This is a genomic window from Streptomyces sp. AM 4-1-1, from assembly GCF_029167625.1.
Classification (GTDB): domain Bacteria; phylum Actinomycetota; class Actinomycetes; order Streptomycetales; family Streptomycetaceae; genus Streptomyces.
The window spans coordinates 1319462-1377132 of the sequence record NZ_CP119145.1 but is presented as its reverse complement, the minus strand read 5'-3'; the positions used below and the strand labels follow the sequence as shown (position 1 = coordinate 1377132).

The window sequence follows — 57671 nt, the reverse complement described above, 5'->3', positions numbered from 1 at the left end:
CACCGGCCCGACGTCGTCTTCATCACCTCACCGAACAACCCCACCGGCACCGCCGTCGACGCCGGCACCGTCCTCGCGCTGTACGACGCCGCCCAGGCCGCCAAGCCGTCGATGGTCGTCGTCGACGAGGCGTACGGCGAGTTCAGCCACCGCCCCTCGCTGCTCCCGCTGATCGAGGGCAGGCCGCACCTCGTCGTCTCCCGGACCATGTCGAAGGCGTTCGGCGCCGCCGGACTGCGCCTCGGCTACCTCGCCGCCGACCCGGCCGTCGTCGACGCCGTCCAGCTGGTGCGCCTGCCGTACCACCTCTCCTCCGTCACCCAGGCCACCGCGCTCGCCGCCCTGGAGCACACCGATACGCTGCTCGGGTACGTCGCACAGCTCAAGAGCGAACGCGACCGGCTGGTCGACGAGCTGCGCGGCCTCGGCTTCGAGGTCACCGAATCGGACGCCAACTTCGTCCAGTTCGGCCGCTTCGCCGACAACCGCACCGCCTGGCGGCAGATCCTCGACCGGGGCGTCCTCGTCCGTGACCTCGGCGTACCCGGATGGCTGCGGGTCACCGCGGGCACCCCGGCCGAGAACGACGCCTTCCTCGACGCGGTACGAGGAGTCCAGAAGGAGCGCAAGGAGCACGACGCATGAGCCGCGTGCCGCACCGACCGGGGAGCGACACCCCCCGGACCCCGGCCGACGCCGGGCCGACCGTGATCCGGCCGTGTCGAGCCGGCACGACCAAGGAGTAAGCGCATGAGCCGCGTAGGCCGCGTGGAACGCACCACCAAGGAAACGTCCGTGCTCGTCGAGGTCGATCTCGACGGCACCGGCAAGGTCGACGTGTCGACCGGGGTCGGCTTCTACGACCACATGCTCGACCAGCTCGGCCGGCACGGGCTCTTCGACCTGACGGTCAAGACCGACGGCGATCTGCACATCGACTCGCACCACACCATCGAGGACAGTGCCCTCGCCCTGGGCGCCGCCTTCAAGCAGGCGCTCGGCGACAAGGTCGGCATCTACCGCTTCGGCAACTGCACCGTCCCGCTGGACGAGTCGCTCGCCCAGGTCACCGTCGACCTCTCCGGCCGCCCCTACCTGGTGCACACCGAGCCCGAGAACATGGCGCCCATGATCGGGGCGTACGACACGACGATGACCCGGCACATCCTGGAGTCGTTCGTCGCCCAGGCGCAGATCGCGCTGCACGTCCACGTCCCGTACGGCCGCAACGCCCACCACATCGTCGAGTGCCAGTTCAAGGCGCTCGCCCGGGCCCTGCGGTACGCCTGTGAGCACGACCCGCGCGCCGCCGGAATCCTGCCCTCCACGAAGGGCGCGCTGTGACCGGCCTCAACACCGTCCTGATCGTCGTCGGCCTCTTCCTGGCGGGCGGGGTCTACTCCTTCATCAAGCAGCAGATGCCCAGGAGCGTCGTCGTGCTGCTCGCGATCGGCTCCGTGATGTGCCTGGTCGCGGGAATCCTGCGCATCCAGGGACTCTGGGACTAGGAGAAGAGACCTGTGAGCGAGAAGAAGAAGGTCGTCGTCTTCGACTACGGCTTCGGCAACGTCCGGTCCGCCGAGCGGGCGCTCGTCCGCGTCGGCGCGGACGTCGAGATCACCCGGGACTACCAGCGGGCGATGGACGCCGACGGACTGCTGGTGCCCGGCGTCGGAGCGTTCTCGGCCTGCATGGACGGGCTGAGGAAGGCGCGCGGCGAATGGGTCATCGGCCGCAGGCTGTCCGGCGGCCGTCCCGTCATGGGCATCTGCGTCGGCATGCAGATCCTCTTCGAACGCGGCATCGAGCACGGTATGGAGACCGAAGGGCTCGACGAGTGGCCCGGCACGGTCGCCCCGCTCACCGCGCCGGTCGTGCCGCACATGGGCTGGAACACGGTGGAGGCCCCGGCGGACTCCCAGCTGTTCGCCGGCCTCGACCCGCGGGCCCGGTTCTACTTCGTGCACTCGTACGCCGTGCACGACTGGGACCTGGAGATCACCAACCCGAAGATCCGGGCCCCGAAGGTCGCCTGGACCACCCATGGCGAGCCGTTCGTGGCGGCCGTGGAGAACGGCGCCCTGTGGGCGACCCAGTTCCACCCCGAGAAGTCCGGCGACGCCGGCGCCCAGCTGCTGACCAACTGGATCGGAACCCTCTGATGCCCTCCCCGTCCTCCACGCCATCGACGTCCTCCGGCTCCACCGCGCCGGTGGCGAAGCTCGAACTCCTCCCGGCCGTCGACGTCCGCGACGGCCAGGCGGTCCGTCTCGTCCACGGCGAGTCCGGCTCCGAGACCTCGTACGGCGATCCCCTCCAGGCCGCCCTCGCCTGGCAGCGGGCGGGCGCCGAATGGCTGCACCTGGTCGACCTGGACGCCGCGTTCGGCACCGGGGACAACCGGGACCGGATCGCCGAGGTCACGTCCACCCTGGACATCAAGGTCGAGCTGTCCGGCGGTATCCGCGACGACGCCTCGCTCGCCGCCGCCCTCGCCACCGGCTGCACCCGCGTCAACCTCGGCACCGCCGCCCTGGAGAGCCCCGAATGGGTCGCCAGGATCATCGCCGAGCACGGCGACCGGATCGCCGTCGGCCTCGACGTGCGCGGCACCACGCTGCGCGGCCGCGGCTGGACCCGCGAGGGCGGCGACCTCTACGAAACGCTCGCCCGCCTCGACTCCGAGGGCTGCGCGCGGTACGTCGTCACCGACATCGCCAAGGACGGCACGCTCCAGGGCCCCAACCTGGAACTCCTGAAGAACGTCTGCGCCGCCACCGACAAGCCCGTCGTCGCCTCCGGCGGCGTGTCCTCGCTGGACGACCTGCGGGCCATCGCCTCGCTCGTCCCGGCCGGTGTCGAGGGCGCGATCGTCGGCAAGGCGCTGTACGCGAAGGCGTTCACCCTGGAGGAGGCGCTGGAGGTGGTCTCGTCATGACGGATTCCGCGGACACCACTGGCTCCACCGACCCGACGCGCTCCACGGACGCCGCGGCCGTCGCGCCGGGCGGCGGGACCGGCGCCGTGCGCCGGGTGTCGTCGGGCGCCCCCTGGGAGGAGAGGTTCGGCTACTCCCGGGCCGTGGAGCTGCCCAACGGCCTCGTCCTCGTCTCCGGCTGCACGTCGGTGGTGGGCGGCGAGATCTCCGCGGGCGGACCGTACGAACAGGCCGTCACCGCGTTCGGCGTCGCCCTCGACGCGCTGAAGCGGCTCGGCCTGGGCCGTGAGGACGTCGTCCGTACCCGGATGTACATCACCCACGCCCGGGACACGGACGACGTCGGCCGCGCCCACAAGGAGCTGTTCGACGCCGTGCGCCCCGCCGCCTCGATGATCATCGTGTCCGGGTTCGTCGACCCGGGGCTGGTCGTCGAGGTCGAGGTCGAGGCGTACCGGGCAGGTGCCCGATGACTCTCGCGGTACGGGTCATCCCCTGCCTGGACGTCGACAAGGGCCGGGTCGTCAAGGGCGTCAACTTCCAGAACCTCCGAGACGCCGGCGACCCCGTCGAGATGGCCAAGCTGTACGACGCCGAGGGCGCCGACGAGCTGACCTTCCTCGACATCACGGCGTCCAGCGGCGACCGGGAGACGACGTACGACGTGGTGCGCCGCACCGCCGAGCAGGTCTTCATCCCGCTCACCGTCGGCGGCGGGGTCCGCACCCCCGAGGACGTCGACAAGCTGCTCCGGGCCGGCGCCGACAAGGTCGGTGTCAACACGGCGGCCATCGCCCGCCCGGAACTGATCCGGGAGATCGCCGAGCGCTTCGGCCGTCAGGTGCTGGTGCTGTCCGTCGACGCGCGGCGCACGGCGGACGGCACCTTCGAGGTGACCACGCACGGCGGTCGCAAGGGCACCGGCATCGACGCCGTCGAGTGGGCGCACCGGGCCGCCGAGCTGGGCGCCGGGGAGATCCTGCTCAACTCGATGGACGCCGACGGCACGAAGGACGGCTACGACACCGAGATGATCGCGGCGGTGCGCCGGCACGTCACGGTCCCCGTGATCGCCTCCGGCGGCGCGGGCCGGCTGGCCGACTTCCCGCCGGCCGTCGAGGCGGGCGCCGACGCGGTCCTCGCCGCGTCCGTCTTCCACTTCGGCGACCTGCGGATCTCCGAGGTCAAGGGCGCGCTGCGGGAGGCCGGGCACCCGGTCCGCTGACCACACCCGCACAGGGGCGCACCGCCCCGGACACGGCCGGCCGATCCGCCGGCGGCGTCCGGGCGGTGCGCCCCTGACGTGTGTCCCGGCGACGAGTCCCGAGCGAGGCCGCGCCCGATCCGCAGCTTTTATTGCGCAACTTATATTGCGCAGATTTTCTTTTCTATCTACGGTGAGCGGCATGGCAAGCAGAGAAACGCGCCGCATCTGCGACCTCGGCACCCTCAAGGCATTCGGCCACCCCCTGCGGATGAGGCTGTACCGGGCCCTCTTCGTCTCCCGTAAGGCCACCGCTTCCCAGCTGGCCGAACAGGTCGACGAGGCGGTCTCCCTCGTCAGCTACCACCTGCGCAGACTCGCCGATCACGGCCTGATCGAGGAGGCCGAGCAGCAGAGCGAGGACGCCCGCGAACGTTGGTGGCAGCCCTCCTCGCACGGACTGAGCTTCCACGACGAGGACTTCCGGGACGAGCCGGAGAAGGTCGCCACCCACGCCGCCGTGGGCCGGCTCTCCTTCGACCAGCACATCGAGCTGTACCGCCGCCACCTCGACTCGCACCAGTCCTGGTCGCCGTCCTGGCGCGGCGCCTCCTTCGCCTCCGAGTACCTCCCCCGGCTCACCGCCGAGGAACTGGCCGCGCTCAGCCGCGAGATGCACGAACTGATCCAGCGGTACGAGGCGGCCGGACGCGCCCACGAGGAGGCGGGCGACACCGAGGGCCGCGAGAACGTCGCCCTGCACGTGTACGGCTTCCCGTTCCGGAACCGGCCCTGAGACCGGTGGACGGACGCACGCGGAGGCCGGGCCCATGACCGCCACCACCGCCACCGTCCCGGGAGCGGCCGGACACCCCGCCCACCGCGACGGCAACGTCCTGCGCTGGCTCGGCGCCTACACCACGTCGATGGTCGGCGACAGCGTCTACTACATGGCGCTCGCCTGGGCCGCCGCCCGCACCGGCGGCGCCGCCCAGACCGGACTCGTGCTCGCCGCCGGCTCCGTACCCAGGGCGCTGCTGATGCTCGGCGGGGGAGTGCTCGCCGACCGCGTCGGCCCGCGCCGCGTCGTCATCGGCAGCGACGCCGCCCGCTGCCTCGTCATCCTGGGGCTGGCGGGCGCCCTGCTGCTGACCTCGCCCACCGTCCGGCTGCTGATCGCCGTCGCGCTCGTCTTCGGCGTGGTCGACGCCCTCTTCCTGCCCGCCGTCGGCGCGCTGCCGCCGCGGATCACCACCACGGGACAACTCGCCCGGGTGCAGGGACTGCGCGGACTCGCCGCCCGGATCGCCAACGTCGTCGGAGCCCCGCTGGGCGGCCTCGCGGTGGCGGTGGGCGGCCCGGCGGCCGCGTTCGCCGCCGCCGGGGGACTGTTCGCCGTCTCGACCGCGCTGCTCCTCGCCGTACGGATCGCGCCCCTCACCGCCCCCGGCCCCGGCCTGCCCCGGAACACCGCCCGGCACGAACTCGCCGACGGACTGCGCCACATCCGCCGCCACCGGGTGCTCGGACCCCTGATGATCGTCATCGCGCTCAGCGAGCTGGGGTTCGTGGGACCGCTCAACCTCGGACTGATCCTGCTCGCCCAGCAGCGCGGCTGGGGCGCGTCGGGGATGGGCTGGATCATCGCCGCGTTCGGTACGGGCGCGGGCGTGGCCGCCCTGCTGCTCGCCGTGCGGGGCACACTGCCGCGCGCCGGACTCACCATGTGTCTGACGGTGCTGTCCGGTTCGGCCGTCATCGGGGCCCTCGCGTACGCCCCCTCGGTGGCCCTGGCCGCCACCGCGGGGCTCCTCATCGGGCTCCTCGTCGGCCTCGGCGGCGCCCTGGCCGGCGCGCTCGTCCAGACCGCCGCCGCCCCCGAGTACCTGGGCCGGGTCACCTCGGTCTCGACGCTGTTCACCCACGCCGTCGCCCCGCTCAGCTACCCGGTCGTCGGCGCGGCCGTCGCCTTCTGGGGCACCGGTCCCGTCTTCGCCGCCGGCGCCGCCCTGTGCGGGGCGGGCGCGCTGACCGGCCTGGCCTTCGGCCACCTCCGACGCGCCGAACTCCCGCGCTGAGGCCGGCCCGGCGGGGCCCCGGCCGGAGCGACCGGGCCCGCCGAAGCGCCGCGACGCCCTACATCCCCAGCTCCGCGGTGCGCAGCCGCGCCACCGCGTCCTGGTCGCCCTCCACCTCCACCTTCGCCGCGTCCTGCCGGCCGAACGCGAACAGCAGCAGTTCACCCGGCTCCCCGGTGACCGTCACCACCGGGGTGCCCCGGTGCGCGACCGCCGTCTGGCCGTTCGGCCGGCGGAGGACCAGCCCCGTCGGCGCCTTGCGGCCGAGCACCCGGGCCATCTTCTCCAGACGCGACCAGAGGGTGTCGGAGAACACCGGGTCCAGCTCCCGCCGCGACCAGTCGGGCTGGGCCCGGCGCACGTCCTCCGCGTGGACGTAGAACTCGACCGTGTTGGCCGCCTCGTCCACCTGCTTCAGCGCGTACGGGGACATCCTCGGCGGGCCGGTTCGGATCAGCTGGACCAGTTCCTCGTACGGCTTCGAGGCGAATTCGCCCTGCACCCGTTCGAGGCGGCCCTTCAGCGCTCCCAGCACCAACCCGGCCGCGGCGTCGGCGCGGCGCTCGCGCACCACCACATGGGCCGCCAGGTCCCGGGTCCGCCAGCCGGCGCACAGGGTCATGGCCTCCGGCCCGGCCGCCTCCAACAGATCGGCGAGCAGAAGTCGTTCACGCTTCGCATGGGTCGACATGCCCGCCAGCGTACGGCCCGCGCCCGCCGTCCGCCCAGTGGACGCCCGTCCGGACGGTCCGCCGCGCCACGGCACAATGGGCACATGACCCGTACGCCCCCGCCCTCCCAGGCCGCCCCGTCCGGACCGGTCACCCCCCCGGCCGGACGGCTCGACCCCGCCGTCGCCGCACGCCTCAAGCGCGGCGCCGACGGCCTCGTACCGGCCGTGGCGCAGCAGTACGACACCGGGGAGGTGCTGATGCTCGGCTGGATGGACGACGAGGCGCTGCACCGCACCCTCACCACCGGCCGCTGCACCTACTGGTCGCGCAGCCGCCAGGAGTACTGGGTCAAGGGCGACACGTCAGGCCATGTCCAGCTGGTGAAATCCGTCGCGCTCGACTGCGACGGCGACACCGTCCTGGTCAAGGTCGACCAGACGGGCGCCGCCTGCCACACCGGCGACCGCACCTGTTTCGACGCCGATGTCCTGCCGCGGGCCCGACCGCAGTAAGGTCAGCGGCCATGGATCTCGACACCTTCCGCAAGCTGGCCGTCGACCGGCGTGTCATCCCTGTCAGCCGCAGGCTCCTCGCGGACGGCGACACCCCGGTCGGCCTCTACCGCAAACTCGCGGCGGAGCGGACCGGCACCTTCCTCCTGGAGTCCGCCGAGAACGGCCGGACCTGGTCCCGCTACTCCTTCGTCGGGGTCCGCAGCGCCGCCACCCTGACCGTGCGCGACGGACAGGCGCACTGGCTCGGCACCCCGCCCGTCGGGGCGCCCGTCGACGGCGATCCGCTCCAGGCCCTGCGCGCCACCATCGAGGCGCTGCACACGCCGCGTGACCTGGTCGACGGGATGCCGCCGTTCACCGGGGGCATGGTCGGCTACCTCGGTTACGACATCGTGCGCCGGCTGGAGAGGATCACCGAGCACGGCGGTGACGATCTGCGCCTCCCCGAGCTGACGATGCTCCTCACCTCGGACCTCGCGGTCCTCGACCACTGGGACGGCACGGTCCTGCTGATCGCCAACGCGATCAACCACAACGACCTGGAGACCGGTGTCGCCGAGGCGTACGCCGACGCCGTCGCCCGCCTCGACGCCATGGAACGGGACCTGTCCCGGCCCGTCGAGAACGTCCCCGCCGCGCTTCCGCCCTCCGAACTCCCGCCGTACACCGCCCTGTGGGGCGGAGCCGCCTACCAGCGCGCCGTCGAGGACGTCAAGGAACGGATCAGGGCCGGTGAGGCCTTCCAGGTCGTCCCCTCCCAGCGCTTCGAGACCCCGTGCACGGCCACCGCGCTGGACGTCTACCGGGTGCTCAGGGCCACCAACCCGTCGCCGTACATGTACCTCTTCCGCTTCGACGGCTTCGACATCGTCGGATCGAGCCCGGAAGCCCTCGTCAAGGTCGAGGACGGGCACGCGATGCTCCATCCCATCGCCGGCACCCGGCCGCGCGGCGCGACCCCGCAGGAGGACCAGGCGCTCGGCGACGAACTCCTCGCCGACCCCAAGGAACGCGCCGAGCACCTGATGCTCGTCGACCTCGGCCGCAACGACCTGGGGCGGGTCTGCGAGCCGGGCAGCGTCGAGGTCGTCGACTTCATGTCGATCGAGCGGTACTCGCACGTCATGCACATCGTCTCCACGGTCACCGGCCGCGTCGCCCCGGGCCGTACCGCCTTCGACGTCCTCACCGCCTGCTTCCCGGCGGGCACGCTCTCGGGCGCGCCCAAGCCCCGCGCCATGCAGATCATCGAAGAACTCGAACCCACCCGCCGCGGACTGTACGGGGGCTGCGTCGGCTACCTCGACTTCGCCGGGGACTCCGACACCGCCATCGCCATCCGTACCGCGCTGCTGCGCGACGGCACCGCCTACGTCCAGGCGGGGGCGGGCGTGGTCGCCGACTCCGACCCCGTCGCCGAGGACACCGAGTGCCGCAACAAGGCCGCGGCGGTGCTCCGCGCCGTCCACACGGCGAACCGCCTCCGCGACCGCTGAGGCCGTAGGGGATAGTGGAGGACGTGAGTGCTGTCCCCGTACCCCAGCCCCGGGCCCGAGCGGCCACCGCGCCCGACACGGCGGGAAACCGCCGCAGCCTGGCGGCCGGCCTGCTCCTCGGCGCGGCCGGTGCCACCGTCGTCCTGCTCGCCTCCGGCCAGACCTGGGCCAGGGGCAGGGCTTCGGTCGGCGGCGGCTTCCTGCCGCTGACCGCCGACGGCCAGGACGTCACCGGGCTTCCGGCGGCCCTCGCCGTCGTCGGCCTCGCCGCCCTCGTCGCGGTCTTCGCCGTCCGCGACCGGGGCCGGGCGGTCGTCTCCGGACTCCTCGCGCTCAGCGGCCTCGGCGCCGCCGTCAGCTCCTTCCTCGGCGCCTTCGACAGGGCGGCGCTCGACGAGAAGGCGGCGAAGACCACCGGGGACACCGCGGCCACCATCGGCGCCCTCGGCCACACCGCCTGGCCCTACGTCACCGCCGTCGGCGGCCTGCTGATCCTCCTTGCCGGGCTGCTCGCCCTGCGGTACGGGAAGCGCTGGCCGACCATGTCCGGACGGTACGAGCGCGACGGCACCCCGCGTCCCCGCAGGGCCGCCCCCGCCCGCGTGGACCCCGACCGGCCGGAGGACCTGTGGAAGGCCCTGGACCGCGGCGAGGACCCGACGCGCGAGGCATGACCCCCAGCTCACGTCGTACCCGCCCGTACGGGACAATGACCGTGAGCCGCCGTCCGCGCGCGACAGAACCGGACAGCGTCACGAGCCTTTCGCACAGCCTGCCTGTGCGGCGACACCCCTAGTGATACTCACAGCGCAACACCAACGAGGAGCAACTCATGGCGGGCAGCAGCCACGGACACACCCCGGCCGCCTGGACCGGTGTCATCATCTCGTTCATCGGCTTCTGCGCCGCGGGCGTCTTCATGGTCGCGGTCAACCCGGTCGGCTTCTGGGCCAGCATGGGGGTCGTCCTCCTCGGCGGAGTCGTCGGTTTCGCGATGAAGCTCGCCGGACTGGGCGTGCCGAAGGAGTCCCCGGAGATGGCCCGCGCCAGGGCCGAGGCCGGTCGCGCGCAGACGTCCTCCTGACCTCCGCCGACATCACGACACGAGGCGCGCCCGGCCCCGGGCTGCGCCTCGCGTCGTGAGCGGCGACAATCAGCGGGTGGATTCCTCGCCCGCCCCGACCGCCGCCCCCGCTCCCGGCCCCCGGCCCGGCCCGCACACGGCGGACGCACCCCCGGCCACACCCCCGGCCGCCGCCGGACACCCACCCGCCGAGCCCGAGCCGACGGCCCCGGCGCCGGACGCGCACGCCCCCGACGCGTCCCCGACGCCCGCAGCGACCCCGCCCGGCGCCCCCGCCGTCCACCCGACGCCCCGGCACGGGAACCTCCCGGCCGACGGCCCGGCCGCGCACCCGTACCCGTATCCGTACGGCCAGGGCTTCCGGCCCGCCCCGGCGCACCGCTCGCGGGCACGGCGGCTCGCCGCCCCGGTCGGGGCCATGGCCGCCGTCGTCGCCGCCTTCGGGTACGTCGCCACCGTCGACCCCAACGAGCCGGGCCACTACCCGGTGTGCCCCATGCTCCGCGTCACCGGCCTGTTCTGCCCCGGCTGCGGCGGGCTGCGCAGCGCGCACGCCTTCGCGCACGGCGACCTCGCCGCGGCGTTCGGCTCCAACGCCGTCGCCGTCGTCGGGTACGGCGTCTTCGCCGTCGTCTGGGTCCTGTGGACGCTCCGCGCGAACCGGGGCGTACCCGCCCGGACGGTGCTCAGGCCCGTCCACTGGTGGGCGGTCGGAGCCCTGCTGGTGGCCTTCACCGTCGTCCGCAACCTGCCGTTCGGGGCCGCGCTGGCACCGTGAACGCCCAGGTGGTGGGACGTACGGCCACCGGATGCGGAGCCTTCGCCGTCCTACGGATACCATCGTCATGGTTGATCCTGTTCCCTCATCACCGTTCCGGAAGGGGGCCTCTCGCGTGAGTGTGCTCGACGAGATCATCGACGGCGTACGCGCCGACCTCGCGGAGCGGCAGGCGCGCGTCAGCCTCGACGAGCTGAAGGAGCGCGCGGCCCGCGCCCCCGAGGCGAAGGACGGAGTCGCCGCCCTGCGCGGCGAGGGCGTGACCGTCATCTGCGAGGTCAAGCGCTCCAGCCCCTCCAAGGGGGCCCTGGCCGCGATCGCCGACCCGGCCGCACTGGCCGCGGACTACGAGGCGGGCGGCGCGGCCGTCATCTCCGTCCTCACGGAGCAGCGCCGCTTCGGCGGATCGCTCGCCGACCTGGAGGCCGTCCGCGCCAAGGTCGACATCCCGATCCTGCGCAAGGACTTCATCGTCTCCTCGTACCAGCTCTGGGAGGCCCGCGCCTACGGCGCCGACCTCGCCCTGCTGATCGTCGCGGCCCTCGACCAGGAGGCCCTGGTCTCCCTGATCGAGCGCGCCGAGTCCATCGGCCTGACGCCGCTCGTCGAGGCGCACGACGAGGAGGAGGCCGAGCGCGCCGTGGACGCCGGGGCGAAGATCATCGGTGTCAACGCGCGCAATCTGAAGGACCTCAAGGTCGACCGCTCCACGTTCGAGCGGGTCGCCCCCGAGATCCCGTCCGGCATCGTCAAGGTCGCCGAGTCCGGTGTCCGCGGACCGCACGACCTCATCGCCTACGCCAACGCCGGAGCCGACGCCGTCCTCGTGGGGGAGTCGCTGGTCACCGGCCGCGACCCGCGGACCGCCGTCGCCGACCTGGTCGCCGCGGGCACCCATCCCGCGCTGCGGCACGGACGGGGCTGATCCCGCCCGTGTCCTCGCCCGTCCGCCCGCCCGTGCCCCGCGTCCGGCCGGGCCGCCGCCCCGCCGGGGCGACGGCCCGGGTCCCGCACGCGCCGCTGGCGCGCGGCTGCCGCCCCCGTGGCTGCCGCGCCCCGGCCCGCCGGGTGCACGGCAGGCGGGTGCGGTACGTGATCGGTGACGAACCCGGTCAGGTCAACGGGATGCGATGGCGCACCGGGCCCACGCCGTAGCGGGACCCGGACGCCGTACCCCCGCGTAGCCTTCCGGCCACGCGGCCCGTACCCGCGTACCGCACCGCCCCGACCGCTCACCGGTCGCGGCGGCGCTCCGCCACGGCGCACACGTGCACCCCACCCGTCGCAATGTCGAGGAGCATGCCGGATGTCGTCCGACTTCTTCATCCCGGACCCCGAGGGTCTGATTCCCAGCGCCGAGGGCTACTTCGGTGCCTTCGGCGGCAAGTTCATCCCGGAGGCGCTGGTCGCCGCCGTGGACGAGGTCGCCGTCGAGTACGCCAAGGCGAAGGCCGACCCGGCGTTCGCCGCCGAGCTGAACGACCTCATGGTCAACTACACGGGCCGCCCCAGCGCGCTGACCGAGGTGCCGCGCTTCGCCGAACACGCGGGCGGCGCCCGGGTCTACCTCAAGCGCGAGGACCTGAACCACACCGGCTCGCACAAGATCAACAACGTGCTGGGCCAGGCGCTGCTCACCAAGCGCATGGGCAAGACCAGGGTCATCGCCGAGACCGGCGCCGGACAGCACGGCGTCGCCACCGCCACGGCGTGCGCCCTGTTCGGGCTCGAATGCACCATCTACATGGGCGAGATCGACACCGAGCGGCAGGCGCTGAACGTGGCGCGGATGCGGATGCTCGGCGCCGACGTCGTCGCGGTGAAGTCCGGCTCCAGGACCCTCAAGGACGCCATCAACGAGGCGTTCCGCGACTGGGTCGCCAATGTGGACCGCACCCACTACCTCTTCGGGACCGTCGCGGGACCGCATCCCTTCCCGGCCATGGTCCGCGACTTCCACCGGGTGATCGGCGTCGAGGCCAGGCGGCAGATCCTGGAGCGGGCCGGCCGGCTGCCGGACGCGGCCGTGGCCTGCGTCGGCGGCGGCTCCAACGCCATCGGCCTGTTCCACGCCTTCATCCCGGACGCGGACGTCCGCCTGATCGGCTGCGAACCGGCGGGACACGGCGTGGAGAGCGGCGAGCACGCGGCCACCCTGACCGCGGGCGAGCCCGGCATCCTGCACGGTTCGCGCAGCTACGTCCTCCAGGACGAGGAGGGCCAGATCACCGAGCCGTACTCGATCTCGGCCGGACTCGACTACCCGGGCATCGGCCCCGAGCACGCCTACCTCAAGGACAGCGGCCGCGGCGAGTACCGCGCGGTCACCGACGACGACGCCATGCGGGCCCTGCGCCTGCTCTCCCGCACCGAGGGCATCATCCCGGCCATCGAGAGCGCCCACGCGCTGGCCGGCGCCCTGGAGGTCGGCCGGGAACTCGGCGAGGACGGGCTGATCCTGATCAACCTGTCCGGCCGCGGCGACAAGGACATGGACACCGCCGCGCGTTACTTCGGACTGTACGAGGAGGGGGCGAAGTGACCGGGCCCGACACCACCGCGAGAGCCACGCACACCGAGCACACCGGGAACACAGCACTGCTCGGCGCCACGCTGGCGAAGACGAGGTCCGAGGACCGGGCCGCGCTCATCGCCTACCTGCCCGCCGGTTTCCCGACGGTCGACGGAGGCATCGAGGCCGTCAAGGCCGTACTGGCCGGCGGCGCCGACATCGTCGAGGTGGGCCTCCCGCACAGCGACCCGGTGCTCGACGGTCCGGTCATCCAGACCGCCGACGACATCGCGCTGCGCGGCGGCGTCAAGATCGCCGACGTGATGCGCACGGTCCGCGAGGCGTACGAGGCGACCGGCGCGCCCATCCTCGTGATGACGTACTGGAACCCCATCGACCGGTACGGCGTCGAGCGGTTCACCGCCGAACTCGCCGCGGCGGGCGGCGCCGGGTGCATCCTGCCCGACCTGCCGGTCCAGGAGTCCGCGCTGTGGCGCGAGCACGCCGACAAGCACGGTCTCGCCACCGTCTTCGTCGTCGCGCCGAGCAGCAAGGACGAGCGCCTCGCCACCATCACCGCGGCCGGCTCCGGATTCGTCTACGCCGCCTCGCTGATGGGCGTCACCGGCACCCGTGAGTCCGTCGGCGAGCAGGCGCACGACCTGGTGCGGCGCACCCGCGCCACCACCGGGCTGCCGGTCTGCGTCGGCCTCGGCGTCTCCGACGCGAAGCAGGCGGCCGAGGTCGCCGCGTTCGCCGACGGGGTGATCGTCGGTTCCGCGTTCGTCAAGCGGATGCTCGCCGCCCCCGACGAGCGGACCGGCCTCGCCGACGTCCGCGCGTTGGCGGCCGAACTGGCCGAAGGTGTTCGAAAGCGCTGAGACGGACGTAACCCGTACGGGTGGTCTGGGACCGGGGAGGCACGCTGGTGCCTCCCCGGTTCGTTGCTGCGGGTGTGAGCGAGAAGAACCGTGAGGGAAGAAGAGCCGCGCGCGACCGGCTCGTCCAGCAGCGTGAGCGGGAGAAGGCGCGGGAGCGCCGACGGCGCACGCTGATCGTCGCCTCCGCCGTGGTCGGAGTGCTGGCACTGGCCGCCGTGGTCGGCCTGATCGCCGCCAACGCGGGCAAGAACGACCAGGACAGCGAGGCGGGACCCGCCGTGGTGCCCTCGGGCGCCACCGGCAAGGACGGACTCGCCATCCAGGTGGGAGCGGACGCCGCCCCGTCCACGCTCACGATCTGGGAGGACTTCCGCTGCCCGGTCTGCGCCCAGTTCGAGAACGCGTTCCGGGACACGATCCACCAGCTGGAGAACACCGGCCGGATCAAGGTCGAGTACCACCTCGCCACCATCATCGACGGCAATCTCGGCGGCAGCGGTTCGCTGCGCGCGGCCAACGCGGCGGCCTGCGCCCAGGACGCGGGGAAGTTCCCGGCCTACCACGACGTGCTCTACCGCAACCAGCCGGGGGAGACCGACGACGCCTTCGGCAGGAACAGCCGGCTGATCGATCTGGCGGGCCAGGTCAAGGGTCTCGACACGCCCGGCTTCCGCAGTTGTGTGGAGGACGGCAAGCACGACAGCTGGGTCCAGAAGTCCAACACCGCGTTCCGGGACGGCGGATTCCAGGGCACTCCGACCGCGCTGCTCAACGGCACGCCGATCTTCCCGAAGAAGGGTGACGAGGCGATCTCCGTGGCGAATCTGAAGAAGTGGGTCGCCGAGGCCAACAAGGGCAAGAAGCCCGCCGCGGTGTCACCCTCCCCGACCGGCTCCTGACCTGCCGTCCCCCGTTCGGGCCCCTGGCGCCTCTCTTTCCCGGCGCGCGGGGCCCGGCTCGTTACCCAGACGTTGCCGGGTGGGTTGCCGTACGTCCCGCCCGGCACGGTAGCGTCGACCCTGCCATGGACCTTGCCTTCATTCCCAGCCCGTCGACCGGTGTGATCGATCTCGGCCCGATCCCCCTGCGCGGCTACGCGTTCTGCATCATCATCGGTGTCTTCGTCGCCGTCTGGTTCGGCAACAAGCGCTGGATCGCCCGCGGCGGCAGAGCCGGCACCGTCGCCGACATCGCCGTCTGGGCCGTGCCCTTCGGACTCGTCGGCGGCCGGCTCTACCACGTCATCACCGACTACCAGCTGTACTTCAGCGACGGTGAGGACTGGGTCGACGCCTTCAAGATCTGGCAGGGCGGCCTCGGCATCTGGGGCGCGATCGCGCTCGGCGCGGTCGGCGCCTGGATCGGCTGCCGCCGCCGGGGCATCCCGCTGCCCGCCTGGGCCGACGCGCTCGCACCCGGTATCGCCTTCGCCCAGGCCATCGGCCGCTGGGGCAACTGGTTCAACCAGGAGCTGTACGGCAGGCCGACCGACCTGCCGTGGGCGCTGAAGATCAGCGACGGCCCGAACCGGATCGCCGGCACGTACCACCCGACCTTCCTCTACGAGTCGCTGTGGTGCGTCGGCGTCGCCCTCCTCGTCATCTGGGCGGACCGCCGCTTCAAGCTCGGACACGGCAGGGCGTTCGCGCTGTACGTCGCCGCGTACTGCACGGGCCGTGCCTGGATCGAGTACATGCGCGTCGACGAGGCCCACCACGTGCTGGGCCTGCGGCTCAACGTGTGGACCGCGATCATCGTCTTCCTGCTCGCCGTGACGTACATCGTCGTCTCGTCGAAGGTGCGTCCGGGGCGCGAGGAGATCGTGGAGCCGGAGGCGGACGGGGCGAAGACGGCACGGACGACGGAGACCGGGGCGACGCCGGCGGACACCCCGGACGCGAAGGCCGGCGCGGAGGCCAAGACCGACGCGGAGGCCAAGACCGACGCGGACGTCAGGACCGGCGTCGCCGGGGAATCCGAGGACTCCGGCACGAAGAGCGGCCCCGGTGAGGACACCACGTCGGCGGCGGTCGCAGCCGACGACCGCGTCGGTGGCGACAGCGCTCCGCAGAGCGCGTCGGACGGCACGAACGGCCCGGCGGAGCCGGCCGGCAAGAGCTGACCGCACCCACCCGCCGAGGGGCCGCCGGACCGGAGACGGTCCGGCGGCCCCTTCCGCTTTCCCGAGCGACCGAGCGACCGGGGGACCGGGGGACCGGGCGACCGACCCGGCCGGGGGCCCGGGGCCGGGGTCAGGAGGCGTCGAACTCGGTGCGGTACGGCATGGACGTCGACGCCCCCGGCCGCTGCACGCAGAGCGCGGCGGCCGACGAAGCCCAGGCCACCGCCTCCGGCACCGGGCGGCCCTCACCGAGCGCCACGGCGAGCGCGCCGACGAAGGTGTCCCCGGCGCCGGTCGTGTCGACGGCGGTGACCTCGGGGGCCGGGAAGAGGACGGGTTCGGCGTCCCGGGCCGCGTACAGACATCCCCGCGCACCGAGTGTGACGACGACCTCCGGCACCCGGTGGAGCAGTACCTCCGCCGCCGCGTGCGGCTCGGGGAAGCCGGAGAGCGCCGCCGCCTCGTGCTCGTTGGGGACCAGCAGGTCGATGTCGGCGAGCAGCTCGGGCGGCAGCGGCTGCACGGGGGAAGGGGTGAGGATCGTCCGTACCCCGTGGGCGCGGCCGGCCCGCGCACCGGCCAGCACCGCAGGCAGCGGCAGCTCCAACTGGAGCAGCAGCAGATCGGCGGCGGCGACGGCGGCGACCTCCCGGGGGCCGAGCGCGGTGACGGTGCCGTTGGCGCCGGGGACCACCACGATGGCGTTGCCGCCCCCGTCGTCGACGACGATGTGCGCGGTGCCGCTGGGACCCTCGGCGGTGCGCAGCAGCCCGGTGTCCACGTCGGCGTCCTCCAGGGCGGCCCTCAGCCGGGGCCCGTACACATCGTCGCCGACCGCTCCGATCATCAGCACGCGGCCACCCGCACGGGCGGCGGCCACCGCCTGATTGGCGCCCTTGCCCCCGGGGACGGTGCGGAACTCCCGTCCGGTGACGGTCTCCCCACGCTCCGGGGCGCGGGCCGCGTAGGCGACGAGATCCATGTTGGTGCTGCCGAGCACCACGATGCCGGTCATGGGCGAAGTGCCTCCTGGTGGATGCGGGCGAGGCCGCGGCGGGCGGCCCGGGAATCCGGCCGGTCCCTGTGCCCATGTTCCCCTTCCACCCGCACCCGCACCCGCACCCGCACCCGCCACGCCCGTCGGGGCGCGGTAAGTACGGCCTTCCTTGCTGGCGGGAGCCCTTTTTCCTGCGTACGTTCTCGGTGTTGAGCGGGGGCGGACCGCATGGAACCCGCCCCTGGAGAAGGGGAGAGCCATGGCCATCATCGAGACCGACGCCGCGCCGCACCAGGCGCACCGCGACAACCACACCCACCGCGATGTGAACGGCGGCTGGCTGCGCCCCGCCGTGTTCGGCGCCATGGACGGGCTCGTCTCCAACCTGGCCCTGATGACGGGTGTGGCGGGCGGGGCGGTGTCCCATCGGACCATCGTCATCACCGGACTCGCCGGGCTGGCCGCGGGGGCCTTCTCCATGGCCGCGGGCGAGTACACCTCGGTCGCCTCGCAGCGCGAGCTGGTCGAGGCCGAACTGGACGTCGAACGGGGCGAGTTGCGCAAGCACCCGATGGACGAGATGGAGGAACTGGCGGCGCTCTACGTGTCCCGCGGCGTCGAGCCGGAGCTGGCCCGCGCGGTCGCCGGACAGCTGTCGAGGGACCCCGAGCAGGCCCTGGAGATACACGCCCGTGAGGAGCTGGGGATCGATCCCGGCGACCTTCCCTCGCCGCTGGTCGCCGCGGGATCGTCCTTCGGCGCCTTCGCGCTCGGTGCCCTGCTGCCCGTACTCCCGTATCTGCTCGGCGCGACCGCGATGTGGCCCGCGCTGCTGCTCGCGCTGTTCGGGCTCTTCGGCTGCGGCGCGGTCGTCGCCCGGGTGACGGCCCGCTCCTGGTGGTTCAGCGGGCTCCGGCAACTGGTGCTCGGCGGCGCGGCGGCGGCGATCACCTACGGTCTCGGTACGCTGTTCGGCGTGGCGGTCGGAGGCTGAGCGGGGACGGTCACCGCACACACCGCCGAAGGCCGTCCGTGTGACGTACGTCTTGCTCCCCGTGACTGTGCGGGAGGCCCCCGGACGGCGTAAACTGGAGCGCCATGCAGGGCCTTGCATAAGTAGTGCCCCTCCCGGCAAGCTTTGTCCTGTCGCGCCGCCCAGCACGCACGCTCGCCGCGTTGGCCAAAAGCCCTGGTAGCTCTGCTACAAGGACTTCCGGCCGCCTTGCGATCGCACGCACCGGACGACGCTCCTTGACGGGCAAACATTGCCGGTCACGGCACTAGTCATCCCTCAACGGTTTCGTTCTCGCCGTGACTGGGAATGACCCGTAAACACCGCGGGCAACGACGCTCGCTCTGCTGTACCACCCTCCCGGGCAACCACCTCACGTCCTTCGGACGACGGTTGGCCCGACCCCCCGGACACAGTCTCACCACCACTGTGGTGTCCGCATTTTGGAACGAATTATCGGCCTTTTTGAGAAACGTTCCATCATGTAACCTGCACGAACTTTCAGCAGAGGGCCAACGTCGTCCCTCGGCACAGCACATGCCACGACGACGACGGGAGAGCCCATGCGTTCCCACGCCTGGTCGCCCATGGACGGTCGCCCCGCCCAGCAGGGGATGTACGACCCCCGTAACGAGCACGACGCCTGTGGCGTCGGGTTCGTGGCCACCCTGACCGGTGTGGCCAGCCATGAGCTGGTGCAGCAGGCGCTGACCGTACTGCGCAATCTCGAACACCGCGGTGCCACCGGAGCCGAGGTCGACTCCGGCGACGGCGCCGGAATCCTGCTCCAGGTGCCGGACGCCTTCCTCCGCGACGAGGCCGGCTTCGACCTTCCGGAAGCCGGTGCCTACGCCGTCGGCACCGCGTTCCTGCCCGCGACGGACTCGGACGAAGCCGTCCGGGCCATCGAGGAGACCGCCGCCGAGGAGGGCCTGAAGGTCCTCGGCTGGCGCCCGGTCCCGGTCGCCCCCGACCTGCTCGGCAAGGGCGCCCGCGCCACCATGCCCGAGTTCCGGCAGCTCTTCGTGGCGGACGCCGACGCCGCCGCGACGGGCATCGAGCTGGACCGCAAGGCGTTCGTACTGCGCAAGCGCGCCGAGCGGGAGGCCGGTGTCTACTTCCCGTCGCTCTCCGCCCGCACGATCGTCTACAAGGGGATGCTCACCACCGGGCAGCTCGAACCGTTCTTCCCCGACCTCTCCGACCGCCGCTTCGCCACCGCGGTCGCCCTGGTCCACTCCCGCTTCTCCACCAACACCTTCCCGAGCTGGCCGCTCGCCCACCCCTACCGCTTCGTCGCGCACAACGGCGAGATCAACACGGTCAAGGGCAACCGCAACTGGATGAAGGCCCGCGAGTCCCAGCTGGCGTCCGGCCTCTTCACCGGCGAGACGCTGGACCGCATCTTCCCGGTCTGCACCCCGGACGCCTCCGACTCGGCCTCCTTCGACGAGGTCCTGGAACTGCTCCACCTGGGCGGCAGGTCACTGCCCCACTCGGTGCTGATGATGGTGCCCGAGGCGTGGGAGAGCCCCGAGTCCAGGAACACCATGGACCCGGCCAGGCGCGCGTTCTACCAGTACCACTCCGCGATGATGGAACCCTGGGACGGCCCCGCCTGCGTGACCTTCACCGACGGCGTCCAGGTCGGCGCGGTCCTCGACCGCAACGGTCTGCGCCCCGGCCGCTACTGGGTCACCGACGAAGGACTCGTCGTCCTCTCCTCCGAGGTCGGCGTCCTCGACATCGACCCGGCGAAGGTCGTCCGCAAGGGCCGCCTCCAGCCCGGCAGGATGTTCCTCGTCGACACCGCAGAGCACCGCATCGTCGAGGACGACGAGATCAAGGCGGCCCTCGCCGCCGAGCACCCCTACGAGGAGTGGCTGAACACCGGCGTGATCGAACTCGGGGACCTCCCCGGGCGCGAGCACATCGTCCACACCCACGCCTCCGTGACCCGGCGACAGCAGACCTTCGGCTACACCGAGGAAGAACTCCGCGTCCTCCTCGCACCGATGGCCCGCACGGGCGGCGAACCGCTCGGCTCCATGGGCACGGACTCGCCGATCGCCGCCCTCTCCGACCGCCCCCGCCTCCTCTTCGACTACTTCACCCAGCTCTTCGCGCAGGTCACCAACCCGCCGCTGGACGCCATCCGCGAGGAACTGGTCACCTCCCTGCGCTCCGCGCTCGGCCCACAGGGCAACCTCCTGGAACCGACCGCCGCGTCCTGCCGCAGCGTCACCCTGCCGTTCCCGGTGATCGACAACGACGAGCTGGCCAAGCTCATCCACATCAACGCCGACGGCGACATGCCCGGCATGAAGGCCGCCACCCTGTCCGGCCTCTACCGCGTCGGCGGCGGCGGAGAAGCCCTCGCCGCCCGGATCGCCGAGATCTGCGCCGAGGTCGACACCGCCCTGGAGGACGGCGCCCGGCTCGTCGTACTCTCCGACCGGCACTCCGACGCCGAACACGCCCCGATCCCGTCGCTGCTGCTCACCTCCGCCGTCCACCACCACCTCATCCGCACCAAGCAGCGCACCCAGGTGGGACTGCTGGTCGAGGCCGGTGACGTCCGCGAGGTCCACCACGTCGCGCTGCTGATCGGCTTCGGCGCCGCCGCCGTCAACCCGTACCTGGCGATGGAATCCGTCGAGGACCTGGTCCGCGCCGGCACGTTCATCGAGGGCATCGAGACCGAGCAGGCCATCCGGAACCTGATCCACGCCCTCGGCAAGGGCGTGCTCAAGGTGATGTCCAAGATGGGCATCTCCACCGTCGCCTCCTACCGCGGCGCCCAGGTCTTCGAGGCCGTCGGACTCGACGAGGACTTCGTCGCGACGTACTTCAACGGCACCGCCACGAAGATCGGCGGCGCCGGCCTCGACGTCGTCGCCACGGAGGTCGCCGCCCGGCACGCCAAGGCGTACCCCGCCTCCGGCATCGCCGCCTCGCACCGTGCGCTGGAGATCGGCGGCGAGTACCAGTGGCGCCGCGAGGGCGAACCGCACCTGTTCGACCCGGAGACCGTCTTCCGCCTCCAGCACGCCACCCGCAACCGCCGATACGACATCTTCAAGAAGTACACCGGCCGGGTGAACGAGCAGTCCGAGCGGCTGATGACGCTCCGCGGTCTCTTCGGCTTCAGGCCGGACCGGGAACCCGTCCCCCTCGACGACGTCGAGTCCGTCGCCGACATCGTCAAGCGCTTCTCCACCGGCGCCATGTCGTACGGCTCGATCTCCGGCGAGGCCCACGAGACCCTCGCCATCGCCATGAACCAGCTGGGCGGCAAGTCCAACACCGGTGAGGGCGGCGAGGACGCCGACCGGCTCTACGACCCGGCCCGCCGCTCCGCCATCAAGCAGGTCGCCTCCGGCCGCTTCGGCGTCACCAGCGAATACCTGGTCAACGCCGACGACATCCAGATCAAGATGGCGCAGGGCGCCAAGCCCGGCGAGGGCGGCCAGCTGCCCGGCCACAAGGTCTACCCGTGGGTCGCCAGGACCCGGCACTCCACCCCGGGCGTCGGCCTGATCTCCCCGCCGCCGCACCACGACATCTACTCCATCGAGGACCTGGCCCAGCTGATCCACGACCTCAAGAACGCCAACCCGGCGGCCCGCATCCATGTGAAGCTGGTCTCCGAGGTCGGCGTCGGCACGGTCGCCGCGGGTGTCTCCAAGGCACACGCGGACGTCGTCCTCATCTCCGGACACGACGGCGGGACCGGCGCCTCACCGCTGACGTCGCTCAAGCACGCGGGCGGCCCCTGGGAGCTAGGGCTCGCCGAGACCCAGCAGACCCTGCTGCTCAACGGTCTGCGCGACCGCATCGTCGTGCAGACCGACGGCCAGCTCAAGACCGGCCGTGACGTCGTCATCGCCGCGCTCCTCGGCGCCGAGGAGTTCGGCTTCGCCACCGCGCCGCTCGTCGTCTCCGGCTGCGTCATGATGCGCGTCTGCCACCTCGACACCTGCCCGGTCGGCATCGCCACCCAGAACCCCGTGCTGCGCGAACGGTTCTCCGGCAAGGCCGAGTACATCGTCAACTTCTTCGAGTTCATCGCCCAGGAGGTCCGCGAACTCCTCGCCGAGCTGGGCTTCCGCACGATCGAGGAGGCCGTCGGCCACGCCGAACTCCTCGACACCGACCGGGCCGTCACGCACTGGAAGGCCCAGGGCCTCGACCTCAAGCCCCTCTTCCACGTGCCGGACCTGCCCGAGGGAGCCGTCCGCCACCAGCTGACCGAGCAGGACCACGGACTGGCCAAGGCGCTCGACAACGAGCTGATCAAGCTCGCCGCCGACGCCCTGAACGCGGAGAGCCCCGAAGCCGCCCAGCCGGTCCGGGCCCAGATCGCGATCCGTAACATCAACCGGACCGTCGGCACCATGCTCGGCCACGAGGTGACCAAGAGGTTCGGCGGTGCGGGCCTGCCCGAGGACACCATCGACATCACCTTCACCGGCTCCGCCGGCCAGTCCTTCGGAGCGTTCGTACCGCGCGGGGTCACGCTCCGCCTGGAGGGCGACGCCAACGACTACGTCGGCAAGGGCCTCTCCGGTGGCCGGATCGTCGTCCGCCCCGACCGGGGCGCCGACCACCTCGCCGAGTACTCCACCATCGCGGGCAACACCATCGCGTACGGCGCGACCGGCGGCGAGGTGTACCTCCGCGGGCGGACCGGAGAGCGGTTCTGCGTCCGCAACTCCGGCGCCACGGTCGTCTCGGAGGGCGTGGGCGACCACGGCTGCGAGTACATGACCGGCGGCCGGGCCGTCGTGCTCGGCGAGACCGGACGCAACTTCGCGGCCGGCATGTCGGGCGGAGTCGCGTACGTCGTGGACCTGAACCACGCCCACGTCAACTCCGGCAACAAGGACGCGGTCGAACCGCTCTCCGACACCGACGCCCGGTGGCTGCACGATGTCGTGCGCCGCCACCAGGAGGAGACCGGCTCCACCGTCGCCGGCAAGCTCCTCGCCGAGTGGGACACCGCGGTGACCCGCTTCAGCAAGATCATCCCGTCCACCTACAAGGCAGTGCTCGCCGCCAAGGAAGCCGCCGAGCTCGCCGGTCTCTCCGAGCAGGAGACCACCGAGAAGATGATGGAGGCGGCGACCAATGGCTGACCCCAAGGGCTTCCTGACCACCGGACGCGAGGTCGCACGGACCCGCCCCGTGGCCGAGCGCGTCAAGGACTGGAACGAGGTCTACGTCCCGGGCTCGCTGCTCCCGATCATCAGCAAGCAGGCCGGCCGCTGCATGGACTGCGGCATCCCGTTCTGCCACAACGGCTGCCCGCTGGGGAACCTCATCCCCGAGTGGAACGACTACGCCTACCGCGAGGACTGGACGGCCGCCAGCGAGCGGCTGCACGCCACGAACAACTTCCCGGAGTTCACCGGTCGGCTCTGCCCGGCCCCCTGCGAGTCGGCGTGCGTCCTCGGCATCAACCAGCCCGCCGTCACCATCAAGAACGTCGAAGTCTCCATCATCGACCAGGCGTGGGACCGGGGCGACGTCACCCCGCAGCCGCCCGAGCGGCTGTCCGGCAAGACCGTCGCCGTCGTCGGATCGGGACCCGCGGGCCTGGCCGCCGCCCAGCAGCTGACCCGGGCCGGTCACACGGTCGTCGTCTACGAACGGGCGGACCGCATCGGCGGGCTCCTCCGGTACGGCATCCCCGCGTTCAAGATGGAGAAGTCGCACATCAACCGCCGCATCGAGCAGATGCGCGCGGAGGGCACCAAGTTCCGCACCGAGACGGAGATCGGCCGCGACATCGACGCGGCGAAGCTCCGCCGCCGGTACGACGCGGTCGTCATCGCGGCCGGGGCCACCGTCTCCCGGGACCTGCCCGTCCCGGGCCGTGAACTCAACGGCGTGCACTTCGCGATGGAGTACCTGCCGCTCGCCAACAAGGTGCGCGAGGGCGACCTGACGGTCTCCCCGATCAGCGCCGAGGGCAAGCACGTCGTCGTCATCGGCGGCGGCGACACCGGAGCCGACTGCGTCGGCACCGCCCACCGGCAGGGCGCGGCCTCCGTCACCCAGCTGGAGATCATGCCCAGGCCCGGCGAGGAGCGGAACGCGGGCCAGCCCTGGCCGACGTTCCCGATGCTCTACAAGGTCACCTCCGCGCACGAGGAGGGCGGCGAGCGGGTCTACTCCGTCTCGACCACCCACTTCGAGGGCGACGAGCACGGCAACGTCCAGTACCTCCACCTCGCCGAGGTGGAGTTCAAGGACGGCAGGCTGGAGCAGAAGCCCGGCACCGAGCGGAAGATCCCGGCGCAGCTGGTCACCCTCGCGATGGGCTTCACCGGCACCGACCGGTCCAACGGCCTGGTCGAGCAGTTCGGCCTCGGACTCGACGAACGCGGCAACATCGCCCGTGACGCCGACTACGCGACCGACGTCGAAGGCGTCTTCGTCGCCGGTGACGCGGGCCGGGGCCAGTCCCTGATCGTGTGGGCCATCGCCGAGGGCCGCTCCGCGGCGCGGGGCGTGGACCGCTTCCTGACCGGCGTAAGTGCCCTCCCGGCTCCGGTCCGTCCGACCGACCGTGCTCTCATGGTCTGAGCAACACCCACAGACGTCCCGTACAACGGCGTACGGAACTGAACGCGGCGCCTGCCCGTCCCCGACCGGACGAACCGGCAGGCGCCGTGGCGCGTCCCGGCCCGGCCGGGGGACCGTTCCCCCGGCCGGGCCGGCGTGTGCCCACGGAACCCGCAGAACCGACCGGGGACCCCTCGGGCAGCCCCCGCCCGTCACCCGAATGCCATGAGTCCGCACGGTCCCGCAGCCCGGTGTTCACGGGGATTCCGCAAGGATTTCCGGCGCCGCCCCGGCCGAAGGACCGGCCGGTCCTTCCACCGCTCCACGGAACGTGCTACGGTAGTCGAGTTGCAGTTTTGGTACCCATGAACTTTATGTGCGCCTGACGGGGATGCTTCCATCAGGCGCTTTATTGTTTTCCGGCTTCTCCGGATGGGGCTCAATGCGGCGACTTGGAATTCGTGAAGTGCGGATTTCCGGCACTGCACCTGTTTAGGAGAATGACATGGCTACTGGAACCGTGAAGTGGTTCAACTCGGAAAAGGGCTTCGGCTTCATCGAGCAGGACGGCGGCGGCGCCGACGTCTTCGCCCACTACTCGAACATCGCCACCCAGGGCTTCCGTGAGCTCCAGGAGGGCCAGAAGGTCTCCTTCGACGTCACGCAGGGCCAGAAGGGCCCGCAGGCGGAGAACATCGTCCCGGCCTGATCGCCGCCGGACGCGTACCTCGCAGCCGGGGCTCGCACCTTCACGGTGCGGGTCCCGGTTTGTGCTGTCCCGGGAAGCGCCCGGGAAAACACCCGGAAGTACCCCAGGAAGCACCCAGGAATCCCCAGGAGGGCAATTCCGTATGACCCGCTCCGAACGCCAGGACCGACCCGTCCGCAGCCGCCCGCCGAGGGGGCGCACCACGGACCAGGCGAAGGCAACCGCAAAGGGTTCCGGCAAGGGAACCGGCAAGGCGTCACCCCGCCGCAAGGCCACGCCGCCGCAGGGTGAGTTCGCCCTGCCCGAGACCACGACCCCCGCACTGCCCGCCGTCGAGGCGTTCGCCGAGCTGGACATGCCCGCCGCCCTGCTGAAGACCCTTGCCGCTCAGGGCGTCACCGACCCCTTCCCGATCCAGGGCGCCACCCTGCCGAACTCGCTGGCGGGCCGGGACATCCTCGGCCGCGGCCGCACCGGCTCCGGCAAGACACTCGCCTTCGGACTCGCGCTCCTCGCGCGCACCGCCGGGCGCCGCGCCGAACCGCGCGCACCGCTCGTGATGGTGCTCGTACCGACCCGTGAGCTGGCCCAGCAGGTCACCGACGCCCTCACCCCGTACGCGACCTCCGTGAACCTGCGGCTCGCGACGGTCGTCGGCGGAATGTCGATCACCAAGCAGTCCGCCACGCTGCGCCGCGGCGCCGAAGTCCTCGTGGCGACCCCCGGCCGGCTCAAGGACCTCATCGAGCGCGGCGACTGCCGTCTCGACCAGGTCGCGATCACCGTCCTCGACGAGGCCGACCAGATGGCCGACATGGGCTTCATGCCGCAGGTCGTCGCGCTGCTCAAGCAGGTCGAGCCGGACGGACAGCGGATGCTGTTCTCGGCGACCCTGGACAAGAACATCGACCGGCTGGTCAAGATGTTCCTGACCGACCCCGTGGTGCACTCCGTCGACCCGTCGGCGGGCGCGGTGACGACCATGGAGCACCACGTGCTGCATGTCGCGGACGAGACCGACAAGAAGGCCGTCGCGACCCGGATCGCCGCCCGTGAGGGCCGCGTGATCATGTTCGTGGACACCAAGCGGGCCGCCGACCGCTTCGCCAAGCGGCTGCTGGCCAGCGGGGTACGGGCCGCGGCCCTGCACGGCGGCCGGTCCCAGCCGCAGCGCAACAGGACCCTCGACCAGTTCAAGACCGGTGAGGTCACCGCACTGGTCGCGACGAACGTGGCGGCCCGGGGCATCCACGTCGACGACCTCGACCTGGTCGTCAACGTGGACCCGCCCACCGACCACAAGGACTATCTGCACCGGGGCGGGCGCACCGCCCGCGCGGGGGAGTCCGGCAGCGTGGTCACGCTGGTGCTGCCCGAGGAGAAGCGGGACATGACCCGGCTGATGGCGGACGCGGGTATCGCCCCGCGCACCACCCGGGTCTCCTCCAGCGACGAGGAACTGGCCCGGATCACCGGGGCCCGTGAGCCGTCCGGAGTGGCCGTGATCATAGAGGTCCCGCAGCCGACGCAGCCGAAGGCCCGCCCGCGCGCGGGCGGTTCGGGTGCGGGCGGTGCGGCCGGGTCCTCCCGTCCGGGCAGCCGCGCCCGCGGCCGCCGTGGTGGCGCCTCCCAGGGCGCCGGCGGCGAGACACGCGGCGGCGCTCCGGCCCGGGGCGCCGGCGGGGCGGGCCGTGGCGGCGGCGAGGCACGCGGTGCGGGTGCCGGCCGTGGCGAGGCACGCGGAGCCGGTGGCGGCGGCCGGTCCGGCGGTTCCGGACGCGGCGGCGCCCCCGCACGCGGCCGTGGAACGGCCGGCGGTGGCGCACGTGGTGGCGCCGAGGGCGGCCGCAGGGCCGCCTAGTTCGGCGCGGCCCGCGCGGGAGTGCCGCGCGGGCCGGGGAGGGGGCGTCTCGGCCGGAGGGCGGGGGCGCCCCCTCTTTTCCGTGCGTATCGCCCTTTGGTACGTCCCCGATGACGACGGTCCCGGGGCCTTACCGCCTTCCCGGGAAGGGGCTTTCGGACAGTGCCGGCCCCACGCTCCATCGGTGAGGCCGGCGATCAGCCGCGGACCACTGCCGCACTCCGCGAGCGAAGGCCCCTGCTCCGTGTGCGCACTACGCAACCACGCGATCACACCCAGCGGTACGGTGGAAGCGATCCCACGACTTGAAATCCTTGCAAGCCTGCCAGTACGGGGAAGGTCCGCAGGGTGGCCGAGTGTCAGCCGAACACGGGCTCACCGGCCTGCCCGGTGAAGCGGGCTGGGACGCCCGGTTCGTCAGGGCGGTGGAAGGACTGATCGAGCTGGGGGAGGCAGGACATGGACCCGTCACGGCGGGGCGTACTCGGTTCCGCCCTGTTCAGCGTCGCGCTGACCATTCCCGCCTGGCAGGACACCGTGCGCCGCCTGGAGGACGTGCAGACGGGCAGGAGCAACCGGATCGGATTCGCCGAGGTCGATGCCGTCACCGCCATGACCGAGAAACTGTCGGAGCTGGACGACATGTTCGGTGGACGCCACGCACGCCCGATGGCGGCGGCCTTCCTCGTGAACACGGTGGCACCGCATCTGCGCGCCGACGCCCCCGACGACGTCCGCAAGAGCATGCTGTCAGCAACCGCCGACCTGCTGTACCTCACCGGCTACATGGCCGTCGACGAGGGCCTGCACGGGCTCGCTCAGCGCTACTGCACCAAGGCCCTGGAAATGGCCGGAGCCGCCGGTGACCACCTCACCTACTGCACCACCCTGCGCGGCATGAGCCTGCAAGCGGTCGACCTCGGCCACGGCACACAGGCCCTGCGCCTCGCGGACGCCGCCGCAGCGGCCTCCCCGGCCGCCGGCCCCCGCATGCGCGCCTTCCTCGCCGGCCAGCAGGCCCACTCCTACGCCGTGAGCGGGGACCGCCGCAACGCGCTGCGGCTCATCAGCGAGGCCGAAGCCGCCATGGAACAGGCCGAGTCCCGTGCCAAGGCGTTCGGGAGCTACGACACCTCCTCCCTCGCCTATCACGTGGCCCAGGTCCAACACGGCCTCGGCGACGTGGCCGGTTCCGTCAGGAACCTCCAGGAATCCTCGCGCCTGCGCCACGGCGTCTACCGCAGGACCCGCGTCCGCTACGACTCCCTCCTCGCCGAACGCCAGCTGGAAGTCGGCCACCTGGAAGCCGCCTGCGCGACCTGGGACCGCGTACTCGACGACTACCCGCTGATCCAGTCAGGCCGGGCCGACGAACGCGTGACCGTGATGAAGTCCCGGCTCCGCCCCCACCTCCGCAACGCCACCGCACGGAGCACCTACGAACGCGCCCGGGAGCTCAGCGCCTCCTCGACCGCCCGATAACCAGCCCCCGTACCTTCCCGGCCCGCGCCGCGCATCCCGCTCAACTCCCGCCCCCGCCCAGTTCGGTGAGCGCTGTGGCGGCCCGGCCCCGCACCCTCGCGTCGGTGTCCCCGCTCAGCGCCACGAGTGCCGCGACACCGTCCACCCGGTCGGCCGGGGCCAGTCCGGACAGCGCCGACGCCACCGCGTACCGCACCCCCCGGTCCGGATGCCCGGCGTGGCGCAGGATCTCCGGCAGGGCCGACCGGTCACCGTGGTGGCCGAGCGCCGTCACCGCCGCCCTCACCGGCTCCCGGTCGTCCGCCTCCCGCGCCAGCGCCCGCAGCAGCGGCACCGCACGCGCGGCGAACGGCCGCTCGTCCGCCCGGAACCCGAGCCGCCCCAGCACGTCCGCGCCGAACGCCCGCAGCGCAGGATCACCGGCCGCGCACCAGGCCGCCGCGGCCAGAAACGTTTCCTCATCGCCGCGCGACCACAGCGCGGACACCTGCTCGTGCCAGTCGTCCAGCTCCGGACCGCCGCCCCGCAACGCCCGCACCGCCAACTCCTCAGCCGGCACGCGGATGCCCAGCTCCCCCTCCAGCACGGTCGCGACGGCCCCGTGCCCCGTCTGCTGGTCCCGCCCGGCGAACGGCTCCCCGCCCCGCAGGAGTTCGACCGTGACCGTCACCCCGCCGTCGACGACCGCCCGGTCCACGACCACCTCGTGGGCCCCGTACGTCTCGATCAGCCCGCGCCGCATCTCCTCCGCCACATCGACCGCGAGCGTCCGCCGAGCCTCGGCCAGCGCGCCGGACCGCGAACCCGCCCCGTGCCGCAGCAACGCCCGTACCGTGCGCACCGAACCCCGCCGAGCGGCGAGCACCAGCGGAGGATCACCCTCCGGGCCCGCCAGATCAGGGTCCGCACCATGGGACAGCAGAGCCTCCACGATCCGCGAGTACCCCAGACCGACCGCCCAGCGCAGCGCCGTGAAACCGAACTGCTCCGGCAGATCCGGCCGCGCCCCGGCGGCGAGCAGCGCGTCGACGACCTCGGCGCCGCCGCCGCACGCCGCCCCGCACAGGGGCAGGTCCCCGGCCTCCGGCCCGCTCGCCCGGTCCGGGTCGGCGCCCGCCGCGAGCAACAGCCGCACCGCACCGGTCAGACCCTCGACCGACGCCTGGTAGAGGACGGTCGTGCCGTCCTCGTCGACCGACTCCGGGGACACCCCGGCGCGCAGCAGCCGCAGCACCGCGTCCTCACCGTCGTGCAACGCCTCGAACAGGTTCCGCGCGTCCGCGATCGGCTCTTTCGTCATGCTTCGACCCTACGGGCGCCGACACCCGTACCCGCACGCGTACCCGCTCCCGGGCCGAACCCCCGGTGTCCCGCCCCCTCATGTGTCGCACTCCAGCACCGTGCGGCACAGCCCGCACCGGACCCGCACCCTGCCGCGCACCGGGGCCCGCAGCCGCTGATGGCAGACCGGGCAGTCGAAGGAGACCCGCAGCCCGGCCGGACCGTCCCGGCCCGACTCGAAGGCATATCCGACATCGGGTGCCCGGCCCGCGCCCGGGTGGTCCAGGGCGTGGCGCCGGTCCTTGGCGTAGCGGCGCCGGCCCGCCCAGCCGGCCGCCGCGAGGGGCGGCTGCCGCAGGTCGCGCAGGGCCCGCGCCCGCCCCTTCGTGTACGCGGTGTACGCCTGCGGGCTCGTGAACCACGGCGACGGGTCCTCGTCGAAGGCGAACGCCCGCTTGGCCAGGACGTATCCGAACTCCTCCGGGGTGAGATAGCCGAGCTTCTGGCTGGAGACGGCGTCCTCCCGGAACGCGTCGAGCAGCAGCCAGCCCGCACCCAGATAGGTCGTCGCGGTGTCGGTCAGGATCTCGTTGTCGCGGGTTCCGGGGAGTTCGAGGTCAAGCCGGTGCAGCAGCACATGGGTGATCTCGTGCGAGAGCGCGGCGCCGATGTCCCTGCGGTGGGTGCGGAACCGCTCGTTGAGCTCTATGAAGTACTCGGGCCCGGCGGCCAGTTCGACGCTCGCCGCATGACGCATCGCGCGGAACCCGACGATCACCCGGGCGTCCGGCAGCCGCAGATGACGGACCAGCTCACGCGCCACCCGCTGGGCGCCCAGATGGAGATCGTCCTGATCGGAGAAGGCGGCGTCGGAGGGGAGCAGACTCGGGGCGTATCCGCGGACGCCGTCGGCGGAGAGCCGCCGGTACAGCGCGGTGATCGCCGAACCGATGGTGTCGAGGTGCGGGAAGCCGTGCACGACCTGCCCGCCGGGCCGACCGCCCCCCGGCCCGTCGGCGGGGGCGCTGCCGTGGGCGCCATGGCCGGTGTCCGCCACGTCCGGACCTCCCTTCCTGACGTTCGACCGGCCTTCACTGTAGGCGTGCGGGCGTGTCCACCGAGGGGTCGTCCCGGTCCGTGCCCGCGTGCTCGCGGTTCGTGCGCGGGCGGCTCCGGCCTGTGGGCGGGTGGCCTCGCCTGTGCGCGGGTGGCTTCGGGCGCCGCCACGTACCCCGGCATCCGGGCATACCCCCGGTGTCCACGCCTAGCCCCGGAGCGCCCGCGCGAACACGCCCGGGACCCGTGGCCCGCCTGCCTCCTGCCTCCCGGCCTGTGTACGCCCGCTCTCCCGCCTCCCGGCCTGCGCCGCCCGCCCCTCCCGCCTCCCGGACCATGACCGCGTACCCCGGCCGGACCGCCTCGCGCCGGGTCGTACGCACCGGTACCGGTCCGGCCCCCGGCGCGCGTCGCGGCGGCCCCCAGCAGCGACGGACGGCACTCCGGTACCGGCGACGGGCCGGAGACCTCCGCCGACGACCGGACGCCCGGCCCGGCCGTCTAAGCTCGACGACCATGACCACGAGTGACATCGACGAGTCCGTACGCGCGGAACTCAACCGGCTGCGCGACAGCATCGACAACATTGACGCCGCTGTCATCCATATGCTCGCCGAGCGCTTCAAATGCACCCAGCAGGTCGGACACCTCAAGGCGGAGCACCGGCTCCCACCCGCCGACCCGGCCCGCGAGAGCCGGCAGATCGCACGGCTGCGGCAACTGGCGGAGAACGCCAAACTGGACCCCGCGTTCGCCGAGAAACTGCTCAACTTCGTGGTGGCCGAGGTCATCCGGCACCACGAACGGATCGCGGAGGCGTCGACGAAAGGGCACGAAGGACCGCACGCCTGAACGGCTCCCCGCGAACCCTTCTCGTCGCCCCCTTCTCCTCCTTGCCCGCGATTCCCCGACCGCGATTCTCCGACCCCCGGGCCGGGGCGACTCCCCACGGCCCCGACCCGGGGGTCCGGAGGCCCGGTCCCCGCAGGCCGGGCCTCCGGGACCCGGACCCCCGGCCCCGCAGACCGGGCCTCCCGGGCCCGGACCCCGGCCCCGCTCCGCCCAGCGAGAACCCACATGCGCCCCGCCCGGCCCGTACGGCAGCATGGGCCCATGTCCGTACTGACGCGCGACGAAGCGCAGACCCGAGCCCAGTTCCTCGACGTACAGCGGTACACCGTCGACCTCGACCTCACCGGAGGGGACGAGACCTTCGACTCCCGGACCACCATCCGGTTCACCACCCGCTCGGCCGGGGACACCTTCGTGGAGCTCAAGCCCGCCACGCTGCGCGCGATCAGCCTCGACGGACAGCCACTCGACCCCGCGGCCCTCGACGCGAACCGCTACCCGCTCACCGGGCTCACCGAGGGCGACCACGAACTCCGCGTCGACGCCGCCATGCGGTACTCCCGTACCGGCGAAGGCATGCACCGCTTCACCGACCCCGCCGACGGCGAGACGTACGTCTACACCCAGCTCTTCATGGAGGACGTCCAGCGCCTCTTCGCCGCCTTCGACCAGCCCGACCTGAAAGCCGTCTTCGAGGTCACCGTCACCGCCCCCCAGGGCTGGAGCGTCCTCGGCAACGCCCTGGCCCAGGACCACGGCGACGGCCGCTGGACACTCGCGCCCACCCCACTGATCTCCACCTACCTCGTCGCCGTCGCCGCCGGCCCCTGGCACTCCGTGACCACCGAGCACGCCGGACTCCCGTTCGGCATCCACTGCCGCCGCTCCCTCGCCCCCCACCTCGACGAGGACGCCGACGAGATCCTCGACATCACCCGCGCCTGCTTCGACCGCTACCACGAGAAGTTCGACGAGCCGTACCCCTTCGACTCCTACGACCAGGCGTTCGTCCCCGAGTTCAACGCCGGCGCCATGGAGAACCCCGGCCTCGTCACCTTCCGCGACGAATTCATCTACCGCTCCGCCGTCACCGACACCGAACGCCAGACCCGCGCCATGGTCATCGCACACGAGATGGCCCACATGTGGTTCGGCGACCTCGTCACCCTCACCTGGTGGGACGACATCTGGCTCAACGAGTCCTTCGCCGAGTACATGGGCTTCCAGACCCTCACCGAGGCCACCCGCTTCACCGACACCTGGGTCGACTTCGCAGTCGCCCGCAAGGGCTGGGGATACGACGCCGACCAGCGCCCCTCCACCCACCCGGTCGCCCCCGACCCGGAAGCCGTCCCCGACACCGCGTCCGCGATGCTCAACTTCGACGGCATCTCCTACGCCAAGGGAGCCTCCGCGCTACGCCAACTCGTCGCCTGGCTCGGCGAGAAGGACTTCCTCGCAGGCATCAACACCCACTTCGCCCGGCACCGGTTCGGCAACGCCACCCTCGCGGACTTCATCGACAACCTCGCCTCCGCCACCGACCGCGACGTCCACGCCTGGGCCGAACGATGGCTGCGCACCAGCGGCGTCGACACCCTCACCCCGCAGATCACGGAAGCCGAGGACGGCACCTCCTGGCAGCTCGCCGTCGACCACCACGGCAGCCGCCCGCACCGCGTCACCGTCGGCACCTACGACCGGACCCTCGACACCAGCACCCGCGGCCAGGAACGGCTCGTACCACGCGACCGCTTCGAACTCGACGTACCGCGGGACGAACCCGCGCACACCCTCGCCGGCCGCCGCCCCGCCCTCGTCCTACTCAACGACGGCGACCTGACGTACGCCAAGGTCCGCCTCGACCCGCAATCCTGGGACACGGCCGTACGCGGCCTGTCCGGACTCCCCGACGCCCTCACCCGCGCGGTCGTCTGGAACACCGCACGCGACATGGTCCGCGACGGCGAACTCGCCCCGCTCACCTACCTGGACACGGCCCGCACCCACCTCCCGTACGAGACCGACCTCGCCGTCGTCCAAGGCGTCCTCGCCTTCGCGTCGACCCGCATCGCCGACCGGTACACCGGCCCCGAGGACCGCCCCGCCGCCCTCGCCACGCTCACCGCCCTCTGCCGCGACCTCATCCGCCGCACCGAGGACGGCTCCGACCCCGGACTGCGGCTCACCGCCGTACGCCACCTCATCGACGCCGCGAGCCAGCCCGACACCCTCCAGGACTGGCTCAGCAACGGCACCGTCCACGGCGGACCCGAACTCGACCCCGAACTGCGCTGGCGCGTCCTCACCCGCCTCGCCGTCCTCGGCGCCACCGACGAGACGGCCATCGCCGCGGAACTCGCCCAGGACCCCAGCGCCACCGGCCAGGAAGGCGCCGCCCGCTGCCGGGCCGCCCTCCCCACCCCCGAGACCAAGGCCACCGCCTGGCACGCACTGTTCACCGACGACACCCTCTCCAACTACCTCTTCGTCGCCACCGCCCAAGGCTTCTGGCAGCCCGAACAGACCGACCTCCTACGCGAGTACGTCCCCCGCTTCTACTCCGACGCCACCGCACTCGCCGCCCGCCGCGGACCCGCCATCGCCGAAGCCGCCGGCCGCCACCTCTTCCCCGTGCACGCCGTCGACCCCGACAGCCTCCGCCTCGGCGAACAGGCCCTCGACACGCCGGACCTCCTGCCCGCCCTGCGCCGCCAGCTCATCGACCAGCTCGACGACCTGCGGCGCGCGGCCTCCGTACGCGCCACCACCCACTGACCCGGCCCACCACCACGTCGGACCATCAAGCACCCGGCCACCACCACACAACATCCGCCGCACCACAGCGCCCGGCCCCCCACCCCAGGGGAGCCGGGCGCACCCATAGCACATGAACACACGACAACGCCGAGAAACCGGGAGTCAATAACCCTTTCGAGTTCAAAACTTCGGGCTTCTCGGCCGTGCCACGCGAAAACCGGACAAGCTGGTGGGTCCACCGCCGTGCACCCGAAGGGTCACACCACCATGCCCACCCCACCCCTCGCCGGAGGAACCGCCGGACCCGCCGCCCTCCGCCCCCTCCTCGACACCGTCCTCACCGCCCTCCACGACGGAGCCACCCGCCGCGACGGCCCCCTCCCCGCCGGCGGCCCCGAAACCGTCAGCCCCCGAACCCGCGCCACCACCCACCCCGTCCTCCCCGACCACGGAACCGGCCCCCACCACGCCCTCCTCACCCTCGTCACCGCCCTCACCGAAGGCGCCGCCGACCCCGCTGACCCCCACTGCGCCGCCCACCTCCACACCCCACCCCTCGCCCTCGCCGCCGCAGCCGACCTCGCCGCCTCCGCACTCAACCCCTCCATGGACTCCTGGGACCAAGCCCCCGCCGCCTCCACCATCGAAGCCGACATCACCACCACACTCGCCACCGAGATCTACCCCCACACCCCCTCACCCGACGCACTCATCACCACCGGCGGCACCGAAGCCAACCAACTCGCCCTCCTCCTCGCCCGCGAACACCACGGACCCGTACAAACCGTCCGAGGCGCCAACGCCCACCACAGCATCGACCGCGCCGCCTGGCTCCTCGGCCTCCCCGAACCCCTCACCGTCCCCGCCCCCGCAGGCGTCATGGACCCCGCCGCACTCGACGAAGCCCTCACCCAACTCCGCCACACCCACCGCACCCTCCTCGTGACCGCCACCGCCGGCACCACCGACACCGGACAGATCGACCCCCTCAACGACATCGCCGACCTCTGCGCCACCCACGGCGCCGAACTCCACATCGACGCCGCCTACGGCGGCCCCCTCCTCTTCAGCCCCGACCAACGCACCAAACTCCACGGACTCGACCGCGCCCACAGCGTCGCCCTCGACCTCCACAAACTCGGCTGGCAACCCGCCGGAGCCGGCATCCTCGCCGTCCCCGACCACCACCGACTCGACGCCCTCCACCACCACGCCCCCTACCTCAACGCCACCGACGACACCGACGCCGGACTCCCCGACCTCCTCGGCCGCTCCCTGCGCACCACCCGCCGCCCCGACGCACTCAAAATCGCCGTCACCCTCCAAGCACTCGGCCGCCACGGACTCGCCGACCTCATCGACCGCACCTGCGCCGCCGCCCACCACCTCGCCGACCTCATCGAAAAAACCCCCGGCCTCGACCTCTACGACCGCCCCACCATCACCACCGTCCTCTTCCGCCCCACCAACACCGACGACCACACCGTCGCAACCATCCGCCGCACCCTCCTCACCCGAGGCCACGCCGTCCTCGGCCGCGCCCACACCGACCACCGCCTCTGGCTCAAAGCCACCCTCCTCAACCCCCACACCACCCCCGAAGACCTCCACTCACTCATCGACCTGGTCAACAACCTCGTCGCAGAACTCGCGGAAGGCAGCACTCCCCGATGACCGACCGGCCCACCCACGGACCCGACCAACCGCACGACCTCATCGGCATCGGCATCGGCCCCTTCAACCTCTCCCTCGCCGCACTCGCCCACGGCATCCCCGGCAACCCACACCCCCTCGCCACCACCTTCTACGAACAACGCCCCGCGTTCCGCTGGCACCCCGGACTCCTCATCGACGGAGCCACCCTCCAAGTCCCCTTCCTCGCCGACCTCGTCACCCTCGCCGACCCCACCAGCCCCTGGAGCTTCCTCAACTACCTCCGCAGCCGCGACCGGCTCTTCCCCTTCTACTTCGCCGAACGCTTCCACATCCACCGCACCGAATACGACTCCTACTGCCGCTGGGTCAGCGAACAACTCCCCGGCCTCCACTTCGGCCACCAGGTCGACGCCGTCCGCTGGAACACCGACCGCGCCCTCTTCGAAGTCGACTTCACCCAACTCGACACCGACGGCGAAGCCGAAGCCCTCGGCCGCGCCTACACCCGCCACATCGCCCTCGGCGTCGGCACCGAACCCCACATCCCCACCCCCCTCAAACCCCTCGCCGACACCGAAACCGTCCCCGTCATCCACTCCGCCGACTACCTCCACCACCGCGACCGCCTCCTCACCGCCGACCACATCACCGTCATCGGCTCCGGACAATCCGGCGCGGAAATCTTCCTCGACCTGCTCCGAGCCCGCCCCACCGGCCACGAACGACTCCACTGGCTCGCCCGCACCCCGGCCTTCGCCCCCATGGAGTACTCCAAACTCGGCCTCGAACACTTCACCCCCGACTACAGCCGCTACTTCCACGCCCTCCCCGAAGCCGTACGCGACGCACTCGTCCCCCAACAATGGCAACTCCACAAAGGCATCGACACCGACACCATCACCGCCATCCACGACGAGCTCTACCGCCGCACCCTCCACGGCGGCTGGCCCGACGCCACCCTCACCCCCGGAGTCCGCGTACGCACCGCCGGACGCCTCCCCGGCAACCGCGTCGAACTCCACCTCGAACACACCCAGCAGACCACCCGCGACCGCCTCGTCACCGACGCCGTCGTCCTCGCCACCGGCTACCGCGAACGCCCCATCGACGCCATGCTCACCGGCCTCGACCCCCACCTCAGCCGCGACACCGCCCACCGCCCCGCCATCGACGACCGCTACCGCCTCGTCCTCGACCCCGCCGTCACCGGCAACGTCTACGTACAGAACGCCGAACGCCACACCCACGGAGTCGGCGCCCCCGACCTCGGCCTCGCCGCCTGGCGCAGCGCCACCATCCTCAACGACCTCACCCGCACCAACCCCTACCCCCTCCCCGAACGCACCGCCTTCACCACCTTCGGCCTCACCCCCCACACCACCCCCCACATCCCCGCCCAGGGCCACGCCCGAGTCCCCCTCACCCACAGCTGACCCACCCCAACCCACACACCCGGACCGGGCAACCACCCCCCACACCCCAAGAAACCCACCCCACCACCCCACGCGATGCGACAGTGGACCCATGACCACCACCCCACAACCCCACGGCACACCCGACGCCCCCAAACTCTCCGTACGCGGCGAAGGCCGCCTCGAAGTCGAACCCGAAATCGCCCGCCTGCACATCACCATCACCGCACGCGGCACCGACCGCCGCACCGCCCTCGACGCCCTCACCCACCGCAACACCCAACTCCTCGACCTCATCCGCAGCTACGGCGACACCATCGAAAAAACCGAAACCGGCTCCCTCTCCATCACCCCCGAACTCACCCGCCACGGCCGCGGCGAACGCATCCACGCCTACCACGGACGCGTCGCGATCACCCTCGAACTCAGCGACTTCACCACCCTCGGCGAACTCACCACCCGCCTCGCCGACCAAGAACTCACCCAGGTCGAAGGCCCCTGGTGGTCACTACGCCCCCAATCACCCGTACACGCCCTGGCCCGACGCCGAGCCGTCCACGAAGCACTCCAACGAGCCCACGAATACGCCGACGCACTCGGCACCCGAGTCGTCGCCCTCCTCGAACTCGCCGACACCGGAACCACCGGACACAACCCCGCCCCCGGCGGCTTCGCGAGCGCAGGAGCACGCTTCGCCATGAGCGGCCCCGCCCCCCAGAACGGCGACGCGGGACCCATCGACCTCGAACCCGTCCGCCAGACCGTCCACGCCCAGGTCGACGCGATCTTCACCCTGGCACCCCCCGAACTCTGAAACACGCTCATCGGAGCACCCCCGCGCACAATTCAACACTTGTCAATAACCCTTCACACAAAGGCCGTTGAGCAGTCACCCCCGGCCAATTGCCTACCCATCGGTAAGCCCTAGGCTCAAACCATGCGCCGAGCAAAAATCGTCTGCACCCTGGGCCCCGCCACCGACTCCTACGACCAGATCAAGGCACTGGTCGACGCCGGAATGGACATCGCCCGCCTCAACCTCAGCCACGGCGACCACACCGAACACGAGGAGCGGTACCACCGCGTCCGGAAGGCCGCCACCGAGACCGGCCACAGCGTCGGCATCCTCGCCGACCTTCAAGGCCCGAAGATCCGCCTCGGACGCTTCCACGAAGGCCCCGTACTCCTTGAACGCGGCGACACCTTCACCATCACCGTCGAACCGGTCCAAGGAGACCGCTTCGCCTGCGGCACCACCTACGAAGGACTCGCCGACGACGTCACCACCGGCGAACGCATCCTCATCGACGACGGCCGAGTCACCCTCGAAGTCACCTCGGTCGACGGCCCCCGGGTCCACACCACCGTCATCGAAGGCGGCCTCGTCTCCGACCACAAAGGCGTCAACCTCCCCGGCGTCGCCGTCTCCGTCCCCGCCCTCTCCGACAAGGACATCGACGACCTCCGCTGGGCCCTGCGGACCGGCGCCGACCTCATCGCCCTCTCCTTCGTGCGCAGCGGACGGGACATCGAGGACGTCCACCAGGTGATGAAGGAGGAAGGCCGGTACCTCCCCGTCATCGCGAAGATCGAAAAACCGCAGGCCGTCGAAAACATCGACGGCATCGTCGCCGCCTTCGACGGCATCATGATCGCCCGCGGGGACCTCGGCGTCGAAATGCCCCTGGAAGACGTACCGATCGTCCAGAAGCGCGCCATCAAGCTCGCCAGACGCAACGCCAAACCGGTCATCGTCGCCACCCAGATGCTCGACTCGATGATCGACAACTCCCGCCCCACCCGCGCCGAGGCATCCGACGTCGCCAACGCCGTCATCGACGGCACCGACGCCGTGATGCTGTCCGGCGAGACGAGCGTCGGCAGACACCCCGTCGAAACCGTCAGGACAATGGCACGCATCGTCGAGGCGGCCGAGGAAGACCTGCTCGACAAGGGCCTGCCACCCCTCACCGAACGCAACAAACCCCGCACCCAGGCCGGCGCCGTGGCCCGCGCCGCCGCCGAGATGGGCGACTTCCTGGACGCGAAGTTCCTGGTGGCCTTCACCCAGAGCGGCGACACCGTACGCAGACTGTCCCGCTACCGCTCACCCATCCCACTGCTTGCCTTCACCCCGGACACCTCCACCCGCTCCCAGCTCAGCCTCACCTGGGGCGTCGAATCATTCCTGGGCCCCCACGTCGACTCGACGGACGCGATGGTGGCCCAGGTCGACGAGGAACTGCTCCGGATCGGCCGCTGCGACAAGGGCGACGTCGTGGTCATCACGGCAGGCTCCCCACCGGGCGTCGCGGGCTCGACCAACCTGGTCCGCGTGCACCACATCGGCGAGGACGACAGCCCGAAGCAGCGCCCGACGTCTTAGTATTTCGGCCCGATGTGGGCGTCCATGAGAGCGACGGACGCCTTGCGGGCGACGGAGATGTTGTAGGCCCTGCCGGCACGGTGACAATGTCTCCACTCGACGTTGAGCTTGTCGAGCGTGTCCGTGTAGAGCTTTCTGATGTCGTCGGAGACATTCGTGAACCAGTACCTTGCGTACACGTATCGCTTCTGCTCGCTTCCGACGGTCCGAGTCGTCCAGTTCAGGTTTCGGCACCCGTCGGAGTGGACCAGCCCGCGAACGAACTCCCACGGATGTATGTCCACGAGTTCTTGCTGCCAGGCTTCGAGTGCGATCTTCCGCTCGTGCTTCCTTCCCGGTCCGTGTTGGGGAAAGAGGCACTCCAGATGTGCCGAGTACACCTTGATGTTGTGGCAGCCGACCTTGCGCACACGGCACACCTTGTTGTCCGGGAAGACTGCGCGCAACGCGTCCTCGGCGGCATCCATGAGGCCGGGCCATCCGTCGTCACACGTGATCATCAGGTTGGGCACCCGGTGGCCTGCGTACTGACTGATATGCCCGTCTCCGAGGTAGAGACCGAGTAGATAGACGTACGAGGACTCGTTCAAAGGCCGACCGTCGCAAATTGGGCACTTTGGGTCGTGCGAGCCGGGGCATTCCCCGCGTTTGGCGCGATCCATATGGCGCCAGTACGAGACAGTGCCGAGCGGTACATTCAGCTGCCGCGCGACATCGGCGTTCCGCGCCCCACCCCGCAGCAGGGTGAGGGCTCTCTGTCGCACGACAGTGCCATGAAGTTTCATGGTCATCACTGTGAGTCGTGTGGCATGGCGACACGTAGAAAAAGCGGATGTTCACGAGAAAGTGAACATCCGCTTTCGATTCAGAAGTGCCCGGTGTGGGACTCGAACCCACATGCCCACAGGGCACGGCATTTTGAGTGCCGCGTGTCTAACCGATTCCACCAACCGGGCAGGTTGAACGGCTGCCCCGAAGTGTACCGGGTCACTGTGGGCCGCCGCTGCTGGGTAGGCTGGACAAGCAGCATTACTTGCCCGGCCCGCAACGAGGAGCCCCCGTGACCGCCCCCGAGTCGCCCCAGCCCGCCGCCGACGACGACAAGTCGCACGTCCCGCCGCTGACGACCCGTGTCGTCATCGCCGAGGACGAGGCCCTCATCCGCCTCGATCTCAAAGAGATGCTGGAGGAGGAGGGGTACTCCGTGGTGGGCGAGGCCGGGGACGGTGAGAAGGCTGTCGAGCTGGCCCGGGAGCACCGCCCGGACCTCGTCATCCTCGATGTGAAGATGCCCGTTCTCGACGGGATCTCGGCCGCCGAGCGCATCGCGGGGGAGTCCATCGCGCCCGTGCTGATGCTCACCGCGTTCTCGCAGCGCGACCTCGTCGAGCGAGCCAGGGACGCCGGGGCGATGGCGTACCTCGTGAAGCCGTTCAGCAAGAGCGACGTGGTGCCGGCCATCGAGATGGCGGTCTCCCGGTTCGCGGAGCTGAAGGCGCTGGAGGGGGAGGTCGCGGACCTCGCCCAGCGGCTGGAGACGCGGAAGCTGGTGGACCGGGCGAAGAGCATTCTGCAGACCGACTACGGGCTGTCGGAGCCCGCCGCGTTCCGGTGGATTCAGAAGACGTCGATGGACCGTCGGCTGTCCATGCAGCAGCTCGCCGAGGCGTTGATCGAGGACGCCGAGGAGAAGAAGGCGGCGAAGGACGCCGAGGGCGCCCAGTAGCGGCCCCGCGCGGGACCGGTTCGTACGCCGGATTCCGTACGGGAAGTGGCCCGTGCCCCGGATGGTGAGTTCCGGGGCGCGGGCCACTTCCGTATGTTCGGACCGGACGGTCAGTCCTCGCCGAGGTACGCCTTGCGGACCGACTCGTCGTGCAGCAGGTCCCGGCCGGTGCCGGACAGGACGACCCGGCCGACCTCCATGACGTGGCCCTGGTCGGCGAGTGACAGTGCGGCCTGGGCGTTCTGCTCGACCAGCAGGATCGTCGTGCCCTGGGCCTTCAGTTCGACGATGGTCTCCATGATCTTCTGCATCATGATCGGTGAGAGTCCCATGGAGGGCTCGTCGAGCATGAGCAGTTTGGGCTGGGACATCAGGGCGCGTCCCATGGCGAGCATCTGTTGTTCGCCGCCCGAGAGGGTGCCCGCCGCCTGTTTGCGTCGTTCCCCGAGGATGGGGAAGAGGTCGTAGGCGCGTTGGATGTCCTTCTCGATGCCTGCCTTGTCGCCGCGCAGATAGGCGCCCAGCCGGAGGTTGTCGGAGATCGTCAGCCGGGGGAAGATGTGCCGTCCCTCGGGGGAGTGGGCGAGGCCCAGTGCGACGATCTTGTGTGCGGGGACGCCGGTCAGCGGTCTGCCGTCGAAGGTGATGCGTCCGGCGAGTGGTTTGAGCAGCCCGGAGAGGGTGCGCAGGGTGGTGGTCTTTCCGGCGCCGTTGGTGCCGATGAGGGTCACGATCTCGCCGGCCTGGACGGTGAAGGAGATGCCCTTCACGGCTTCGATCTTGCCGTAGGCGACGCGGAGGTCTTCGACCTCCAGGAGCGCGGTCATGGGGTGTCCTCCTTCGTGCCGGTGCCGGTGCCGGTGCCGGTGGCGGGGTTGTCGGTGGTGGTGTCGGGCGCTGCGGCTTCGGCGGCTTGGGCTTCCGCCGCTTGTACTTCGGCGACTTCCTCGGCGCCGGGGGCGCCTTCGAAGGGGGTGCCGAGGTAGGCGGCGACGACGCGTTCGTCGCCCTGGACGACGTCGGAGGTGCCTTCGACGAGTTTTTCGCCCTGGACGAGGACGGCGACCCGGTCGCAGAGGTTGAAGATGAAGCGCATGTCGTGCTCGATGACGAGGATGGCGATGCCCTGGTCGCGGATGGCGAAGACGAGTTCTTCGGTGGTGCGGGTTTCCTGGGGGTTCATGCCGGCGGTGGGCTCGTCGAGGAGGAGGAGTCCGGGGTCGCTGGCGAGTGCGCGGGCGATCTCCAGTTTGCGTTGTTCGCCGTAGGGGAGGTTTCGCGCGAGGTGGTCGGCCTTGTGCTGGAGGCCGATGAACTCCAGGAGTTCCATGGCGCGTTCGCGGCCGGCTTTTTCGGCTCTCTGGTAGCCGGGCAGGCGCAGGAGTGCGGACCAGAGTCCTTCTTTGGTTCTGGTGTGGCGTCCGACGAGGACGTTTTCCAGGACGGTCATGTTGGCGAAGAGGCGGATGTTCTGGAAGGTGCGGGCGATGCCTGCCTGGGTGACGAGGTGGGGTTTGGGTGGCAGGACGGTGCCGCGGTAGCTGACTTTGCCTTCGGTGGGGACGTAGAGCCCGGTGAGACAGTTGAAGAAGGTGGTTTTTCCGGCGCCGTTGGGGCCGATGAGGCCGACGATTTCGCCGGCGCCGACGGTGAGGTCGACGGAGCGTACGGCGGTGAGTCCGCCGAAGCGCATGGTGACGCCGCTGGCGTCGAGGACGGTGGTGCCGGGTTCGGCGGGGGCGGTGGTGGTGTTCTTGGTCATGGTGGTCACGCCCCCGTCTTGGTGGCGTCGGTGGCCTGGCCGGTGAGTGGTTGGTCGGGTGGTACGTCGAGTTGGCCGGTCTCGTGGAATTCGAGTTGTTTCCTGCGGTCGGCTACGAGTCCTTCGGGGCGGAAGCGCATCAGGAGGATGAGTGCGATGCCGAAGAGGAAGAGCTGGTAGTCGTGCATGAATTGGAGTTTGGCCGGGATGAGGTAGAGGAGTGCGGCGCCGATGAGTGGTCCGCTGAGGGTTCCCATGCCGCCGAGGATGACGGCGGCGAGGAGGAACGCGGAGTTGGGGGGTGCGGAGCCGGCGAAGGCGTATTGCTCGGGGGTGACGGTGTAGTTGACGTGTGCTTGTACGGTTCCGGCGAGGCCGGCGAGGGTGGCGCCGAGGGCGAAGGCGAGGAGTTTGAGGCGGAAGGCGTTGATGCCCATGGCGGTGGCGGCGGTTTCGTCTTCGCGGATGGCGACCCAGGCGCGGCCGATGCGGGATTCTCCGGAGCGGCGGAAGACGAGGACGACGAGGGCGGTGACGATGAGCATCAGCAGGTAGTAGTTGGCGGATCTGCCGAGGGTGAAGCCGCTGATGTCGTGGCTGGTGCCGAAGTCGAAGCCGAGGAGGTTGAGGTCGGGGATGCTGGGGATGCCTTGGGAGCCGTTGGTGAGGTCGGGGCCGCTGTTGCCGTTGAGGGCGTTGACGGTGAGCCGGAAGATTTCACCGAAGCCGAGGGTGACGATGGCGAGGTAGTCGCCGCGTAGTCGGAGGGTCGGGGCGCCGATGAGGACGCCGAAGACGAGTGAGGTGGCGGCTCCGGTGAGGACGGCGGCCCAGAAGGGGAATTGGACGCCGATGGGGGACATGGGGGAGCCGGAGACGAGGGCGGCCGCGTAGGCGCCGACGCCGAGGAAGGCGACGTATCCGAGGTCGAGCAGTCCGGCGAGGCCGACGACGACGTTGAGGCCGAGGGCGACGGTGCCGAAGATGAGGATGTTGGCGCCGATGAGTACGAATTCTTCGTTGTGCTGGGTGAAGGGGAAGCAGAGGGCGGCGACGAGTGCTGCGACGAGGGTGATGTTGCGGTATTTGGCGGTGAGTGCGGTGATGCGGGAGATGAGTCCGGCTCGGCCGAGTGCGGTGACCGAGAAGCCGAGGATGATGATGAAGCCGATGAAGAGCTGGGGGTTGTCGATGTCGATGTCGATGCCGTAGGTGAGGACGTACAGCGATACGGCGAAGGCGGCGACGACGAGGAGGATTTCCGCCCAGGAGGGGAGTGTTCGGGCGCGGGTGGGTGAGGGGGCCCGGAGGCTGTGCCGGAAGCGGTGCCAGGTGTTCGGTTGTTGGTCGTTGTCGGGTGGTGGCTGGTCGTCGGGGAGTCCGAATGCGGCGAGGGTGGCGAGGAGTGCGCCGATGCCGCTGATCCAGGCGCCTGGTTCGAGGTTGACGACGCCGCCGAGTTTGGCGGCGATCGCGCCGAGGGCGTAGCCGGTGGTGCCGAGGGTGCCGAGGGCGAGGAGTCGGACGGGGCTGTTGGTGCCGCCGGGGGTGAGCCAGCGCAGGCCTCGGGGGTGGTAGCCGGAGAGTGTGAAGAGCAGGGTGAGTGCGGCGCCGACGAGGGTGAGGACCTGGAGGCCGCCGGGGTAGCCGGTGACGGTGAGGTCGCCGGGGAATTCGTCGGTCCAGGTCCAGGGGAGGAAGGTGCCGGCGAAGGCGATGGTGGCGCCGGTGATGGTGGCGGGGCGGGTGATGGTGGTGGGGAGGTTGATGAGGGGGGTGGGGTGGGGCGTGGTGGTGTGTGTGTTCATGGGTGTCACGCCCGATCCGCGACGCGTTCGCCGAGCAGGCCTTGGGGCCGTAGCAGCAGGACGATGATGAGGAGGACGAAGGCCCATACGTCCTTCCAGGCTCCGCCGCCGAAGAGTTCCATGCCGGGGACGTCGCTCATGTAGCCGGTGGCGAGTGATTCGGCGACGCCGAGGACGATTCCGCCGAGCATGGCTCCGTAGATGTTGCCGATTCCGCCGAGTACGGCCGCGGTGAAGGCTTTGAGGCCCATGATGAAGCCCATGCGGAAGCCGATCTGGCCGTTCTTGAGTCCGTAGGCGACGGCGGCGACGGCGGCGAACGCGGCGCCGATGGCGAAGGCCATGACGATGATGCGGTCGGTGTTGATGCCCATGAGTTTGGCGGTGTCGGGGTCTTGTGAGGTGGCTTGCATGCCGCGGCCGGCGCGGGTTTTCGAGACGAAGAGGCCGAGGGCGAACATGCAGATCGGGGCGGCGATGAGGACGAAGAGGTCGCCGCGTTGGACGTGGGCGCCGAAGATGTCGAACGCTTCGCCCTTGAACTGGGGGAAGGGTCGGTCCTTGGTGGCGTCGGGGTACCACATCCAGATGGCTTGCTGGAGGGCGAGGGAGAGGCCGATGGCGGTGATGAGTGGGGCGAGGCGTGGTGCGGTGCGCAGGGGGCGGTAGGCGAAGCGTTCGGCTGCGGCGCTGATGGCGACGGAGCAGATGACGCCGCCGATGATCATGAGGGGGATGGTTGCGAGGAGGGGGGAGCCGGCGGGCATCCAGAGGTGGACGGTGAGGGCTCCGAAGCCCCCGATCATGAAGATTTCGCCGTGGGCGAAGTTGATGAGCTGGATGATTCCGTAGACCATCGTGTAGCCGATCGCGATGAGACCGTACATCGCGCCGAGGATGAGTCCATTGGCCAGCTGTTGCGGCAGTTCGTTCACCGCAGGGCCTCCGTGGAGTGGTTCGGATGTGGCACCGCGCGGGAGTGCTCGTGGCGCTCCCGCGCGGTCTGGTGTCGGTGCGTGGCCGGGAGGGCCTGGTCAGTCCTTTTTGTAGGCCTCGCTGAGCTTGGACTTCCATGCGCCTGCGGTGACCTGGTAGGCGGTCAGCATGGTGTTGGTGGTGTCGCCGTATTCGTCGAAGGAGACGGGGCCGGTGACGCCGTCGAAGTTGACCTTGGCCATGGCGTCGAGGACCTTGGCGCGGGCGTTGTCGGGGAGTTTTCCGTCGTTGTCGGTGACGGCGATCTTGACGGCTTCGATGATCGACCAGGTGGCGTCGTAGGTGCCGCCGCCGTAGGCCTCGTAGGCGTCCTTGTAGCCGGCTGTCTTGTAGTCGGCGATGAACTTCTTGGCGGAGTCGAGTTCTTCGACGGGTTTGCCGATGGAGGTGGCGATGTCGCCTTCGGCTTTTTTGTTGAGTTTGATGAAGTCGGCGCTGTACATGCCGTCGCCGCCCATGAGGGGGATGGCGACGCTGTCCTTGAGCTGTTGGCTGAGGGGGGCGCCGGCGGGGTATTCGCCGCCGTAGTAGACGGCTTTGGCGCCGGACTTCTTGACCTTGGCGACGACGGAGTTGAAGTCGCGGTCGTCGGGGTTGATGTGGTCGCTTCCGGCGATCTTTCCGCCGAGGGCGGTGAAGGTCTGCTTGAAGGAGGCGGCCAATCCGGCGCCGTAGGGCTTCTGGTCGTCGATGAGGTAGGCCTGGGTGATCTTCGCGTCGTTGAAGAGGTACTTCGCGGCGAAGGCGCCTTGGATGGCGTCGGTGGTCGCGGTGCGGAAGTAGGTCTTGTACGGGCGCTTCTTGTCGCCGGTCTTCCAGTTTTCGCCCTGGGTCAGTTCGGTGCCCGTGTTGGCGGGGGAGACCTGGGTGAGTCCGGCGTCGCTGAGTGGTTTCTGCATCGACTGGGAGACGCCGGAGTTGAGGGGGCCGACGACGCCGAGGACGTTCTTGCCGTCGATGAACTTGGTGGCGTTCTGCTGGCCGACGGAGGGCTGGGCCTGGTCGTCGAGTGCCTTGAGTTCGAAGGTGATGCCGGGGACGGTTTTTTCTTTGTTCGCTGTTTTGACGGCGAGGTCGGCGGAGTTCTTGATGCCGAGGCCGAGGGCGGAGAGGTCGCCGGTCAGTGGCGCGTCGAGGCCGATGACCACGGTCTGGGTATCGCCGCTGCTGCTCTTCTTCCCGTCGTCGCGCGACCCGCAGGCGGTGAGTGTGAGTGCTCCGGTGGTGAGCACTGCGGTCAGTATGAGCGAGGAACGGTGTCGCACGATGGGTCCTTTCCCTGGCGCGGCCTCCTCTGCTGAGGTGCCGTGTCGATCGCCGGGCCGTACTGGTTGGTACAGGGCCGTGCTCGACGCGCCCGGCGGCGCGGTGACTGGCCGTGACTCTAAGCGCAGGTGGTGGGCGTCGGGATAGCGGAGACGAATGATGTGACTGTCTTGTTATGCCGCCGGGGAAAGCGGGTGGACGCTGTCGGGACTTGTCCGGCTTTCCGGTGGCGCGAAAAGTGCTCGCATGGTGAGAACTCGCAGCTCTGCTAAGGGGCTTGAGTGGATCTTGGTGCTGTCGCGGGGAGGGGGTGCGGGAAGGTGTCGACGGCTGTGCGGAGGGTGTCGGTCCGGGGGTGCCTGTCGGCCTGGTGGCCGTTCCTGGCCGGGTGTCTGTTACGCAGGGTTACTTGTGGGGTGAAGTGTTCGACGCGTCGTGGTGTGTGCCGGCGCCCGCGCGGGGGCGTGCGAATGGCGTGCTTTTCACACAACGGGATGGTGCGTCAAGGGAGTTGACCGGAATCGGTCTCAACTCCTCTGATTTTCCGCCGATATGGGTCTGCCCGGCCGGTACGGGACCGGGCCGGGCAGGTGCGAGGGTGCGGGTGCCCGCGGGGCGGGCGGTGGCGGTGGCGGCCGGCTGAGAGCCGGTCAGACGGCGGCTGCCTGCGGGTTGTCGCGGAGCAGGCAGGTCAGGCGGGCCGAGCAGACCCGTCTGTCCTGCTCGTCGGTGATGACGATCTCGTACGTGGCGGTGGAGCGGCCCCGGTGCACGGGGGTGGCCACACCGGTGACCAGTCCGCTGATCACGCCGCGGTGGTGGGTGCAGTTCAGGTCGACACCCACAGCGACCTTGCCCGCGCCGCCGTGCAGCATGGAACCGACGGAGCCGAGGGTTTCGGCGAGGACCGCGGAGGCGCCGCCGTGCAGCAGACCGTACGGCTGGGTGTTGCCCTCGACGGGCATGGTGGCGACGACGCGGTCCGCGGACGCCTCGGTGATCCGTATCCCCATGCGCTCGCCGAGGTGGCCGGCGGAGAACAGCGCGGGCAGGTCGACGCCCAGGCCGGCGTACTCGTCGATGGTCTCCTGAGGGAAGTTCGGTGAGGTGTGCTCGCCCATGGGTTCCGGCTCCGATCGTCCGCGGGGTGCGCTGTTGTGTGCTCCGTTCCTATCAGACGGCCGGTGGGCGCTCAGGGCGTGTCGCCGGGCGGGCTCCCGGGGCTCTCGAAGCGCACGACGACGGATTTGCTGGCGGGGGTGTTGCTGGTGTCGGCGGTGGAGTCGAGGGGGACCAGCACGTTGGTCTCGGGGTAGTAGGCGGCGGCGCAGCCGCGGGCGGTGGGGTAGTGCACCACACGGAAGCCCGGGGCGCGGCGTTCCACGCCGTCCTTCCATTCGCTGACGAGGTCGGTGTAGGCGCCGTCGGCGAGGCCGAGGGTGCGGGCGTCGTCGGGGTGGATCATGACGACGCGGCGGCCGCCCTTGATGCCGCGGTAGCGGTCGTCGAGGCCGTAGATGGTGGTGTTGTACTGGTCGTGGGAGCGAAGGGTCTGCAACAGCAGTCTGCCTTCGGGGAGTTCGGGGAACTCGACGGGTGCGGCGGTGAAGTTGGCCTTGCCGGTGGTGGTGGGGAAGCGGCGTTCGTCGCGGGGGGCGTGCGGGAGGGCGAAGCCGCCGGGGCGGGCGACGCGGGCGTTGAAGTCCTCGAATCCGGGTATCACGCGGGCGATCCGGTCGCGGATCAGTGCGTAGTCCCGTTCGAAGTCCTCCCAGGGGGTGGCGGATCTGCTGCCGAGGACGGCGCGGGCGAGTCGGGCGACGATGGCGGGTTCGGAGAGCAGGTGGGGGCTCGCGGGGGTGAGGTTGCCGCGTGAGGAGTGGACCATGCCCATGGAGTCCTCGACGGTGACGGTCTGTCTGCCGGTCGCCTGGGTGTCCTTGTCGGTGCGGCCGAGGGTGGGGAGGATCAGGGCGCGGGCGCCGGTGACGGCGTGCGAGCGGTTGAGTTTGGTGGACACGTGGACGGTGAGCCGGGCGCGGCGCATCGCGGCCTCGGTGACGAGGGTGTCGGGGGTGGCGGAGACGAAGTTGCCGCCCATGGCGAAGAAGACCTTCGCGTCGCCGTCGCGCAGGGCGCGGATGGCGCGGACGACGTCGTAGCCGTGGTGGCGTGGTGAGGTGATCCCGAATTCCTTGTCGAGGGCGTCGAGGAAGGCGGGTGCGGGTCGTTCGAAGATGCCCATGGTGCGGTCGCCCTGGACGTTGGAGTGGCCGCGCACGGGGCAGACGCCGGCTCCGGGACGGCCGATGTTGCCGCGCAGCAGGAGGAAGTTGACGACTTCCCGGATGGTGGGCACGGAGTGCTTGTGCTGGGTGAGGCCCATCGCCCAGCACACGATCGTGCGTTTCGACGCGAGGATCATGCTCAGCGCCTGTTCGATGTCGGCGCGGTCGAGGCCGGTGGCGGTGAGTGTCCGCTCCCAGTCGGCTGTTCGGGCGGCGGTGGCGAATTCCTCGTAGCCGTGGGTGTGTTCCTGTACGAACGCTTCGTCGACGGCGCCCTCGGTGTCGAGGATCAGTTTGTTGAGGAGCCGGAAGAGGGCTTGGTCGCCGCCGATGCGGATCTGGAGGAAGAGGTCGGTGAGGGCGGTGCCGCGGAGCATGCCGCGGGGGGTCTGCGGGTTCTTGAACCGTTCCAGTCCGGCCTCGGGCAGCGGGTTCACCGAAATGATCTTCGCGCCCGCGGTTTTGGCCCGCTCCAGTGCCGAGAGCATCCGGGGGTGGTTGGTGCCGGGGTTCTGTCCGGCGACGATGACGAGGTCGGCGTGGTGGAGGTCTTCCAGTGAGACGCTGCCCTTGCCGACGCCGATGGTCTCGGTCAGTGCCGAGCCGGACGACTCGTGGCACATGTTGGAGCAGTCCGGCAGGTTGTTGGTGCCGAATTCGCGGGCGAGGAGCTGGAGGAGGAACGCCGCTTCGTTGCTGGTGCGGCCGGAGGTGTAGAACAGGGCCTCGTCGGGTGAGTCCAGTGCGCGCAGTTCCTCGGCGATGATCGCGAAGGCCCGTTCCCAGGACACCGGCTCGTAGTGGTCCCGTCCGTCGGGGCCGGTTCCGGTCTCCAGCAGCATCGGGTGGGTGATGCGGCCCTGCTGGCCGAGCCAGTAGCCGCTGCGGATGGCGAGGTCGGCGACGGGGTGCGCGGCGAAGAACTCGGGGGTGACGCGGCGCAGGGTGGCCTCCTCGGCGACTGCCTTGGCGCCGTTCTCGCAGAACTCCGCGGTGTGCCGTTCGTCGCCCTCGGGCCAGGCGCATCCGGGGCAGTCGAAGCCGTCCTTCTGGTTGACCTTGAGCAGGGTGCGCGCGGTGCGTCGCAGTCCCATCTGGCGCGTGGCGGCGCGCAGGGTGTGGGCGACGGCGGGCAGTCCGGCGGCGGCGTGCGGCGCGGCCGTGACCTGCGGCGCGTCCTGGACCGGGTCGCCGGTGGGCGGCTTGGTGGCCATGGTGTCCCCTTCGAGTCTGCGCGGTGCCTGTCCGTGACCGGCCCGTACCGACGGTGTCCGGCCATACGTGCGTATAACAGGTGCAGGTGTTCGATCCTGTCACGTGTGGTCGGCGGGGTGCCCGGGAGGTGCGCTCGGTCGGGATTGTCAGTGGTCCGTGGCAGGATCGGGGACGTGGCTGAGACGGCATCGAAGAAGACGGCAGACAACCGACCGCGCCTGCTCCTGATGGACGGGCACTCCCTGGCGTACCGGGCGTTCTTCGCCCTGCCCGCGGAGAATTTCACGACCGGCACGGGGCAGCCGACGAACGCGGTGTACGGCTTCGCGTCGATGCTCGCGAACACGTTGCGTGACGAGTCGCCGACGCATTTCGCGGTGGCCTTCGACGTCTCCCGCAAGACATGGCGGTCCGAGGAGTTCCCGGAGTACAAGGCGAACCGCTCGAAGACCCCCGACGAGTTCAAGGGGCAGGTCGAGCTGATCGGCGAGCTCCTGGACGCGATGCACGCGGACCGGTTCGCGGTCGACGGCTTCGAGGCGGACGACGTCATCGCCACCCTCGCCACCCAGGCCGAGGCGGCGGGCTTCGAGGTGCTGATCGTGACGGGCGACCGGGACTCGTTCCAGCTGATCACCGACCACGTCACGGTGCTCTACCCCACCAAGGGGGTGTCCGAGCTGACCCGCTTCACCCCGGCCAAGGTCGAGGAGAAGTACGGACTGACCCCGCGGCAGTACCCGGACTTCGCGGCGCTGCGCGGCGACCCCTCGGACAATCTTCCGGGCATCCCCGGGGTCGGTGAGAAGACCGCGGCGAAGTGGATCAATCAGTTCGGTTCGTTCGACGAGCTGGTGGAGCGCGCCGACGAGGTCAAGGGCAAGGCCGGGCAGAACTTCCGCGATCACCTGGACTCCGTGCGGATGAACCGCCGGCTGACCGAGATGGTCCGTGACGTGGCGCTGCCGAAGGCCCCGCAGGACCTGGGGCGCGCCCCGTACGACCGCACGGCGGTGACCGGGGTCCTGGACGTCCTGGAGATCCGCAACCCGAGCCTGCGCGAGCGGCTGCTCGCCGTCGACCCGGGCGCCGCCGAGGCGGACGCCCCGGCGCCCGCCGCCGGTATCGCGCTGGACGGGGCGGTGCTGGGCTCCGGCCAGGTCGCGCCCTGGCTGGCCGAGCACGCCGGACAGCCGCTGGGTGTCGTGACCGTCGACACCTGGGCGCTGGGCGCGGGCAGTGTCACGGAGATCGCCCTGGCGGCCGCGGACGGCGCGGCGGCGTGGTTCGACCCCGCGCAGCTCGACGAGGCCGACGAGCGGGCGTTCGCCGCGTGGATCGCGGACCCCGGGCGGCCGAAGGTCATGCACAACGCGAAGAGCGCCATGCGGGTCTTCCCCGAGCACGGCTGGCGGGTCGACGGCGTCACGATGGACACCGCTCTCGCCGCCTATCTGGTCAAGCCCGGCCGGCGCTCCTTCGCGCTGGACGCGCTGGCCGTGGAATACCTCGGCCGGGAGCTGGCCCCGGCGGCCGCCTCCGACGGGCAGCTGGCGTTCGGCGCCGACGACCAGGCGGAGGCCGACGCGCTGATGGCGCAGGCCCGCGCGGTCCTGGACCTGGGCGAGGCGTTCACCGTCCGGCTCCAGGAGGTCGGCGCGCTGGAGCTGCTGCACGACATGGAGCTTCCCACCTCCGCCCTGCTGGCCCGGCTGGAGCGGCACGGCATCGCCGCCGACCGGGCCCATCTGGAAGGCATGGAGCAGCAGTTCGCGGGCGCCGTGCAGCAGGCGGTGAAGGAGGCGCACGCGGCGGTGGGCCATGAGTTCAACCTCGGCTCGCCCAAGCAGCTCCAGGAAGTCCTCTTCGGCGAACTGGGGCTGCCCAGGACCAAGAAGACGAAGACCGGTTTCACGACCGACGCCGACGCGCTGGCCTGGCTCGCCGCGCAGACCGAGCACGAGCTGCCGGTCATCATGCTGCGCCACCGCGAGCAGGCGAAGCTGCGGGTCACCGTCGAGGGTCTGGTCAAGACGATCGCGGCGGACGGCCGCATCCACACCACGTTCAACCAGACGGTGGCGGCGACCGGCAGGCTCTCCTCCACCGACCCCAACCTCCAGAACATTCCGGTCCGTACCGACGAGGGCCGTGCCATCCGCCGTGGCTTCGTCGTCGGCGAGGGCTTCGAGACGCTGATGACGGCCGACTACAGCCAGATCGAGCTGCGGGTGATGGCGCACCTGTCGGAGGACGCCGGCCTGATCGAGGCGTTCACCTCGGGCGAGGACCTGCACACCACGGTCGCCTCGCAGGTGTTCGGAGTCGACAAGAGCGCCGTGGACCCGGAGATGCGCCGCAAGATCAAGGCCATGTCGTACGGGCTGGCCTACGGGCTCTCCGCGTTCGGCCTGTCCCAGCAGCTGAACATCGAGGCCGGTGAGGCGCGCGGCCTGATGGACACCTACTTCGAGCGGTTCGGCGGGGTCCGCGACTATCTGCACCGCGTGGTGGAGAAGGCCCGCGCCACCAACTACACCGAGACCGTCTTCGGCCGCCGCCGCTACCTCCCCGACCTGAACAGCGACAACCGGCAGCGCCGCGAGATGGCCGAGCGGATGGCGCTCAACGCACCCATCCAGGGCACGGCGGCCGACATCGTGAAGGTCGCGATGCTCAATGTCGACCGGGCCCTGAACAAGGCGCGGCTCAACTCCCGCATGCTGCTCCAGGTCCATGACGAAATCGTCCTGGAGATCGCCGCGGGCGAGGGTGAGCGGGTCGAGGAGATCGTCCGCCACGAGATGGCCACGGCGGTCGAACTGCGTGCCCCGCTGGACGTGTCGGTCGGCGTCGGCTCGGACTGGGAGTCCGCCGCGCACTGAGCCGCACACCGAACCGGACCGTGTCCGCGGGGCCCCGCCGGGCTTCCCGGGCCGGGCCCGGGCGGGACACGACGGACACCGCCCAGGCAGCACGGCTCACGGGCACGGCCCGGGGGAGCGGAACGTGGGCACGGGGACGCGGTCGGGGTGTGCCCCGGGGACACGGGGCTGCGGTTGGGGGTGTGACCGGGGGACGCGGCCAGGGCGGGCGCGTCCGGCGGCCCGGGGTGTGCCGGGGCTCCCGGCGGCCCGTTCGGTTTCCCGGACCGTCATGGTCCGGGTCGGCGTGGCCCCGCCCGATGAAATGCGGACGACCACCGTGCGACGTCCGGGACGTCCGGGACGCACCCGCGTTTCCGTGAGGTGAAGAAGCGGTGAGAAGCGGTGAGAAGGAGTCAGGCTGCCATACCACGGCATCGCGAGTTGCCGTAGGGTCACCTGAGTCCTCGCGCTGGGGAGCGCGAACAGCCGACGACGGGGAGGGTTCAGACGTATGGCAGCGCAATTCGGCCGCAGACTGCGCAGGGGGGCGACCACCACGGCGGTGGCCGCTGCCGCCGTGGCGGCGCTTTCCGCCTCGCAGGCCCCCGGGGCACCGCTCGCCCTGGGCGACGACCAGCCGCCCGCCGGTCCCGCCTCCTCCTCCGCCCCGGACGACGCGGTGGCCAGCGGCAACTCGCCGTACTACACGGACCTGCCCCCGCTGAACACCGCTGACAAACCCGGCAATTCGGTGGAGATACCGGCCGTCGGCGCCGCCGAGTCCGGCATACCCGCGTCGATCCTCGCCGCGTACAAGCAGGCCGAACGGACCGTCGCGAGCACCGACGCCGCGTGCCGGCTGCCCTGGCAACTCCTCGCCGCGATCGGCAAGGTCGAGTCCGGCCAGGCCCGTGGCGGCAAGGTCGACGCCGACGGCACCACCCTCACCCCGATCCTCGGCCCGGCCCTCAACGGGCAGGGCTTCGCCCTGATCAAGGACACCGACCACGGCGCGTACGACGGGGACTCGACGCACGACCGGGCGGTCGGCCCGATGCAGTTCATCCCGTCCACCTGGGCCGTCTGGGGCCAGGACGGCAACGGTGACGGACGCAAGGACCCCAACAACATCCATGACGCGGCGCTCGCCGCCGGACGCTACCTCTGCGCGGGCGGCCGGGACCTGGCGATCGCCTCGGACCTGGACCGGGCGGTCCTCAGCTACAACCACTCGCGGGAGTACCTGGCCACGGTCCGCTCCTGGTTCGACTTCTACAACCGCGGCACCCACGAGGTGCCGGACGGCACCGGGGTGCTCCCGGGCGGTCGCAGCGACGACGCGCTCCCGAACCTAACCCCACCCCCGGCCGGGGGTCGGCCCACCACTTCCGCACCGAGCCCCACCGAGCCCGGCACGGTCACCCCGCCCCCCGCCCCGTCCACCCCGGCCCCGAAGCCGACACCCACGCCGACCCCCACCCCAACGCCCACCCCCACCCCAACGCCGACTCCTACGCCGACGCCGTCCCGGACGCTCGCCGGTATCGAGAACGCGGGCACCGGACCGCTGACCGCCATGACGGGCGACGACTTCGCCGAGCGGATCGCGGTCCGCGCCAGGAACACCCTCGGCGCCCCCCTCGCCGACGTGCCCGTGACCTTCACGATCGCCGGGGACACCGACGCCCGGTTCACCGACGGCACGGCCACGGTCACCCGCCGCACCGGCAAGGACGGCACCGTCACCGCACCGGCCCTGCGCGCCGGCGAGAAGACCGGCGACTTCACCGTCCGGGCCGAGGCCCAGCAGGGCTCGGTCCCGGCCGTCACCTACACCGCCCATGTCACGGCCCGTCAGGCGGACGCGCTCGTCAGGACCGGCGCCGAGGAACTCACCGCGGCTCCCGGCGGCCAGTTCGCGGACAGCGTCGAGGTCAGGGCCACCTACAAGGACGCGGCCGCCGTGGGCGTCGCCGTCACCGCCACGATGATCACGAGTGACGGACAGCCGGTCAAGGACGGCAAGGGCCCGTACTTCCAGGGCGAGGGCGGAGCGAAGCTCCGTACCCTCACCGGTCTCAGGACCGGCACCGACGGCGTACTGAAACTTCCGCGGATCGTCGCCGACGACGCCCCCGGCACCTACCGGCTCCGGCTCACCACCGAGGGCGGCGGCACGCTCACCATCGAGCTGAAGGTCGCCTGACGCCGCCCCCGTCCCGTCACGACCGGGACACGCACCGCCACCCCGGCGAACAGTCCCCGCGCCGCACCCCTGCGCGGGGGCTGTTCGCCGTCCCGAGGCGGTCCAGCGGAAGGCGCGAAACGCACGGCCGACGGCCGGACACCGGGACGCCGCGTATCCAAGTCGCCGCATCCGGACGCAAAGCACCAGGACACAAAGCACCAGGACGCAGCGCATCACGACGCAGCGCATCACGACGCAACGCATCAGATCGCCGCGTACGGACGCAACGTCGCGTACGGACGCAACGTCGCGTACGGACGCAACGTCGCGTACGGACCCAACGCCGGGTACGGACCCAACGCCGGGTACGGACGCAACGCCGCGTTCCGAAGTCGCCTCGTACGGACACCGCGCACCAAGTCGTCGCGACCGGCCGCGGCCCTACCGCGTCGCTGTGCTCCGTGCCCCTCAGCGCCGTCCGAACCGGGCCGAGGTGAACCGCGTCGCGGGCGCCGCCGCCGGGTCCTCCGGCCACGGGTGCTTCGGATACCGGCCCCGCAGCTCCGCCCGTACCGCCCGATAGCCCTCCCGCCAGAACGACGCCAGGTCCGCCGTCACCGCCGCCGGACGCCCGGCCGGTGACAGCAGATGCACCAGGACCGGTACCCCCGCCACCCGGGGGGTCTCCTGGAGGCCGAACAACTCCTGGAGCTTCACCGCGAGGACCGGCTGCTCATCGCCGTACTCCACCCGGATACGGGACCCGCTCGGCACCTCGATCCGCTCCGGCGCCAGCTCGTCGAGCCGGGCCGCCTCACCGGTGGCCCACGGCAGCAGCCGCCGCAGCGCCTGTCCGGCGTCGACCCGCGCCAGATCGCCGCGGTTCCGGGCCCGCGACAGCTCCGGCTCCAGCCACTCCTCGGTACGGGTGAGCAGCGCGTCGTCCGACACCTCGGGCCAGGGCGCGCCCCGCACGCGGTGGAGGAACGCGAGCCGGGCCCGCAGCTGCCGCGTGTCGCGCGTCCACCGCAGCAGCCCGAGCCCTTCGCGCCGCAACCCGTCGAGCAGGGCCCCGCGCACCAGCGCGGGCTCCGGCCGGCGCAGCGCGCGTACGGAGAGTTCGACGGCGCCCAGCCGCTCCACCGCACGGGAGACCACATCGCCGTCCGCCCAGCGCACCTCCTCGTCGGCGGCCAGCAGATGCCCCGCCGCCAGCCGGGCGGTGTCCTCGTCGATGAC

48 protein-coding genes and 1 tRNA gene (2 of these 49 running past the window's edge) are annotated in these 57671 nt (G+C 71.1%); 35 read left to right on the top strand and 14 right to left on the bottom strand.

Going from position 1 to position 57671, the window contains the following annotated elements; genetic code table 11:
- The 9 genes from PZB75_RS05695 to PZB75_RS05655 form a co-directional block, all read left to right on the top strand.
- Nucleotides 1–645, top strand: the 3' portion of a protein-coding gene (locus PZB75_RS05695) for a histidinol-phosphate transaminase (RefSeq protein ID WP_275534189.1). Its footprint begins 492 nt before the window's first position; 645 of the gene's 1137 nt are visible here — the last part of the coding sequence; the start codon falls outside the window, past its left edge; its stop codon occupies nucleotides 643–645.
- A 105-nt stretch (nucleotides 646–750) separates the two neighbouring features.
- A complete protein-coding gene (gene hisB, locus PZB75_RS05690; RefSeq protein WP_275534188.1) occupies nucleotides 751–1344 on the top strand; it encodes an imidazoleglycerol-phosphate dehydratase HisB in 594 nt (197 codons plus the stop codon).
- Entirely contained in the window at nucleotides 1341–1508 is a 168-nt protein-coding gene (locus PZB75_RS05685; RefSeq protein WP_275534187.1) for a hypothetical protein, read from the top strand. The genes hisB and PZB75_RS05685 overlap by 4 nt, the downstream gene beginning before the upstream one ends.
- A 12-nt stretch (nucleotides 1509–1520) precedes the next feature.
- A complete protein-coding gene (hisH, locus tag PZB75_RS05680) occupies nucleotides 1521–2162 on the top strand; it encodes an imidazole glycerol phosphate synthase subunit HisH (protein ID WP_275534186.1) in 642 nt (213 codons plus the stop codon).
- A 50-nt stretch (nucleotides 2163–2212) separates the two neighbouring features.
- Nucleotides 2213–2938: a bifunctional 1-(5-phosphoribosyl)-5-((5-phosphoribosylamino)methylideneamino)imidazole-4-carboxamide isomerase/phosphoribosylanthranilate isomerase PriA gene (gene priA, locus PZB75_RS05675; protein WP_275538602.1), complete on the top strand. Its 726-nt coding sequence runs from the start codon at nucleotides 2213–2215 to the stop codon at nucleotides 2936–2938.
- A complete protein-coding gene (locus tag PZB75_RS05670; protein WP_275534185.1) occupies nucleotides 2935–3411 on the top strand; it encodes a RidA family protein in 477 nt (158 codons plus the stop codon). The genes priA and PZB75_RS05670 overlap by 4 nt, the downstream gene beginning before the upstream one ends.
- Nucleotides 3408–4163 carry an imidazole glycerol phosphate synthase subunit HisF gene (hisF, locus tag PZB75_RS05665; protein WP_275534184.1) on the top strand — a complete coding sequence of 252 codons (756 nt, stop codon included), beginning with the start codon at nucleotides 3408–3410 and terminating at the stop codon, nucleotides 4161–4163. The genes PZB75_RS05670 and hisF overlap by 4 nt, the downstream gene beginning before the upstream one ends.
- Before the next feature lie 181 nt (nucleotides 4164–4344).
- Entirely contained in the window at nucleotides 4345–4938 is a 594-nt protein-coding gene (locus PZB75_RS05660) for a helix-turn-helix domain-containing protein (RefSeq protein WP_275534183.1), read from the top strand.
- Nucleotides 4939–4972: 34 nt separating this feature from the next.
- Entirely contained in the window at nucleotides 4973–6220 is a 1248-nt protein-coding gene (locus PZB75_RS05655) for an MFS transporter (protein WP_275534182.1), read from the top strand.
- Between the two features lie 58 nt (nucleotides 6221–6278).
- Here the strand turns inward: PZB75_RS05655 and PZB75_RS05650 are convergent, their stop codons facing one another.
- Complete coding sequence (locus PZB75_RS05650; protein WP_275534181.1) at nucleotides 6279–6911, bottom strand: TIGR03085 family metal-binding protein; 633 nt, start codon at nucleotides 6909–6911, stop codon at nucleotides 6279–6281.
- An 84-nt stretch (nucleotides 6912–6995) separates the two neighbouring features.
- On the opposite strand from PZB75_RS05650, the gene hisI reads away from it, so the two are divergent.
- The 11 genes from hisI to lgt all read left to right on the top strand — a co-directional run bounded on the left by hisI (nucleotide 6996) and on the right by lgt (nucleotide 16282).
- The gene (gene hisI, locus PZB75_RS05645) at nucleotides 6996–7406 is read left to right on the top strand and encodes a phosphoribosyl-AMP cyclohydrolase (protein WP_275534180.1); all 411 of its coding nucleotides are present in this window, start codon (nucleotides 6996–6998) and stop codon (nucleotides 7404–7406) included.
- A gap of 11 nt (nucleotides 7407–7417) precedes the next feature.
- Nucleotides 7418–8905 (top strand): anthranilate synthase component I, encoded by a 1488-nt coding sequence (locus tag PZB75_RS05640; RefSeq protein ID WP_275534179.1) that lies wholly within the window; start codon nucleotides 7418–7420, stop codon nucleotides 8903–8905.
- A 14-nt stretch (nucleotides 8906–8919) separates the two neighbouring features.
- Complete coding sequence (locus PZB75_RS05635; RefSeq protein ID WP_275534178.1) at nucleotides 8920–9579, top strand: TIGR02234 family membrane protein; 660 nt, start codon at nucleotides 8920–8922, stop codon at nucleotides 9577–9579.
- 158 nt (nucleotides 9580–9737) lie between these two features.
- On the top strand, nucleotides 9738–9989 hold the full coding sequence (locus PZB75_RS05630) for an HGxxPAAW family protein (protein ID WP_275534177.1): 252 nt from the start codon (nucleotides 9738–9740) through the stop codon (nucleotides 9987–9989).
- A gap of 418 nt (nucleotides 9990–10407) precedes the next feature.
- On the top strand, nucleotides 10408–10767 hold the full coding sequence (locus PZB75_RS05625; RefSeq protein ID WP_275538601.1) for a DUF2752 domain-containing protein: 360 nt from the start codon (nucleotides 10408–10410) through the stop codon (nucleotides 10765–10767).
- A 115-nt stretch (nucleotides 10768–10882) separates the two neighbouring features.
- Nucleotides 10883–11692, top strand: coding sequence for an indole-3-glycerol phosphate synthase TrpC (gene trpC / locus PZB75_RS05620; RefSeq protein WP_275534176.1), 810 nt, complete (start codon nucleotides 10883–10885; stop codon nucleotides 11690–11692).
- A gap of 32 nt (nucleotides 11693–11724) precedes the next feature.
- Nucleotides 11725–11922 carry a tryptophan synthase subunit(beta) gene (locus PZB75_RS32020; protein ID WP_343286274.1) on the top strand — a complete coding sequence of 66 codons (198 nt, stop codon included), beginning with the start codon at nucleotides 11725–11727 and terminating at the stop codon, nucleotides 11920–11922.
- Between the two features lie 151 nt (nucleotides 11923–12073).
- On the top strand, nucleotides 12074–13309 hold the full coding sequence (gene trpB / locus PZB75_RS05615; protein WP_275534175.1) for a tryptophan synthase subunit beta: 1236 nt from the start codon (nucleotides 12074–12076) through the stop codon (nucleotides 13307–13309).
- Nucleotides 13310–13365: 56 nt separating this feature from the next.
- Nucleotides 13366–14160 (top strand): tryptophan synthase subunit alpha, encoded by a 795-nt coding sequence (trpA, locus tag PZB75_RS05610; RefSeq protein ID WP_275538600.1) that lies wholly within the window; start codon nucleotides 13366–13368, stop codon nucleotides 14158–14160.
- A 74-nt stretch (nucleotides 14161–14234) separates the two neighbouring features.
- Nucleotides 14235–15059, top strand: coding sequence for a thioredoxin domain-containing protein (locus PZB75_RS05605; protein ID WP_275534174.1), 825 nt, complete (start codon nucleotides 14235–14237; stop codon nucleotides 15057–15059).
- A gap of 125 nt (nucleotides 15060–15184) precedes the next feature.
- Complete coding sequence (gene lgt, locus PZB75_RS05600; protein ID WP_275534173.1) at nucleotides 15185–16282, top strand: prolipoprotein diacylglyceryl transferase; 1098 nt, start codon at nucleotides 15185–15187, stop codon at nucleotides 16280–16282.
- 130 nt (nucleotides 16283–16412) lie between these two features.
- Here lgt and rbsK read toward each other — a convergent pair whose 3' ends face one another.
- Nucleotides 16413–17297: a ribokinase gene (gene rbsK / locus PZB75_RS05595; RefSeq protein ID WP_275534172.1), complete on the bottom strand. Its 885-nt coding sequence runs from the start codon at nucleotides 17295–17297 to the stop codon at nucleotides 16413–16415.
- 241 nt (nucleotides 17298–17538) lie between these two features.
- On the opposite strand from rbsK, the gene PZB75_RS05590 reads away from it, so the two are divergent.
- The 6 genes from PZB75_RS05590 (at nucleotide 17539) to PZB75_RS05565 (ending at nucleotide 28913) form a co-directional block, all read left to right on the top strand.
- Nucleotides 17539–18273 (top strand): VIT1/CCC1 transporter family protein, encoded by a 735-nt coding sequence (locus PZB75_RS05590; protein WP_275534171.1) that lies wholly within the window; start codon nucleotides 17539–17541, stop codon nucleotides 18271–18273.
- Nucleotides 18274–18854: 581 nt separating this feature from the next.
- Nucleotides 18855–23429, top strand: a complete 4575-nt coding sequence (gene gltB, locus PZB75_RS05585) for a glutamate synthase large subunit (protein WP_275534170.1) — start codon at nucleotides 18855–18857, stop codon at nucleotides 23427–23429.
- The gene (locus PZB75_RS05580; protein ID WP_275534169.1) at nucleotides 23422–24882 is read left to right on the top strand and encodes a glutamate synthase subunit beta; all 1461 of its coding nucleotides are present in this window, start codon (nucleotides 23422–23424) and stop codon (nucleotides 24880–24882) included. Before gltB ends, PZB75_RS05580 begins: the two co-directional genes overlap by 8 nt.
- Before the next feature lie 484 nt (nucleotides 24883–25366).
- Nucleotides 25367–25570 carry a cold-shock protein gene (locus tag PZB75_RS05575; RefSeq protein ID WP_015607926.1) on the top strand — a complete coding sequence of 68 codons (204 nt, stop codon included), beginning with the start codon at nucleotides 25367–25369 and terminating at the stop codon, nucleotides 25568–25570.
- A gap of 142 nt (nucleotides 25571–25712) precedes the next feature.
- Nucleotides 25713–27431 carry a DEAD/DEAH box helicase gene (locus PZB75_RS05570; RefSeq protein WP_275534168.1) on the top strand — a complete coding sequence of 573 codons (1719 nt, stop codon included), beginning with the start codon at nucleotides 25713–25715 and terminating at the stop codon, nucleotides 27429–27431.
- 459 nt (nucleotides 27432–27890) lie between these two features.
- Nucleotides 27891–28913 (top strand): transcriptional regulator, encoded by a 1023-nt coding sequence (locus tag PZB75_RS05565; RefSeq protein WP_275534167.1) that lies wholly within the window; start codon nucleotides 27891–27893, stop codon nucleotides 28911–28913.
- A gap of 40 nt (nucleotides 28914–28953) precedes the next feature.
- Here the strand turns inward: PZB75_RS05565 and PZB75_RS05560 are convergent, their stop codons facing one another.
- Nucleotides 28954–30213, bottom strand: coding sequence for an ankyrin repeat domain-containing protein (locus tag PZB75_RS05560; protein ID WP_275534166.1), 1260 nt, complete (start codon nucleotides 30211–30213; stop codon nucleotides 28954–28956).
- A 78-nt stretch (nucleotides 30214–30291) separates the two neighbouring features.
- Complete coding sequence (locus tag PZB75_RS05555; protein WP_275538599.1) at nucleotides 30292–31173, bottom strand: hypothetical protein; 882 nt, start codon at nucleotides 31171–31173, stop codon at nucleotides 30292–30294.
- A 593-nt stretch (nucleotides 31174–31766) separates the two neighbouring features.
- On the opposite strand from PZB75_RS05555, the gene PZB75_RS05550 reads away from it, so the two are divergent.
- The 6 genes from PZB75_RS05550 (at nucleotide 31767) to pyk (ending at nucleotide 40316) form a co-directional block, all read left to right on the top strand.
- A complete protein-coding gene (locus PZB75_RS05550; RefSeq protein ID WP_275534165.1) occupies nucleotides 31767–32102 on the top strand; it encodes a chorismate mutase in 336 nt (111 codons plus the stop codon).
- A gap of 261 nt (nucleotides 32103–32363) precedes the next feature.
- The gene (gene pepN / locus PZB75_RS05545; protein ID WP_275534164.1) at nucleotides 32364–34880 is read left to right on the top strand and encodes an aminopeptidase N; all 2517 of its coding nucleotides are present in this window, start codon (nucleotides 32364–32366) and stop codon (nucleotides 34878–34880) included.
- Between the two features lie 249 nt (nucleotides 34881–35129).
- Complete coding sequence (locus PZB75_RS05540) at nucleotides 35130–36536, top strand: aminotransferase class V-fold PLP-dependent enzyme (RefSeq protein WP_275534163.1); 1407 nt, start codon at nucleotides 35130–35132, stop codon at nucleotides 36534–36536.
- A complete protein-coding gene (locus PZB75_RS05535; RefSeq protein ID WP_275534162.1) occupies nucleotides 36533–37951 on the top strand; it encodes a SidA/IucD/PvdA family monooxygenase in 1419 nt (472 codons plus the stop codon). Before PZB75_RS05540 ends, PZB75_RS05535 begins: the two co-directional genes overlap by 4 nt.
- 91 nt (nucleotides 37952–38042) lie before the next feature.
- A complete protein-coding gene (locus PZB75_RS05530; protein WP_275534160.1) occupies nucleotides 38043–38744 on the top strand; it encodes an SIMPL domain-containing protein in 702 nt (233 codons plus the stop codon).
- A 123-nt stretch (nucleotides 38745–38867) separates the two neighbouring features.
- On the top strand, nucleotides 38868–40316 hold the full coding sequence (pyk, locus tag PZB75_RS05525; protein WP_275534159.1) for a pyruvate kinase: 1449 nt from the start codon (nucleotides 38868–38870) through the stop codon (nucleotides 40314–40316).
- Here pyk and PZB75_RS05520 read toward each other — a convergent pair.
- Together PZB75_RS05520 and PZB75_RS05515 are read right to left on the bottom strand one after the other, a co-directional pair.
- Nucleotides 40313–41101, bottom strand: coding sequence for a helix-turn-helix domain-containing protein (locus PZB75_RS05520; protein WP_275534158.1), 789 nt, complete (start codon nucleotides 41099–41101; stop codon nucleotides 40313–40315). The genes pyk and PZB75_RS05520 overlap by 4 nt on opposite strands.
- 87 nt (nucleotides 41102–41188) lie before the next feature.
- A tRNA-Leu gene (locus PZB75_RS05515) sits at nucleotides 41189–41272 on the bottom strand.
- 104 nt (nucleotides 41273–41376) lie between these two features.
- Here PZB75_RS05515 and PZB75_RS05510 point away from each other — a divergent pair.
- Nucleotides 41377–42042: a response regulator gene (locus PZB75_RS05510; RefSeq protein WP_275534157.1), complete on the top strand. Its 666-nt coding sequence runs from the start codon at nucleotides 41377–41379 to the stop codon at nucleotides 42040–42042.
- 110 nt (nucleotides 42043–42152) lie between these two features.
- Here the strand turns inward: PZB75_RS05510 and PZB75_RS05505 are convergent, their stop codons facing one another.
- The 7 genes from PZB75_RS05505 to PZB75_RS05475 form a co-directional block, all read right to left on the bottom strand.
- Nucleotides 42153–42869 (bottom strand): ABC transporter ATP-binding protein, encoded by a 717-nt coding sequence (locus PZB75_RS05505; protein ID WP_275534156.1) that lies wholly within the window; start codon nucleotides 42867–42869, stop codon nucleotides 42153–42155.
- Nucleotides 42866–43804, bottom strand: coding sequence for an ABC transporter ATP-binding protein (locus tag PZB75_RS05500; protein ID WP_275538598.1), 939 nt, complete (start codon nucleotides 43802–43804; stop codon nucleotides 42866–42868). The genes PZB75_RS05505 and PZB75_RS05500 overlap by 4 nt, the downstream gene beginning before the upstream one ends.
- A gap of 5 nt (nucleotides 43805–43809) precedes the next feature.
- Nucleotides 43810–45612, bottom strand: coding sequence for a branched-chain amino acid ABC transporter permease (locus PZB75_RS05495; RefSeq protein ID WP_275534155.1), 1803 nt, complete (start codon nucleotides 45610–45612; stop codon nucleotides 43810–43812).
- Between the two features lie 5 nt (nucleotides 45613–45617).
- The gene (locus PZB75_RS05490; protein WP_275534154.1) at nucleotides 45618–46547 is read right to left on the bottom strand and encodes a branched-chain amino acid ABC transporter permease; all 930 of its coding nucleotides are present in this window, start codon (nucleotides 46545–46547) and stop codon (nucleotides 45618–45620) included.
- Between the two features lie 99 nt (nucleotides 46548–46646).
- On the bottom strand, nucleotides 46647–47873 hold the full coding sequence (locus PZB75_RS05485) for a branched-chain amino acid ABC transporter substrate-binding protein (protein ID WP_275534153.1): 1227 nt from the start codon (nucleotides 47871–47873) through the stop codon (nucleotides 46647–46649).
- Nucleotides 47874–48524: 651 nt separating this feature from the next.
- Nucleotides 48525–48995, bottom strand: a complete 471-nt coding sequence (locus PZB75_RS05480) for a hotdog fold thioesterase (RefSeq protein WP_275534152.1) — start codon at nucleotides 48993–48995, stop codon at nucleotides 48525–48527.
- Nucleotides 48996–49066: 71 nt separating this feature from the next.
- Nucleotides 49067–51376, bottom strand: a complete 2310-nt coding sequence (locus PZB75_RS05475; RefSeq protein ID WP_275534151.1) for an FdhF/YdeP family oxidoreductase — start codon at nucleotides 51374–51376, stop codon at nucleotides 49067–49069.
- Between the two features lie 174 nt (nucleotides 51377–51550).
- On the opposite strand from PZB75_RS05475, the gene polA reads away from it, so the two are divergent.
- Both polA and PZB75_RS05465 read left to right on the top strand, forming a co-directional pair.
- Nucleotides 51551–54262 carry a DNA polymerase I gene (gene polA / locus PZB75_RS05470; RefSeq protein ID WP_275534150.1) on the top strand — a complete coding sequence of 904 codons (2712 nt, stop codon included), beginning with the start codon at nucleotides 51551–51553 and terminating at the stop codon, nucleotides 54260–54262.
- 493 nt (nucleotides 54263–54755) lie between these two features.
- Complete coding sequence (locus PZB75_RS05465; RefSeq protein ID WP_275534149.1) at nucleotides 54756–56450, top strand: lytic murein transglycosylase; 1695 nt, start codon at nucleotides 54756–54758, stop codon at nucleotides 56448–56450.
- A 450-nt stretch (nucleotides 56451–56900) separates the two neighbouring features.
- Here PZB75_RS05465 and hrpB read toward each other — a convergent pair whose 3' ends face one another.
- On the bottom strand, nucleotides 56901–57671 hold the final stretch of the coding sequence (gene hrpB, locus PZB75_RS05460) for an ATP-dependent helicase HrpB (protein WP_275534148.1). The gene runs 1776 nt beyond the window's last position; only the last 771 of its 2547 coding nucleotides appear in the window; its start codon lies off the right edge, out of view — the gene reads right to left on this strand; it ends in the stop codon at nucleotides 56901–56903.

Coding starts and splice junctions, on each gene's coding strand:
- hisB (WP_275534188.1), top strand. CDS start 751: ATGAGCCGCGTAGGCCGCGTGGAACGCACCACCAAGGAAACGTCCGTG.
- PZB75_RS05670 (WP_275534185.1), top strand. CDS start 2,935: ATGACGGATTCCGCGGACACCACTGGCTCCACCGACCCGACGCGCTCC.
- hisF (WP_275534184.1), top strand. CDS start 3,408: ATGACTCTCGCGGTACGGGTCATCCCCTGCCTGGACGTCGACAAGGGC.
- PZB75_RS05660 (WP_275534183.1), top strand. CDS start 4,345: ATGGCAAGCAGAGAAACGCGCCGCATCTGCGACCTCGGCACCCTCAAG.
- PZB75_RS05655 (WP_275534182.1), top strand. CDS start 4,973: ATGACCGCCACCACCGCCACCGTCCCGGGAGCGGCCGGACACCCCGCC.
- PZB75_RS05650 (WP_275534181.1), bottom strand. CDS start 6,911: ATGTCGACCCATGCGAAGCGTGAACGACTTCTGCTCGCCGATCTGTTG.
- hisI (WP_275534180.1), top strand. CDS start 6,996: ATGACCCGTACGCCCCCGCCCTCCCAGGCCGCCCCGTCCGGACCGGTC.
- PZB75_RS05640 (WP_275534179.1), top strand. CDS start 7,418: ATGGATCTCGACACCTTCCGCAAGCTGGCCGTCGACCGGCGTGTCATC.
- PZB75_RS05630 (WP_275534177.1), top strand. CDS start 9,738: ATGGCGGGCAGCAGCCACGGACACACCCCGGCCGCCTGGACCGGTGTC.
- PZB75_RS05625 (WP_275538601.1), top strand. CDS start 10,408: ATGGCCGCCGTCGTCGCCGCCTTCGGGTACGTCGCCACCGTCGACCCC.
- trpB (WP_275534175.1), top strand. CDS start 12,074: ATGTCGTCCGACTTCTTCATCCCGGACCCCGAGGGTCTGATTCCCAGC.
- lgt (WP_275534173.1), top strand. CDS start 15,185: ATGGACCTTGCCTTCATTCCCAGCCCGTCGACCGGTGTGATCGATCTC.
- rbsK (WP_275534172.1), bottom strand. CDS start 17,297: ATGACCGGCATCGTGGTGCTCGGCAGCACCAACATGGATCTCGTCGCC.
- PZB75_RS05590 (WP_275534171.1), top strand. CDS start 17,539: ATGGCCATCATCGAGACCGACGCCGCGCCGCACCAGGCGCACCGCGAC.
- gltB (WP_275534170.1), top strand. CDS start 18,855: ATGCGTTCCCACGCCTGGTCGCCCATGGACGGTCGCCCCGCCCAGCAG.
- PZB75_RS05580 (WP_275534169.1), top strand. CDS start 23,422: ATGGCTGACCCCAAGGGCTTCCTGACCACCGGACGCGAGGTCGCACGG.
- PZB75_RS05575 (WP_015607926.1), top strand. CDS start 25,367: ATGGCTACTGGAACCGTGAAGTGGTTCAACTCGGAAAAGGGCTTCGGC.
- PZB75_RS05570 (WP_275534168.1), top strand. CDS start 25,713: ATGACCCGCTCCGAACGCCAGGACCGACCCGTCCGCAGCCGCCCGCCG.
- PZB75_RS05565 (WP_275534167.1), top strand. CDS start 27,891: ATGGACCCGTCACGGCGGGGCGTACTCGGTTCCGCCCTGTTCAGCGTC.
- PZB75_RS05560 (WP_275534166.1), bottom strand. CDS start 30,213: ATGACGAAAGAGCCGATCGCGGACGCGCGGAACCTGTTCGAGGCGTTG.
- PZB75_RS05550 (WP_275534165.1), top strand. CDS start 31,767: ATGACCACGAGTGACATCGACGAGTCCGTACGCGCGGAACTCAACCGG.
- pepN (WP_275534164.1), top strand. CDS start 32,364: ATGTCCGTACTGACGCGCGACGAAGCGCAGACCCGAGCCCAGTTCCTC.
- PZB75_RS05540 (WP_275534163.1), top strand. CDS start 35,130: ATGCCCACCCCACCCCTCGCCGGAGGAACCGCCGGACCCGCCGCCCTC.
- PZB75_RS05535 (WP_275534162.1), top strand. CDS start 36,533: ATGACCGACCGGCCCACCCACGGACCCGACCAACCGCACGACCTCATC.
- PZB75_RS05530 (WP_275534160.1), top strand. CDS start 38,043: ATGACCACCACCCCACAACCCCACGGCACACCCGACGCCCCCAAACTC.
- pyk (WP_275534159.1), top strand. CDS start 38,868: ATGCGCCGAGCAAAAATCGTCTGCACCCTGGGCCCCGCCACCGACTCC.
- PZB75_RS05520 (WP_275534158.1), bottom strand. CDS start 41,101: ATGAAACTTCATGGCACTGTCGTGCGACAGAGAGCCCTCACCCTGCTG.
- PZB75_RS05505 (WP_275534156.1), bottom strand. CDS start 42,869: ATGACCGCGCTCCTGGAGGTCGAAGACCTCCGCGTCGCCTACGGCAAG.
- PZB75_RS05500 (WP_275538598.1), bottom strand. CDS start 43,804: ATGACCAAGAACACCACCACCGCCCCCGCCGAACCCGGCACCACCGTC.
- PZB75_RS05495 (WP_275534155.1), bottom strand. CDS start 45,612: ATGAACACACACACCACCACGCCCCACCCCACCCCCCTCATCAACCTC.
- PZB75_RS05480 (WP_275534152.1), bottom strand. CDS start 48,995: ATGGGCGAGCACACCTCACCGAACTTCCCTCAGGAGACCATCGACGAG.
- PZB75_RS05475 (WP_275534151.1), bottom strand. CDS start 51,376: ATGGCCACCAAGCCGCCCACCGGCGACCCGGTCCAGGACGCGCCGCAG.
- PZB75_RS05465 (WP_275534149.1), top strand. CDS start 54,756: ATGGCAGCGCAATTCGGCCGCAGACTGCGCAGGGGGGCGACCACCACG.